Genomic DNA, 43,192 nt, shown 5'->3' with positions numbered 1-43,192 from the left:
GAACCGGGCGTCTGGCGGTACGGCTACACCCCGCCCCCGCCCGAGGAGTCCGAGCGGGTGTCCGACCGGTCCCTGCTGGTCGGCGCTCTGATCGCGCTCCTCTCCGCGCTGCTGCTGTGGTCGCTGTGGCGCAACGGCTACCTCCCCTACCGCCTCGTCCCGCTGAAGCTCTTCACCCCGGGCGAGTGGTGGAACCCGGGCACGTCCGGCGGCCCCCGCACCATCGAGGGCAGCGACGCCCTCACGGTGTACGAGGCGATCCTCTTCGGCCTGCTGGCCTACGGCTGCGGCCGGATCGGCAACTTCTCCGAGCTCTTCCGCCGCCATGTCGCGGAGCGCGGTCAGCCCTTCCTCGCGCTCGCGGCCGCCGCCGCCGCGGGCCTGACCCAGCTGCTCGTCTGGAAGGAGACGCTCCCGGTCGTCCGCCCGGTCCTGGTGCTCGTCGCCTCCGTCGCGGGCGGCGAGATCTACCAGAGCCAGACCGTCGTCAACGTGATCTACGCGGTGATCGCCGCCGCCGTCCTCTGGCCCTTCGCCCGGCTCGGCCGCTGGCGCGAACTGATCGCCGCCCGCCGGGGCACTTCCGCCGTCACGCCTGCGGACACCTCGGCCCCGGCCACCGCGACCTCCGCCGACCAGTGGCCCGAGCTGCGCGCCGCCGGCTGGACCGACGCCGCGGACACCCTCGCCGCCGAGGCCCGCACCGGCCGCATGAACGACGTGGACGTGGCCCGGCTGCGCCACGCGTGGACGCTCGCCACCCGGCGGCCCGAACGGCTCGCCCCCCTCGCGGAGGCCGTCCTGCGGACCGGCGGGGCCGCCGCCCTGCACCCCTCCGGCGCCCGCGACCTGCCCCGGCGCACCGCCCGCCACGACGTACTCACCGGCCAGGTCAGGATCGGCCGGTGCGCCGAGGACCCGCACAACCCGTACGTCCGCCGGGGCACGGGCCTCGCCCTGGACCCCGCGCTGCTCGGCACCTCCCTGCTCGCTGTCGGACCGCCCGGCGCCGGGAAGTCCGCCCGGCTGGTCCGGCCGGTCGTCGAGGCGCTCGCCCTGCGCGCGCTGGCCGGACAGGCCGCGGTCCTCGCCGTCGGCGGGGCGGGCGAGCCGCTCGGCCCGGACGAGGCCTTCGACGTCGTCGTCCGCCTCGGTCACCCCGGCTCCGCCCACGACATCGACCTGTACGGCGGCACCACCGACCCCGACGAGGCGGCAGCCGTCCTCGCCGAAGGGCTCGTCGGCGATGTCGGCAGCCTCGACAGCCGCCGCGCCGCCACCGTCCTCGCCCAGTTGCTCGGCCCGTACCGCGCCGCCCACGGCCACTTCCCCTCCGTACCCGAGCTGCGTGAACTCCTCGACGGCACACCGGCCGCGCACGCCGGGCTCCGCGCCTCCCTCGAAGCCGCCGGCCACCACGCGATGCTCCGCGAGCTGGACGCGCGGTCGCGGCAGGCGGGCGGCCCCGGCGACCCGGCACCGGTCCTCGCCGACCGGGTGGCGCTGCTCGACCGGCCCACGTTCACCGGCTTCTTCGCCACCGGCCCGGACGCCCGCCCCTTCGAGCTGCGCGCGCTCGGCCAGCATCCGCTGCGAGTCCGCGTCGACCTGCCCGAGCGCGGTCACGCCGAGGCATCCCGGCTGCTGACCCGGCTGCTCCTCGCCCAGTTCACCGCGATCACCGCAGCCCGTACCGACACCTCGCTCTTCGTCTGCCTGGTCCTGGACGACGCCACTCACGCCGTCACCGCCGAGACCGTCCGGGGCATCCGCCGGCTGCGTTCGGTCAACGCCGGGGCGGTGCTCACCCTGCGTACCGTCGACGACGTCCCCGAAGCCCTGCACACCCCGCTGCTCGGCGCGGTCGGCTGCACGGCGGCCTTCTCCGGTATCACCACCTGGGACGGCAAACGCTTCGCCGAGGCCTGGGGCAAGGAGTGGGTGGAGACCCGCGAGGTCGCCCAGCACACCGTCTTCGCCGACCAGCCGTTCACCCGCGCCCTGCACGCCCTGCGCAAGCTCGTCACCGGCAAGGCCGTGACCACGGACGCGGTGACCGTACGGCAGGTGGAGAAGGAGCGCTGGTCGGCCTCGGAACTGGCGTACGCGGTTCCGTCGGGTCACGCAGTCATCCGGTTGGCCAATGTCGACGGCGAACACGCACCCCCCCTTCTCGTCCACCTCGACGGCTGAGACGGCTGAGACGGCGGAAGTGGCTACCCGGAAGTAACCCGAGAGTCGACGGAGAGCGGTTACCGGTACCCTGCCGCCCTGGCAGAATCGGAGGCAGCCGTTCATACGGGACGGCGAAATTCGGGCCCACCGTTCCGGCCGGCGATCCGGCCGTCCGCAAGGCGGTGGCGTCCGCGACCTCGTCCCCGACCTTGAGGGTTCCCCGCCCATGCCCCCCACGCTCGCCTCGCTCGTCCAGCACTCGGCGCTCAAGCTCACCGTGCGGGCGGGCGCGGACCGGCTCGGCACCCCCGTGCGCTGGGCCCACGCCAGCGAGCTCGCCGACCCCGTCCCGTACATGGACGGCGGCGAGCTCCTCCTCGTCACCGCCACCAACCTCGACGCCGAGAACGCCGACTCCATGCGGCGCTACGTGCGGCGGCTGGCCGAGGCCGGGGTCGCCGGGGTCGGATTCGCGGTCGGGGTCAACTACGAGGCCGTCCCGGAAGCGCTCGTCGGAGCCGCCGAGGAAGCCGGCCTGCCGCTCCTCGAAGTGCCCCGTCGCACCCCGTTCCTCGCCATCAGCAAGGCGGTCTCCGCCGCCATCGCCGCCGACCAGTACCGCGCGGTCACCGCCGGCTTCGAGGCCCAGCGCGAGCTGACCAAGGCCGCGCTCGCCGGGGACGGGCCCGCCGATCTCCTCGCCCGCCTCGCCGCCCACGTCGACGGCTGGGCCGCCCTGTACGACACCTCCGGCGCGGTGCTCGCCGCCGCCCCCGAGTGGGCCGCCCGCCGCGCCGCGCGCCTCACCCCCGACGTCGAACGCCTCCGGGACAGACCCGCCCCCGCCAGCGTCGTCGTCGGCGACAACGAGGACCGGGTCGAGCTCCAGTCGCTGGGCACCGGCCGCCGGGCCCGCGGCGCGCTGGCCGTCGGTACGGGAGCGGCGCTCGGGACCGCCGAGCGGTACGCCGTGCACTCCGCCGTCGCCCTGCTCACCCTCACCACCGCTCGCTCCCGCTCCCTCCAGGGCGCCGAGCAACGCCTGGGCGCCGCCGTCCTGCGCATGCTGCTCGCCGGACAGCCCGACCACGCCCGGGCGGTCGCCGGAGACCTCTACGGCGGGCTGCTCGACGCCCCGTTCCGGCTGCTCATCGCCGAGGCCTCCGCGCCCGCCGGGCCCGAACTGCTCACCGAGACGATGGAGGCCGCCGCCGCCCGTACCGGCGAGGCCCTGCTCCTGGTCCCCGAAGGCGAGGGCGAGCGCGTCGTCGTGGTCCCCGGCGACGGCGGAGCCGCCGTCGCCGCCTGCGCGGCCTACGCCGAGGCCCAGGACGACCGCGCCCCGCGCGAGGGCGGCGCCGAGGACAGCGACGTCGTGGTCGGGCTCTCCGCCCCCTCCGGCCCGATCGCCGTCTCCGCCGCGTACAAGCAGGCCGAACAGGCCCTCTCCGTCGCCCGCCGCCGTGGCCGGGCCCTGGTCGAGCACGAGGAGCTGGCCGCCGGCTCGGTCCTCCCGCTGCTCGCCGACGACGCGGTACGGGCCTTCGCCGACGGCATGCTCCGCGCCCTTTACGAGCACGACGCCAAGGGCCGCGGCGACCTCGTGGCCTCCCTGCGAGCCTGGCTCTCCCGCCACGGCCAGTGGGACGCGGCCGCCGCCGACCTCGGCGTGCACCGGCACACCCTGCGCTACCGGATGCGCCGGGTGGAGGAGATCCTCGGCCGCTCGCTCGACGACCCGGACGTCCGTATGGAGCTGTGGCTCGCCCTCAAGGCGACGGAGGCGACCATGCCCGCCGAGGACTCCGGAAGCTGAACGCCGCCCGTCGGGCGGGCGGCCCGCGCTCCACGCACACCCCTTCCGCCAATTCGGCGCACCCGGCCCCCGCTCCGCTCCACGCCGGACAAACGCCTTGGGCGCCTCCTCCCCTACCGTGGGACCACAGAGGGGAGCCTTCCGGGCGCCCACGACGAGACACATCCCACCTCCTCACGACCTCCGAAGGGCCGGAACCTCCATGACTTCGCCCCACGCCTTCTGGGTGGCCGGCCGCCAGGCCACCGGTGCCGACAGCTTCGACGTCACCAACCCCTACGACGGACGCCTCGTCGGCACCGTCAGTGTGCCGACCGACGCCCAGGTCGAGGAGGCCGTCGCCGCCGCCCACGCCGTACGCGACGAATTCGCCGCCACCCCGGCGCACGTCCGGGCGGCAGCCCTCGACCACGTCGTACGCCGGCTCACGGAGCGCACTGAGGAGATCGCCCAGCTGATCTCGGCCGAGAACGGCAAGCCGATCAAGTGGGCCCGCGGCGAGGTAGGCCGTGCCGTGTCCGTGTTCCGGTTCGCCGCCGAGGAGGCCCGCCGCTTCAACGGCGGAGAGGCCCAGCGGCTCGACACCGACCTCGGCGGCACCGGCCGCCTCGGGCTGACCCGGCGCTTCCCGCGCGGGGCCGTCCTCGGCATCGCGCCCTTCAACTTCCCGCTGAACCTCAGCGCCCACAAGGTCGCCCCGGCCATCGCGGTCGGCGCCCCGATCATCCTCAAGCCGGCCCCGGCGACTCCGATCTCCTCGCTCATCCTCGGCGAGCTGCTGGCCGAGACCGACCTGCCCGCCGGCTCCTGGTCCGTCCTGACGGTCCCGAACGACAAGATGCCCGCCCTGGTCCAGGACGAGCGCCTGCCGGTCATCTCCTTCACCGGCTCCGGCCCGGTCGGTTACGCGATCATGGAGTCGGTGCCCCGCAAGCACTGCACCCTGGAGCTCGGCGGCAACGGCGCGGCCGTCGTCCTCGGCGACTACGCCTCGGACGAGGACCTCGACTGGGCGGCCACCCGGATCGCCACCTTCTCCAACTACCAGGGCGGCCAGTCCTGCATCTCGGTGCAGCGCGTCATCGCCGACGCCTCGGTCTACGACCGGCTCGTCCCGAAGATCGTCGCCGCCGTCGAGGCCCTGGTCACCGGCGACCCGGCCGACGCCACGACCGATGTCGGCCCGCTCGTCAGCGAGGACGCGGCGAAGCGTGTCGAGTCCTGGGTCGACGAGGCCGTCCAGGGCGGCGCCGAGCTGCTCACCGGCGGCAAGCGCGACGGGGCCACCTACGCCCCGACCGTCCTCGCCTCCCTCCCCGACGACGTCACGCTCTCCTGCGAAGAGGTCTTCGGCCCGGTCATGTCGATCCAGAAGGTCGACGGCGAGGCCGAGGCGTTCGCCGCCGTCAACTCCTCCAAGTACGGCCTCCAGGCAGGCGTGTTCACCCACGACCTCCAGACCGCCTTCCGCGCCCACCGCGCCCTGGAGGTCGGCGGCGTGATCATCGGCGACGTCCCCTCGTACCGCGCCGACCAGATGCCGTACGGCGGCGCCAAGCAGTCCGGCGTCGGCCGCGAGGGCGTCCGCTACGCCATGGACGACTACACCTACGAGCGCGTCCTGGTCCTCACCGGCCTCGCCCTGTAACACCCCCCCGGACGACCCCCGCCCGCCTTCCGCCCGGACAGCGAGCGCGGGCGGTGGCGGCGCAAGCGAACGGCCTGAGCCCACTGTGCGGGGGCTCAGGCCGTTCGCGTGTCCGTGCGCGGGGGCTGGTGCGGGTGCCGAACCACGGGTACAGGGGTTACATACGGACCAGTAAGCAGCGACTAGCAGTCCGTGCGTCCCGGGCGGCCCAACCCTCCTGGTCACGCGCGGCGAGGTGAGGTCCCTCATGTCCGCACCACACAACACTCCCCAGGTCCCCAAGGCCCCCAAGGTCACCGAACGTGAAGCGCGACGGGTCGCCGAGGCCGCCCGGGAGCAGGACTGGCGCAAGCCCAGCTTCGCCAAGGAGCTGTTCCTCGGACGTTTCCGGCTCGACCTGATCCATCCGCACCCTCTGCCACCGCCGGACGACATACGGCGCGGTGAGGAGTTCCTGGCGCGGCTGCGTACGTTCTGCGAGACGCACATCGACAGCGCCCGGATCGAGCGCGAGGCGAAGATCCCGGACGAGGTGATCGCGGGGCTCAAGGAGCTCGGCGCCCTCGGGATGAAGATCGAGACCAAGTACGGCGGCCTCGGACTCACCCAGGTGTACTACAACAAGGCGCTCGCTCTCGTCGGCTCCGTCAGCCCCGCGATCGGCGCGCTGCTCTCCGCGCATCAGTCGATCGGTGTACCGCAGCCCCTGAAGATCTTCGGCACCCAGGAGCAGAAGGACGTCTACCTGCCCCGGCTGGCCACCACCGACATCTCCGCGTTCCTGCTGACGGAGCCGGACGTCGGCTCCGACCCGGCCCGCCTCGCCACCACCGCCGTGCCCGACGGGCCGGACTACGTCCTGGACGGGGTGAAGCTCTGGACCACCAACGGCGTCGTCGCCGACCTCCTCGTCGTCATGGCCCGGGTGCCCGCCTCCGAGGGGCACCCCGGCGGCATCACCGCCTTCGTCGTCGAGGCCGACGCCCCCGGCGTCACCGTGGAGCACCGCAACGCCTTCATGGGCCTGCGCGGCATCGAGAACGGCGTCACCCGCTTCCACCAGGTGCGGGTGCCCGGGGCCTGCCGGATCGGGCCCGAGGGGGCCGGGCTGAAGATCGCCCTGACCACCCTCAACACCGGCCGCCTCTCGCTGCCCGCGATGTGCGTCGGCGTCGGCAAGTGGTCGCTGAAGATCGCCCGCGAATGGTCCGCCGTACGCGAGCAGTGGGGTCGGCCCGTCGCGAAACACGAGGCGGTCGGCGCGAAGATCTCCTTCATCGCGGCCACCACCTTCGCCCTGGAGGCCATCGTCGACCTCTCCTCGCAGATGGCCGACGAGGACCGCAACGACATCCGCATCGAGGCCGCCCTCGCCAAGCTGTACGGCTCCGAGATGGGCTGGCTGATCGCCGACGAACTGGTCCAGATCCGTGGCGGCCGCGGCTTCGAGACCGCCGCGTCGCTGGCCGCGCGCGGAGAGCGGGCCGTGCCGGCCGAGCAGATGCTCCGGGACATGCGGATCAACCGCATCTTCGAGGGCTCCACCGAGATCATGCACCTGCTGATCGCCCGCGAGGCCGTCGACGCCCACCTCAAGGTCGCGGGCGACATCATCGACCCCGACAAGCCGCTCTCCGCCAAGGCGAAGGCGGGCGCCAACGCCGCCGGGTTCTACGCCCGCTGGCTGCCCAAACTCGTCGCCGGACCGGGGCAACTGCCGCGCACGTACGCCGAGTTCCACCCGGCCGGGCACCGCGACCTCTCCGGGCACCTCCGGTACGTCGAGCGGGCCTCGCGCAAGCTCGCCCGGTCCACCTTCTACGCCATGTCCCGCTGGCAGGGCCGGATGGAGACCAAGCAGGGCTTCCTCGGCCGGATCGTCGACATCGGCGCCGAACTCTTCGCGATGAGCGCCGCCTGCGTCCGCGCCGAGCACCTGCGCGGGGCGGAGGAGCACGGCCGCGAGGCCTACCAGCTCGCGGACGCCTTCTGCGAGCAGGCCCGCATCCGGGTCGAGGAACTGTTCACCCGCCTGTGGTCCAACACCGACGATCTCGACCGGCGCGTGGTCGACGGCGTCCTGTCGGGGACGTACACCTGGCTGGAGGAGGGCGTCATCGACCCCAGCGGCGAAGGCCCCTGGATCGCGGACGCCACCCCCGGCCCCGCCGCCCAGGAGAACCAGCACCGCCCGGTGCGCTAGGCACGGAACCGTACGAGGTGCATCCGGTGCATTCGGTACGTCCGGTGCGTCCGGTGCGTCCCCCACGTCCACGCACCGGACGCACCCCGTACACCGCGCTCCCGGCAGGGCAGGATGAGCGCCGTGACCGTCATCGACATCCCCGGCTCCAAGTCCGTCACCGCCCGCGCCCTCTTCCTGGCCGCCGCCGCCGAAGGCACCACCACCCTGCTGCGGCCACTGCGCTCGGACGACACCGAGGGCTTCGCCGAAGGGCTGAAGAGCCTCGGTTACGTGGTTACGCAGGATGCCGACCGCTGGCACATCGAGGGCCGCCCGGCCGGGCCCGCCGTCCCCGACGCCGACGTCTACTGCCGCGACGGCGCGACCACCGCCCGCTTCCTGCCCACCCTCGTCGCGGCCGCCGCCTCCGGCACGTACCGCTTCGACGCCTCCGCCCAGATGCGCCGCCGCCCGCTCGCCCCGCTCACCCGGGCCCTCACCGCCCTCGGCGTCGACCTGCGCCACGGGGGAGCGGAGGGGCACCACCCGCTGACCGTGCGCGCCGCCGGGATCCAGGGCGGCGAACTCACCCTGGACGCAGGGGAGTCGTCCCAGTACCTCACCGCGCTGCTGATGCTCGGGCCGCTCACCGCGAAGGGCCTGCGCATCGAGGTCACCGAGCTGGTCTCCGCGCCGTACGTCGGGATCACCCTCGCGATGATGCGCGACTTCGGCGTGGACGTGGAGCGGGAGGGGAACACCTTCACCGTCCCTCCCGGCGGCTACCGGGCCACCGCCTACGCCGTCGAACCCGACGCCTCCACCGCGAGTTACTTCTTCGCCGCCGCGGCCCTCACCGGCCGCGAGGTCACCGTCCCCGGCCTCGGCATCGGCGCGCTCCAGGGCGACCTGCGCTTCGTCGACGTCCTGCGGGACATGGGCGCCGAGGTGGCGGTGGGCGCCGACGCGACCACCGTCCGCTCCACCGGCCGGCTGCGCGGGATCACCGTCAACATGCGCGACATCTCCGACACCATGCCGACCCTCGCCGCGATCGCTCCGTACGCGGACGGGCCCGTCGTCATCGAGGACGTGGCCAACACCCGGGTCAAGGAGTGCGACCGGCTGGAGGCGTGCGCCGAGAACCTGCGCGCCATGGGCATCACCGTCCACACCGGCCCGGACCGGATCGAGATCCACCCCGGCACGCCGAAGCCCACCGGGATCGCCACCCACGGCGACCACCGCATCGTGATGTCCTTCGCCGTCGCCGGACTGCGCACACCCGGCCTGACGTACGACGACCCCGGCTGCGTACGCAAGACCTTCCCGCGCTTCCACGAGGTGTTCGCGGACTTCGCGGACGGCCTCCCAGGGCGCTGAACGGGGTCGCGGGCACGCCCCACCGGGACGCGCTGTCCGCGCACACAGCCGGAGCGGCAACAATGGAGGCATGAGCGACAGCCCCGCCCCCCTCGCCGATCCGCATCTCGTCTTCGACGCCGCGGACGGCCGCCGGGATCTCGTGATCCTCGGCTCCACCGGGTCCATCGGCACCCAGGCCATCGACCTGGTCCTGCGCAACCCCGACCGCTTCCGGGTCACAGCGCTCTCGGCCGCCGGCGGCCGGGTCGCCCTGCTGGCCGAGCAGGCCCGCCGGCTGCGCGTCGACACCGTCGCGGTCGCCGCCGAGGACGCGGTCCCCGCCCTGCGCGAGGCGCTGCGGGACCAGTACGGGACCGGTGAGCCGCTCCCCGAGATCCTGTCCGGACCCGACGCGGCCACCACCCTCGCCGCGAGCGCCTGCCACACCGTGCTCAACGGCATCACCGGCTCCATCGGGCTCGCCCCGACCCTCGCCGCCCTGAAGGCGGGCCGCACGCTCGCCCTCGCCAACAAGGAGTCGCTGATCGTCGGCGGCCCGCTGGTGAAGGCGCTCGCCGCCCCCGGCCAGATCATCCCGGTCGACTCCGAGCACGCCGCGCTCTTCCAGGCGCTGGCCGCCGGCACCCGCGCCGACGTCCGCAAACTCGTCGTCACCGCCTCCGGCGGACCCTTCCGGGGCCGTACGCGCGAGGAGCTGGCCGACGTCACCCGGGAGCAGGCGCTCGCCCACCCGACCTGGGCGATGGGACCGGTCATCACGATCAACTCCGCGACCCTGGTCAACAAGGGCCTGGAGGTCATCGAGGCGCACCTCCTCTACGACATCCCGTTCGACCGCATCGAGGTCGTCGTCCACCCGCAGTCCTACGTCCACTCGATGGTGGAATTCAGCGACGGCTCCACGCTCGCCCAGGCCACCCCGCCGGACATGCGCGGCCCCATCGCCATCGGCCTCGGCTGGCCCGAGCGGATCCCGGACGCGGCCCCCGCCTTCGACTGGTCGAAGGCCTCCACGTGGGAGTTCTTCCCGCTGGACACCGAGGCCTTCCCGTCCGTCGGTCTCGCCCGGCACGTCGGCGGGCTCGGCGGCACCGCCCCGGCCGTGTTCAACGCGGCCAACGAGGAATGCGTCGACGCTTTCCTCGCCGGACAGCTGCCCTTCAACGGAATCATGGATACGGTCACGGCTGTGGTGTCCGAACACGGCACCCCCGCCCCGGGAACCTCGCTCAGCGTCGAGGACGTCCTCGAAGCGGAAACGTGGGCCCGCGCACGGGCCCGGGAACTCTCGGCTAAAGCGACAGCGGAGGCGCGCGCATGAGTCTGACCTCGATCCTGCTGACGGTCCTGGGGATCGCCGTCTTCGTCGTGGGCCTGCTCTTCTCCATCGCCTGGCACGAGCTGGGCCACCTCTCCACGGCCAAGATGTTCGGCATCCGGGTGCCGCAGTACATGGTCGGCTTCGGCCCGACGCTCTGGTCGAAGAAGAGGGGCGACACCGAGTACGGCATCAAGGCCATCCCGGCCGGCGGCTACATCCGCATGATCGGGATGTTCCCGCCCGGCCCCGACGGCCGCCTCGAAGCCCGCTCCACCTCCCCGTGGCGCGGCATGATCGAGGACGCCCGCTCCGCCGCCTTCGAGGAGCTGCAGCCGGGCGACGAGAAGCGCCTCTTCTACACGCGCAAGCCGTGGAAGCGCGTCATCGTGATGTTCGCCGGCCCCTTCATGAACCTGATCCTCGCCGTCGCCATCTTCATGGGCGTAGCGATGACCTTCGGCTTCCAGACCCAGACCACCGAGGTCGGCGGCGTCCAGCAGTGTGTGATCGCGCAGAGCGAGAAGCGGCAGGAGTGCGCGCCCGGCGACGACCCCTCGCCCGCCAAGGCCGCCGGGCTCCAGGAGGGCGACAAGATCGTCGCCTTCGCGGGAACGAAGGTCGACGACTGGGCCACGCTCTCGGACCGCATCCGCGAGACGATCGGCCCCGCCGCCATCGTCGTCGAACGCGACGGCAGGGAAGTCACGCTCAACGCCGTCCTGCGCGAGAACGAGGTCGCCAAGAAGGACGGCAACGGCGAGGTCATCCCGGAGAAGTTCGTCAAGGCGGGCTACCTCGGCTTCGCCGCGCAGACCGAGATCGTGCCGCTCGGCTTCGGCGACTCCGTCGTCCGCATGGGCGACATGATCGAGAACGGCGTCGACTCCATCATCGCCCTGCCCGCCAAGATCCCCGCCCTCTGGGACGCGGCCTTCAGCGACGGCGAACGCGCCGACGACTCGCCGGTCGGCGTGGTCGGCGCGGCCCGGATCGGCGGCGAGGTGATGAACCTCGACATCCCGGCGCAGAACCAGGTCGCGATGATGCTGTTCCTGCTCGCCGGCTTCAACCTCTCGCTGTTCCTGTTCAACATGCTCCCGCTGCTCCCGCTGGACGGCGGGCACATCGCGGGCGCGCTGTGGGAGTCGCTGCGGCGCAACGTGGCCAAGGTCTTCCGGCGCCCCGACCCGGGCCCGTTCGACGTGGCCCGGCTGATGCCCGTCGCCTATGTGGTCGCCGGGGTCTTCATCTGCTTCACGCTGCTGGTCCTGGTGGCCGACATCGTGAACCCCGTCAAGATCTCCTGATCACCCCTTCCGTCCCTGTTGTCCCACAGGTGTCGGCCGGGCACACGCGTTGTGTCCGGCCGGTCACCGAGGGGTGGACATGTCGACACGGGTGCGTCCGCCCGGGCTCCGGTGCCGTAACCTCGAAGCCTGGAGCCCGCCGATCTCGGGACCTTGATCCACACCTTGGGGATGCACAGCGCATGACTGCGATTTCTCTCGGAATGCCGGCCGTTCCGACCAAGCTCGCCGACCGAAGGGTCAGCCGACAGATCCAGGTCGGCACGGTCGCGGTCGGCGGCGACGCACCCGTTTCCGTGCAGTCGATGACGACGACCCGTACGTCGGACATCGGCGCCACGCTCCAGCAGATCGCCGAGCTGACGGCCTCCGGCTGCCAGATCGTCCGGGTCGCGTGCCCGACGCAGGACGACGCCGACGCGCTGGCCACCATCGCCCGGAAGTCGCAGATCCCGGTGATCGCCGACATCCACTTCCAGCCGAAGTACGTCTTCGCCGCGATCGACGCCGGCTGCGCGGCGGTCCGTGTCAACCCCGGCAACATCAAGCAGTTCGACGACAAGGTCAAGGAGATCGCCAAGGCGGCCTCCGAGACCCGCACCCCCATCCGGATCGGCGTCAACGCCGGCTCCCTGGACGCGCGGCTCCTGAAGAAGTACGGCAAGGCCACCCCCGAGGCCCTCGTCGAGTCCGCCCTCTGGGAGGCGTCCCTCTTCGAGGAGCACGGCTTCGGCGACATCAAGATCTCGGTCAAGCACAACGACCCGGTCGTCATGGTCAACGCCTACCGCCAGCTCGCCGCCCAGAGCGACTACCCGCTCCACCTCGGCGTCACCGAGGCCGGACCGGCGTTCCAGGGCACCATCAAGTCGGCCGTCGCGTTCGGCGCCCTGCTCTCCGAGGGCATCGGCGACACCATCCGCGTCTCCCTCTCGGCCCCGCCGGCCGAGGAGGTCAAGGTCGGCCTGCAGATCCTGGAGGCGCTGAACCTCAAGCAGCGCCGCCTGGAGATCGTCTCCTGCCCGTCCTGCGGCCGCGCCCAGGTCGACGTCTACAAGCTCGCCGACCAGGTCAGCGCCGGCCTGGAGGGCATGGAGGTCCCGCTGCGCGTCGCGGTCATGGGCTGCGTCGTCAACGGCCCCGGCGAGGCCCGCGAGGCCGACCTCGGCGTCGCCTCCGGCAACGGCAAGGGCCAGATCTTCGTGAAGGGCGAGGTCATCAAGACCGTCCCCGAGTCGAAGATCGTCGAGACCCTCATCGAAGAGGCCCTGAAGATCGCCGAGCAGATGGAGAAGGACGGCATCTCGTCCGGCGAACCCCAGGTCTCCATCGGCGCCTGACCTGCGCCCTCACGCGTTATCGCCGCCCCGCCGGGTGCCGCATCGGGGGGGGCGGCTGCGTCCCCGGAAGCCGTTCCCCGGACTCGGGCGGCGTTCGAGGGCCTTCTCGGTTACAGTGCGGAAATCAGCAGACCGTATGGTGAGGCCCCCTCGTGTTGACGCAGACCACCACCCGGGTCCTCGAACCCAGCGACCTCGGCGCCGCACTCGCCATTCTGGAGAGCGAGCCCGTGGCCAACGCCTTCGTGACCTCCCGCGTGCAGGTCGCCGGGCTCGACCCCTGGCGCCTCGGCGGCGAGATGTGGGGCTGGTACGCCGACGGCAGGCTCCGCTCCCTGTGCTATTCCGGCGCCAACCTCGTCCCCATCTGCGCCGGGCCCGAAGCCGTCCGCGCCTTCGCCGACCGGGCCCGCCGGGCAGGCCGCCGCTGCTCCTCCATCGTCGGCCCCGCCGAACCCACCACCCAGCTCTGGCGGCTCCTCGAACCGAGCTGGGGCCCCGCCCGCGAGGTCCGCGCCAACCAGCCCCTCATGGTCACCGAGAGCCTCTCCGCCGACGTCACGCCCGACCCGCTCGTCCGCCGCATCCGCAAGGACGAGACCGAAGTCCTGATGCCGGCCTGCGTGGCGATGTTCACCGAGGAGGTCGGCATCTCCCCGCTCGCCGGCGACGGCGGACTGCTCTACCAGGCCCGCGTCGCCGAACTCATCGGCACCGGCCGCTCCTTCGCCCGCATCGACGACGGGAAGGTCGTCTTCAAGGCCGAGATCGGCGCGGCCACCCCCGAGGCCTGCCAGATCCAGGGTGTCTGGGTCGCCCCCGAACACCGCGGCAAGGGCCTCTCCGAAACGGGCATGGCCGCCGTCCTGCGCTACGCCCTCGCCGACGTCGCCCCCGTCGTCAGCCTCTACGTGAACGACTACAACACCCCCGCCCGCAAGGCCTACCGTCGCGTCGGCTTCCGCGAGGTCGGCGCGTTCATGAGCGTCCTGTTCTGAGCCGTCGTGCTTACCGGGACGCCGACCCCGGCCAGTAGGGTTCCGGCATGGCAGCCCCCGCAGAAGGCCCCGCAGCACCCGACGCCGAGATCGGCCCCGTCGACCTCGCCGCCCGCGTCGACGAAGCCCTGCACGTCCAGGCGGCCGCCTTCGGACTGAGCCAGGACGAGATCGACGTACGCCGTCACATCGTCCTCCGGCACCTGGAGCACCCCCACGCCCGCGCACTCGGCGCCACCGCCCCCGACGGACGGCTCGTCGGCTTCGTCTACGGGCTGCCCAACGACCGCGCCCAGTGGTGGTCCACCGTCGTCGAGCCCTATCTGCGGGCCACCGGCTCCGACGGCTGGCTCGACGACTCCTTCGTCATCACCGAACTCCACGTCCACCCCGACCACCAGCAGCGCGGCATCGGCCGCACCCTGATCACCGCCATCACCGACGCCGTCGACCACCCCCGGTCCATCCTCTCGGCGATCGACAAGGACAGCCCGGCCCGCGCCCTGTACCGCGCGCTCGGCTACCGCGACCTGGCCCGCCAGGTCGTCTTCCCGAGCGCCCCGCAGCCGTACGCGGTCATGGGCGCGCCCCTGCCGCTGCTGCGCCCCCCGAGCTGAATGGATTTCCGCCCGCCCGCACCGCCCGGTTAACCTCGGGCTCACCACTTTCGCGAGCAGGAGTTCACCATGGCCCAGGTCCAGCGCATGTCCCGATTGATGATCAAGACACTGCGCGACGACCCGGCGGACGCCGAGACGCTCAGCCACAAGCTGCTGGTCCGCGCCGGATACGTCCGCCGCAACGCGGCCGGCATCTGGTCCTGGCTGCCGCTCGGCAAGAAGGTCCTGGACAACATCTCAGGCGTGGTCCGCGAGGAGATGGACGCCATCGGCGCCCAGGAGGTCCTGCTCCCCGCCCTGCTGCCCAAGGAGCCCTACGAGGCGTCCGGCCGCTGGGAGGAGTACGGCGACCTGCTCTTCCGCCTCAAGGACCGCAAGGGCGGCGACTACCTCCTCGGCCCCACCCACGAGGAGATCTTCACCCAGACCGTCAAGGACCAGTGCACGTCCTACAAGGACCTGCCGGTGATGCTCTACCAGATCCAGACGAAGTACCGCGACGAGGCCCGCCCCCGCTCCGGCGTGCTCCGCGGCCGCGAGTTCCAGATGAAGGACTCGTACAGCTTCGACACCACCGACGAGGGCCTCGCGCACTCCTACGCCCTGCACCGGGCCGCGTACATCAAGATCTTCGAGCGCCTGGGCCTGGACCACCGCATCGTCTCCGCCGTCTCCGGCGCGATGGGCGGCTCGGCGTCCGAGGAGTTCCTGGCCCCCGCCGCCGCCGGTGAGGACACCTTCGCGGACTGCCCGAACTGCGACTACGCCGCCAACACCGAGGCCGTGACCTTCGCGCTCGCCCCGGTCGACGGCTCGGCGCACGGTGCGGTCGAGGAGCTGGACACCCCCGACACCCCGACCATCGAGACCCTCGCCGCGCACCTGGGCGTCCCCGCCTCGGCCACGCTGAAGAACCTGCTGGTCAAGGTGGACGGCGAGATCGTGGCTGTGGGCGTCCCCGGCCACCGCGAGGTCGACCTCGGCAAGCTGGGCGAGCACCTCGCCCCCGCCGTCGTCGAGCTGGTCACCGCCGAGGACTTCGTCGGCCGCGACGACCTCGTACGCGGCTACGTCGGCCCCCAGGGTCTGGAGAAGGTCCGTTACCTGGCCGACCCCCGCGTCGCCCCCGGCACCTCCTGGGTCACCGGCGCCAACAAGGAGGGCAAGCACGCCAAGAACGTCGTCGCGGGCCGCGACTTCGAGGTCGACCAGTACCTGGACGTCGTCGTGGTCGAGGAGGGCGACCCCTGCCCCAACTGCGGCACCGGCCTCACCCTGGACCGCGCCATCGAGATCGGCCACATCTTCCAGCTCGGCCGCAAGTACGCCGACACCTTCCAGCTCGACGTCCTCGGCCAGCAGGGCAAGCCCGTCCGCGTCACGATGGGCTCGTACGGCATCGGCGTCTCCCGCGCCGTGGCCGCCCTCACCGAGCAGACCGCCGACGACAAGGGCCTGTGCTGGCCCCGCGAGATCGCCCCGGCCGACGTCCACGTCGTCGCCGCGGGCAAGGCCCTCCAGACCGAGCTGGCCCTCGACGTCTCGGAGAAGCTCAACGCGGCGGGCCTGCGCGTCCTGGTCGACGACCGCCCCGGCGTCTCGCCCGGCGTGAAGTTCACCGACTCCGAGCTGATCGGCGTGCCCAAGATCCTGGTCGCGGGCCGCCGCTCGGCCGACGGCGTCCTGGAGCTGAAGGACCGCCGCACCGGCGAGCGCGAGGAGCTGACCGTCGACGAGGCGATCGCCCGCCTGACGGCCGACCTGGCCTGATCAGCCGATGGAAAAGGCCCCCGCGCACGGGGGGGGGGGGGCCTTCGCCGTACGGGACAGGGCTACAGCCAGCCCGCGAACTCCAGGTTCACTTCGCCCATCTGCCGCCGCCCCTCGGCCAGCGCGCGGGTGCCCGACTCGACCGCCCGGAACAGCGTCCAGCCGTGCAGCCGCGCCTGTTCCACCTCCAGCGACTCCGCCAGCTTCTTGACCCGCCGCCGGGCCGTCACCGGGCCGCCGGGCGAGGCGATCAGATCCTCCACCCGGTCCCGCACGAGCCGCGCCAGGTCATAGGCGCGCTCGCCCACCAGCGGCTCAGGACCCACCGTCAGCCACGGCGCCCGCTCGCCGGCCAGCACCTTGCTCTGCCGGAAGTTGCCGTGCAGCAGCAGGAGTTCGGGCGGCCCCTCGATCAGTTCGGCGCGGGCCGCGAGCGCCGCGTCCACCAGTGGCGCCAGCTCCGGATCGGCCTCGGCGGCGGCCCGCATCCCGGCGCTCTGCCGCTCGGTCCGCCCGGCCACCGTCTCGAATGCGTGCTCCGCGGGCGGCGCCACCCACAGCCTGCGCACCGTGCCCGCCGCCTCCAGCAGCGCCTTCGCCTCCGGCAGCGAGCGCAGCGACACCTCGTGGTGCAGCCGCTCCAGCAGCAGCGCCCCGGACCCGTCGGGCTCAGCCTCGTCGAGCCCCGGGCCGTCCAGCGGCTTCACCGCGCCCCAGCCGTTCCAGTGCTCCAGCGCCGCCCGCTCCAGCTCGGGCCCGGCGACCGGCGGGGCGATCTTCAGCGCGGCCGGGGTTCCGTCGGCCCGCCGCACCAGGACCACCAGGGAGCTGCGCCCGCCGGGGGCGGCCACCCGCTCCACGGTGAGGCCGTCCCCGGCGGTGAGCGCCCGTTCGGTCAGCGCGGGGAGCCCGGCCAGCCAGTCGGCCGCCGCGGCGTCCCCGTACATCTCGCCGAGCGCGCGCACGAGGCGCTGCGGCGGTTCGAAACCCATACGTCGTGTGTTCCCTTTCCGGATCCTTCGGGTCAGCGCGTCCCGTCCGCGCCCGCTGCCTCCACCGGGCCCGTCGCGGCCGGATCCGCACCGGCGGCCCGCTCGGCGAGCCCCGGAAAGGCTACGTTGCCGCCCCGCCACCGGGCCGACCGCACCGCGGCCTCCCGCAGCGCACCCGCGGCGTCCTCCCGCCGCGCGCCCTCGGTGGCCCGGACGAGATCGGCGTAGGCGCCCGCGATCCGGTCCTCCAGGACCGCGGCGAGCCGCACAGCGGCGGGGCCGTCCGGCACGGCGAACGGCAGGGCGTACGCGGCGTCCGAGGCCACCGGGCGCCCGCCCAGGTCCCGGGCGGTGCGCGCCAGCGCGTCCCGGCGGGCCCGGTGAGCGTCGTGCGCCGCCCGGGCCTCGGCGCCCCGCTTGCCGTCGAGACGGCCGCCCAGCACCCCGTAGCCGTACACCGCGGCGTGCTCGGCGGCCAGGGCGGCCTGGACGGCGGTCAGCTCGGGGGAGTCGGCGTCGGAGTCGTCATCGGACCGCCGGATCGAACGGGTGCTCATACGGCTGTCTCCTCGGCCAGTTCGGTCAGCAGGTACGCGTGTGCCGCGGCGGCCGCCGCCACCGAGGCCAGCAGCCGGGCCAGCTCGGGTCCGGCCGTCAGCAGGGCCTCGGTGTGCGCGTCGGCCCGGCGGCGCTCGGCGGCGGCCAGCTCCCGCACCGCGGCCTTCGGGTCGGCCGACACCGGACCGGCGGGTGCCGGAGGAGCGTCGTCGGCCTTCGGGGCGCCCTTCTTCGGCTCGCCCTTCGCGCGCGGCGGCGCCAGCGCCTTCCCGTGCTCGGCCACGGCCGCCCGCAGGGGCACGAGGCCCGCCGCCGTGGCCGGATGCGCCTCGGCCACCAGGTCGTACTGGGCGAGCAGGAGGGCGCCGTCGCGCACCGCCTTCTCGCGCAGCGTCTTCTCGGCCTTCGCGGTGGTGGCCCGCGCGCCGGAGTGCGCGGGCTGCTTCCCCCCGGCGCCATCGTCGTCGCCCCCGCAGCCGGTCAGCACCGCACCCAGGGCGAGGGCTCCCGTCGCGGTGAGCGCCCCCCTGCGCGTCGTCCCCGTGCGCCGCACGTTTCTCCTTCGGGCCTGGACCGGTCCTGACAGGATCTGTCCTGATGTGATCACCGCAGGCGAGCGTACCCGCGGCCGAGCGGCAGGCGGACGGCAACACCCCTGGCGACCGGATACCCTTTGACCTGACGCACGACGATCCCCACAACAGCACACGCGGCCGAGGAGTCACCCGGATGAGCACCACCCAGAGCGAGAGGCTGCGCGGGCTGCTGGAACCGCTCGTCAGCGCGCAGCAGCTGGACCTCGAAGAGATCGAGGTGTCCCGGGCCGGCCGACGTGGAGTGCTGCGGGTCATCGTGGACTCCGACGATGGCGTGGAGCTGGACGCCTGTGCGGAGCTGAGCCGCGCGATCTCCGAGAAGCTGGACGAGACCGACGCGATGGGCGACGGCGAGTACGTCCTCGAAGTCAGCTCCCCCGGCGCGGACCGCCCGCTGACCGAGCACCGCCACTACGTACGCGCCACCGGCCGGCTGGCCAGGTTCCACCTGACCGGCGACGGCTCCGGTGAGCTGGTCGCCCGCATCCTCGCCGTCGACGAGGACGGGCTCGACCTCGAAGTGCCCGGCGTCAAGGGCCGCAAGCCCACCACCCGCCGCCTCGCCTTCGACGAGATCGCCAAGGCGCGCGTGGAGATCGAATTCAACCGCAAGGACAAGAAGGAAGAGGAGGCGTAGCCGTGGACATCGATGTGAAGCTTCTGAAGGGCTTGGCGCAGGACAAGGAGATCCCCTTCGAGGTGCTCGTCGGGGCGATCGAGTCGGCCCTCCTCATCGCGTACCACCGCACCGACGGCAGCTACCGCCGGGCGCGCGTGAAGCTCGACGAGAACGGCCACGTGACCGTGTGGGCCAAGGAGGACCCGGCCGACCTCGAAGAGGGCCAGGAGCCCAAGGAGTTCGACGACACCCCCTCCGGGTTCGGCCGGATCGCCGCGACCACCGCCAAGCAGGTCATCCTGCAGCGGCTGCGCGACGCCGAGGACGACAGGACCTTCGGCGAGTACGCGGGCCACGAGGGCGATGTCGTCACCGGCGTCGTCCAGCAGGGCAAGGACCCCAAGAACGTCCTGGTCGACATCGGCAAGATGGAGGCCATGCTGCCGGTGCAGGAGCAGGTCCCGGGCGAGGAGTACACGCACGGCCTGCGTCTGCGTACGTATGTCGTACGGGTCGCCAAGGGCGTCCGGGGCCCGTCGGTGACGCTCTCGCGCACCCACCCCAACCTGGTGAAGAAGCTCTTCGCCCTGGAGGTCCCGGAGATCGCGGACGGCTCGGTGGTCATCGAGGCCATCGCCCGCGAGGCCGGCCACCGCACCAAGATCGCCGTGCGCTCCACCCGCGCGGGTCTGAACCCCAAGGGCGCCTGCATCGGCCCGATGGGCAGCCGTGTGCGCAATGTCATGGCCGAGCTGCACGGCGAGAAGATCGACATCGTGGACTGGTCCGACGACCCGGCCGAGATGGTCGCCAACGCGCTCTCGCCCGCCCGGGTGAGCGAGGTCGAGGTCGTCGACCTCGGCGCCCGCTCCGCCCGCGTCACCGTGCCGGACTACCAGCTGTCGCTGGCGATCGGCAAGGAGGGCCAGAACGCCCGCCTCGCCGCCCGCCTCACCGGCTGGCGGATCGACATCCGTCCCGACACCGAGACGGACGAGGAGCGCGAGAACGCCGACCGCGAGCGGGCCGAGCGGGCCCGGGAGCGCTCGGAAAGGCGTTGACCCGGAGCCGCTCCAGGGAATAGATCTTGGCCGTACGCCGCTGAGATCACGACAACATCCGTTCGATTTTTGCCCCAAAGGGGTGAGGTCGGTACGGGGAGGTAGACTTAAACGTGTCTGGCCGGACGCAAGCCCGCGCTTGCCCCGAGCGAACCTGTGTGGGATGCCGGGAGCGAGTGGCCAAGAGCGAGCTGCTGCGCATCGTGGTGGACGAGGGCGCCTGCGCCCCCGATCCACGCGGTACGCTGCCCGGCCGGGGTGCTTATGTGCACCCCACCTCTGTCTGTCTCGACCTGGCGGTTCGCCGCCGGGCGTTCCCCCGGGCCTTCAAGGCCAAGGGGCCGTTCGACACCGCGGCACTCACGCGGTTCGTCGAGCGGGCGACACCGTAAGAAACTGAAAGTGAACGGCACGGGGCCCCGTGCGGTCAGGTACCTCGCGAGTTGGAAGTAGGTCGAGATTGCGATGAGCACTCGATGAGTACGCGATGAGTACGCCCATGAAGTAGCGACGGTCCGGCGGTAACCCGGACCTAAAAGGAGCGAAGTGGCTAAGGTCCGGGTATACGAACTCGCCAAGGAGTTCGGCGTCGAGAGCAAGGTCGTCATGGCCAAGCTCCAAGAACTCGGTGAATTCGTCCGTTCGGCGTCCTCGACGATCGAGGCGCCGGTTGTACGAAAGTTGACCGACGCACTGCAGGGGCCCGGCGGCAACGCCGGCAAGTCCGCTGCCAAGCCTGGCGCGCCCCGCAAGGCGACGCCCGCGAAGCCCGCAGCGCCCTCCCCGGCCGCTGCGGCACGTCCTGCTGCCCCGAAGCCCGGCGCACCGGCCCCCAAGCCGGCCGCTGCCGAGGCCCCGGAGACCAGCACCCCCGCGGCGCCCTCCGCGCCGTCGGCGGGCCCCCGTCCGGGCCCGAAGCCCGCGCCGAAGGCGGCCCCGGTGACCCCGGTCCCGGCCGCCGAGTTCTCGGCTCCGGCTCCGGCCCAGCCGGCCGCCCCCCAGCAGCCCCAGAGCCCGCGTCCCTCGGGCGCCACGCCGGGTCCGCGTCCCGCACCCGCCCGTCCGGCTCCGGCCGGCGGTCAGCGCGACGGTGGCCAGCGTGACGTCGGCCATGGCGGCGAGCGCGGCGGCGACCGCCGCGCGCGTCCCGCAGGCCAGGGCGCCCAGCGCCCCGGCGGGGCCCGTCCGGCCGGTCCCCGTCCGGGCAACAACCCCTTCACCTCCGGCGGCTCCACCGGCATGGCGCGCCCCGGGGCGCCCCGTCCCGGTGGCGCCCCGCGCCCCGGTGGCGGCCAGGAGCGCCCCGGCGCCCCGCGTCCGCAGGGCGGCCCCGGCGGCGCCCCGCGCCCCCAGGGCGGTCAGGGTCAGGGCGGTGCCCGTCCCACTCCGGGCGGCATGCCCCGCCCGCAGGCTCCGCGTCCCGGCGGCGGTCCCGCCGGTAACCGCCCCAACCCGGGCATGATGCCGCAGCGTCCCGCCGCGGGCCCGCGTCCCGGTGGTGGCCCCGGCGGTGGCCGTGGTCCCGGCGGTGGCGGTCGTCCCGGCGGTGCCGGTGGCGGCGGTCGTCCCGGTGGCGGCGGCTTCGCGGGTCGTCCCGGTGGCGGCGGCGGTGGCGGCTTCGCCGGCCGTCCGGCCGGTCCCGGTGGCGGCGGCGGTGCCGGTCGTCCCGGTGGTGGCGGCGGCTTCGGCGGTCGTCCCGGCTTCGGTGGCCGTCCGGGTGGTCCCGGTGGCCGCGGTGGCACGCAGGGTGCGTTCGGCCGTCCCGGCGGTCCCGCGCGTCGTGGGCGTAAGTCGAAGCGGCAGAGGCGCCAGGAGTACGAGGCCATGCAGGCCCCGTCGGTCGGCGGCGTCATGCTGCCCCGCGGCAACGGACAGGCCGTCCGGCTGTCGCGCGGCGCCTCGCTCACCGACTTCGCGGAGAAGATCAACGCCAACCCGGCGTCGCTCGTCGCCGTGATGATGAACCTCGGCGAGATGGTCACCGCCACGCAGTCCGTTTCCGACGAGACGCTCCGGCTTCTCGCCGAGGAGATGAACTACGTCCTGGAGATCGTCAGCCCCGAGGAGGAGGACCGCGAGCTGCTCGAGTCCTTCGACATCGAGTTCGGCGAGGACGAGGGCGGCGAAGAGGCTCTGGTCTCGCGTCCGCCGGTCGTGACCGTCATGGGTCACGTCGACCACGGTAAGACCCGCCTCCTCGACGCGATCCGCAAGACGAACGTCGTCGCGGGCGAGGCCGGTGGCATCACCCAGCACATCGGTGCCTACCAGGTCTCCTCCGAGGTCAACGGCGAGGACCGGAAGATCACCTTCATCGACACCCCGGGTCACGAGGCGTTCACCGCCATGCGTGCCCGTGGTGCGAAGTCGACCGACATCGCGATCCTCGTGGTGGCGGCCAACGACGGTGTGATGCCCCAGACGATCGAGGCGCTGAACCACGCCAAGGCGGCCGAGGTGCCGATCGTGGTCGCGGTCAACAAGATCGACGTCGAGGGCGCCGACCCGACCAAGGTGCGCGGTCAGCTCACCGAGTTCGGTCTGGTGGCCGAGGAGTACGGCGGCGACACCATGTTCGTCGACATCTCCGCCAAGCAGGGCCTCAACATCGAGGCGCTCCTGGAGGCCGTCGTCCTCACCGCCGACGCCTCGCTCGACCTGCGGGCCAACCCGGAGCAGGACGCGCAGGGCATCGCGATCGAGTCCCACCTCGACCGCGGTCGCGGTGCCGTCTCGACCGTCCTGGTCCAGCGCGGAACGCTGCGCATCGGTGACACGGTGGTCGTGGGCGACGCCTACGGCCGCGTGCGCGCCATGCTCGACGACAACGGTCAGAACGTCCAGGAAGCGGGTCCCTCGACCCCCGTCCTGGTGCTCGGTCTCACCAACGTCCCGGGCGCCGGCGACAACCTCCTGGTGGTCGACGAGGACCGTACGGCCCGTCAGATCGCCGAGAAGCGTGCCGCCCGTGAGCGCAACGCCAACTTCGCCCGCAAGGGCGTCCGGTTCTCCCTGGAGAACCTGGACGAGGCGCTCAAGGCCGGTCTGGTCCAAGAGCTCAACCTCATCATCAAGGGCGACGCGTCCGGTTCGGTGGAGGCTCTCGAGTCCTCGCTGCTCCAGCTCGACGTCGGTGAAGAGGTCGACATCCGGATCCTGCACCGCGGTGTGGGTGCGGTCACCGAGTCGGACATCAACCTGGCGACGGGTTCCGACGCCATCGTGATCGGCTTCAACGTGCGCGCCGCAGGGCGTGCCGAGCAGATGGCCGAGCGCGAGGGCGTGGACGTCCGGTACTACTCGGTCATCTACCAGGCGATCGAAGAGATCGAGGCGGCCCTCAAGGGTCTGCTCAAGCCGGAGTACGAAGAGGTCGAGCTCGGCACGGCGGAGATCCGCGAGATCTTCCGCTCGTCCAAGCTGGGCAACATCGCCGGTGTGCTGGTCCGCTCCGGCGAGGTCAAGCGCAACACCAAGGCGCGCCTGCTGCGCGATGGCAAGGTCATCGCGGAGAGCCTCAACATCTCCGGTCTGCGCCGCTTCAAGGACGACGTCACCGAGATCCGCGAAGGCTTCGAGGGCGGTATCAACCTCGGAAACTTCAACGACATCAAGATCGACGACGTCATCGCGACGTACGAGATGCGCGAGAAGCCGCGAGGCTGATCCACCTCGGGTCCGCAAGGATCCGCTGGGATTCGGAAGGGGTGTGGGAGTCCGCTCCCGCACCCCCTCCACCACGGTCGGGGCCGGTCGACGGGTCGTATTTCCGTCGATCGGCTCCGGCCGTTCCGGTACGGTTCTGATGTCCCCGGCAAGCTCTGGCGGGGCACGAACCCGAACCGGCGGGACATCCGGACACACATGTATGTGGGGACCTTGTCCTTCGATCTGCTCCTCGGCGACGTACGGTCGTTGAAGGAGAAGCGTTCCGTCGTCCGCCCGATCGTCGCCGAGCTCCAGCGCAAGTACGCGGTGAGTGTGGCCGAGACCGGCGGGCAGAATCTCCACCGCAGGGCCGAGATCGGCCTTGCCGTGGTCTCCGGTGACACCGGACACCTCACGGACGTACTGGACCGCTGCGAGCGGCTGGTCGCGGGACGACCCGAGGTGGAGCTGCTGTCGGTGAGACGGCGGCTGCACAGTGACGAAGACTGACAGTCGAGCGAAATCAGAAGGAAGAGTGACGGACCGGTGACCGACAACGCGCGGGCCCGCAAGCTGGCCGATCGCATCCAGGTCGTGGTCGCGGAGACCCTGGACCGGCGAATCAAGGATCCGCGGCTGGGATTCGTGACGATCACGGACGCCCGGGTCACCGGCGACCTGCGGGAGGCCACGGTCTTCTACACGGTCTACGGCGACGACGAGGAGCGCGCGGCCTCGGCGGCCGCGCTGGAGAGCGCCAAGGGCGTTCTGCGCTCCGAGGTCGGCCGGCAGACCGGGGTCCGGTTCACGCCGACCCTGGCCTTCGTGCCGGACGCCCTCCCGGACAACGCCCGCACCATCGAGGACCTCCTCGACAAGGCGCGGGCCAAGGACGCGGAGGTGCGCCAGGTCTCCACCGGAGCGACGTACGCCGGTGGGGCCGACCCGTACCGCAAGCCCGAGGACGAGGACGACGAGGCGGAGACCCCCGGCTCGACCGACAAGAACGAGGGCCCCGCCTCCGCATGACCGAGCAGACCACCACGCCGGACGGCCTTGTCATCGTCGACAAGCCGTCCGGCTTCACTTCGCACGACGTCGTCGCCAAGATGCGCGGCATCGCCCGCACGCGACGCGTCGGCCACGCCGGCACGCTGGACCCGATGGCGACCGGCGTTCTCGTACTCGGAGTCCAGCGGGCCACCAAGCTCCTGGGCCACCTCGCCCTGACCGAGAAGGAGTACCTCGGCACGATCCGGCTCGGCCAGGACACCGTCACCGACGACGCCGAGGGCGAGATCATCTCGTCCACCGACGCCTCCGGGGTGACGCGTGAAGGCATCGACGCCGGGGTGGCCGCGCTGACCGGCGCGATCATGCAGGTGCCGTCCAAGGTCAGCGCCATCAAGATCGACGGAAAGCGGTCCTACGCGCGGGTGCGCGGCGGCGAGGAGTTCGAGATCCCGGCCCGTCCGGTGACCGTCTCCTCCTTCCGCGTCTACGACGTCCGCGAGGCCGTCGCCGAGGACGGCACCCCGGTCGTGGACCTGGTCGTCTCCGTCGTCTGCTCCTCGGGGACGTACATCCGCGCCCTGGCCCGGGACCTCGGCGCCGGGCTCGGCGTCGGCGGCCACCTCACCGCGCTGCGCCGCACCCGGGTCGGCCCGTACGGACTGGACGCGGCCCGGACGCTCGACCAGCACCAGGAGGAGCTGACCGTGATGCCGGTCGCCGAGGCGGCGGACGCGGCCTTTCCCCGCTGGGACGTCGACGAGAAGCGCGCCAAGCTGCTCCTGAACGGCGTACGGCTGGACATGCCGGCCTACCCGCCGGGGCCGGTCGCGGTCTTCGGGCCGGACGGGGCGTTCCTCGTGCTCGTGGAAGAGGAGAAGGGCAAGGCCAAGAGCCTCGCCGTCTTCGCCTGACCCCCGGCCGACGCGCCACCTCCCTGTTGCCGACCGCGCCACCTCCTTGTTGTGAAGCGGGCACCACCCCCCAACCGGTGCCCGCTTCACCTTTCCCCTCCCCGGCACCATCTCTGCTCCTCCGAGGACACGGGTATTCACCCCATTGGACGGGCGCTCGGAGTGAATACCGGGGGCGCAGGGGGCGCTTTCCCCGTCCGCGTGCTCCGGGAGATCACCGGCGGCCTAACGTCGGACCATGGGCAGTGGGGACCGGTCGAAGCTGGTAAAAATCTGCGATCAGGCCGGCCGGCCGCGAGGGACGGGATTCGTCGCGGACGAGCGCGGCACGGTCGTCACCGCCCATCAGGCCGTCGTCTCCCCGGGCCCGCTCCTCCTCCACGGCACCGACGACCGCACCTGCACCGTCGGCCCCGACGACATCACCGCGCTGCCCGCCCTCGGCCTCGCCCTCCTGCGCACCGGCGGACCCGACGCCCTCGACGCCGAACCGCTGCCCATCGCCGGGCGCGACCGCGCCGAGCCCGGTGGTTACGTGGACATCGCCGCCCACGGACGGCGCGAGGCCCGCGTGCTCGGCACCACCCCCGCCACCTACTCCGCACCGAACGGCGCCGGCCATCCGGTCCCCGCCGCCCTGGAGCTGGCCCTCGGCACGGACGGGCGCGACGCCCTGCGCTCCGGCGGCGCGGCCATCGGCGGACCGGTCACCGACCCGGCCACCGGCGCGGTCCTCGGCATCCTCTGCACCACGCTCACCGCCCCCCACGAGGCGGCCGGCCTGGCGCTCCCGATCACCCGGGGCACGGACGACACCCTGGACGCCCTGCTCCGCCGCAACGCCGCCGTCGCCCCCGCCTACGGCCCTTACCTCAACCTCGCCGGGGCTCTCCAGCTCACCGCCACCTCCGTCGCCTCCGCGGACGGCCCGAAGGCCCGCACGGCACCGGTCGAGCGCGCGGACGTCCACGCCGAGCTGGCCGCCTTCGCCGCCGGTACGGGCTTGGTTCTGGGCCTCGTCGGCGCACCCGGCACCGGCCGCACCACCGAGCTGGCCGCCCTCGCCGCCCGCCGCGCCGACGGCGGAGCGCCCGCCCCCACGCTCTGGCTGCGCGGCGCGGACCTGCTGGCCGAGGACGTCTCGATCGCGGACGCCGCGAGCCGTACGCTCACCCGCTCCGCCCGGATCGTCACGGCGGCGGGCGCCCACGGCGACATGAGCACGGCCACCCCGGAGCGTGTCGCCAAACTCGCCGCCGACGCCGGGCACCCGCTCCTGGTGGTCCTCGACGGCCCCGAGGAGATGCCGCCGCTGCTGGCCCACCGGCTGGCCGACTGGACGCGCTCCACCCTCGGCTGGCTCCGCGACAACACCGTCCGGCTCGTCGTCGCCTGCCGCCCCGAGCACTGGGAGACCGCGGGCGCCCTCTGGCCCCCGGACGCCCTGCACCGCCCGCACCGCCCCGCCCGGCGGCTGCCGCCCGCCCTGCGGCTGACCGACCTCACCCCCGAGCAGGCCGAGAGCGCCAAGGAGGCGTACGGCATCCCGCCGACCGCCCTGGCTCCCGGCCACGACCGGCACCCGCTGACCCTGCGGCTCCTCGCCGAGGTCCGCGAGGCTCTCCCGCCGGGTGTGCCCGGCCGCCCCGACACCGAGGACGTCTTCGGCGCCCACCTCGACCTGCTGTGCGTGCGCGCCGCCGTCCGGATCGCGGCCGCCGCCGACGAACAGCCCCGCGGCGCGGCCGTGCGCCGGCTGGCCGCCCGGGTGGCGGGCCAGGTCCACGAGGCGGCCCGCCGCTGTCTGGGCCCGGGCCAGGGCGAGCTGGACCGGGCGGCATTCGAGGAGATCTTCCCCTGGCGCACCGGCTGGGCCTCCGCCGTGCTCACCGAGGGCCTCCTCGTCCCCGCCGGGGTGGGCTACCGCTTCGCCCACGAGGAGCTCGGCGACTGGGTGCAGGGCGCCCACCTCGACCTGGACGCGGCCCTGCGCTCCCTCGTGCACCGCTGGCACCGGGGGAGCGGCGGGACGGTGCGTACGCCGAGCGCTGAGGACGAACCCCGCAGCCTGCCCGTGCCCCGGCACCGCATCGGGCCGGTGATCCAGGCGATGGTGCTCCTCGGCCGCCGCCAGGGCACCGCCGCCCTCGCCCACCGGATGGCCGACCTCATCGAGGCGCTGGACCGGCTCTGGACCGACGAGGGCCCGCGCGACGAGGACGCCGCCTGGTGGGCGGCCCACCTCCTCAAAGGCAGCCTCCTCCGGGTGCCCGACGCCCGCCCGTATCTCGGCGTCCTGCGGGTCCTCGCCGGACGCATCACCCGCCGCTCCGCCGCCCCCGAAGGACCCGGGGACCTCGGGGCGTACGGCGAGTTCGGCCCCTGGTTCTGGCGGCGGCTCCGGCTGCCCGAGGAGGACCGGATCGACCTGCTCCGCCGCCTGGTGCCCGCAGACGGGCTGCCCCGCACCGACGGCGACGAACGCTATCTGGACGCGGTCGCCCGCCGCCTCGCCCTCGACGCCCCGGCCGTCCAGCCGCTGCTGTGCCGCTGGTTCACCGACGAACGCCCGCTGCTCGTGGGCCCCGACGCACCGGACGTACCCCTGCGCCCCACCGTCGCCGCCGCCGCGCAGGCCCTGCTGTACGCCCGTCGCGAGCTGGACCTCGACGGCCTCGCCGACGCGCTGATCGCCACCCCGCACACCCGGGCCGGGGAGCTGCTCGCCGCCCTCGCGGAGGACGAGCCCACCGCGCTCTGCCGGGCCGTCGAGCGCTGGGCCCGCGACGAGGACCGCCCGGCCCGCCGCTCCGCCGCCGCCCGTTACGCCGGACTCCTCCAGCAGCGGGTCACCGCCGAGGGCGACCGGGCCCTGCTGCGCTCCGCCGCCGAGATCCTGCTGGGCCGCCCCGAGGACGCCGAGCTGCACGCCGCCGCCCACACCCTCCTGGTCCGCGACCCGAAGGCCAGGAGGCGCCACCTCCCGGGCGCGCTGCGCGCGTTCGCCGCCGGCGACCCCCGGCTCCCCGTCGAACTGCTCGCCGAGGTGTTCCCGGCCCACCAGGAGCCGGTCCTCGCCGCCCTCCGCGCCCGTCTCGCCCGCCCCGGCGACGGCGGGGGAGCGGTGCTGCGGGCCCTGGCCGGCCTCGACACGCCCGCGCTCGCGCTGCACGTCGCCGGACTCGTACGGGAGTACATCGACGCCCACCCGGAGGACGGCACGCACGCCGCCGAGTACGTCGACCTCCGCCTGGAGCACGGCCCGGCCGCCCGCGCCCTTCTCCTGCCCCTGGTCACCGGGCTGCTGCGGGACCGCCCCGCCCCGCCGCCGGTGCGCGCCGCCCTCGCCGGGGTGCTCGCCGGTCCCGGCAGCGCGGACTCCCGGCCGCTGCGGGCCGAGCTGCTGGAGGTGCTGCTGGAGTTCGAGCAGACCACCGGCCGCAACCCGGACGTGCTGGAAGCCCTCCTCCGGGCCGCCGCCGAGGGCTCGGAGCGCCGCCCCGAGATCCGTACCCGCGCCCTCGTCCACCGCACCGGGATGCTGCTGGTCCGCACCCCCGAAGGCGCGGCCCGCTTCGACCGGGGCCTGGTCGAGCTCGCCCGTGAGGTGCCCGGCTTCGCCGCCCTCGTCACCCGCTGGCTGGCCGACGCCCCGCAGGAGTGGGCGGCGGTGGTGGGCCCGAGCGCCCGGCGCACGGTCGAGGCGTTGGAGACATCACGCCCGTCCATGCCGATGCCGATGCAGGCGGCGGGACGTGAGCATGGCAGTCTTAGACCTGCGTAATCGACATACACACGTACACAGGTTCGGGCGAGGAGCGGTCACAGTGCAGCGCTGGCGTGGCTTGGAGGACATCCCCCAGGACTGGGGACGCAGCGTCGTCACCATCGGCTCCTACGACGGCGTGCACCGCGGACACCAGCTGATCGTCGGCCGGGCCGTCGAGCGCGCCCGCGAGCTGGGCGTCCCGTCCGTCGTCGTCACCTTCGACCCGCACCCCAGCGAGGTCGTCCGCCCCGGCAGCCACCCGCCGCTGCTCGCCCCGCACCACCGCCGCGCGGAACTGATGGCGGAGCTGGGCGTGGACGCCCTGCTGATCCTGCCGTTCACCGCGGAGTTCTCGAAGCTGTCGCCCGCCGACTTCATCGCGAAGGTCCTCGTCGACCGCCTGCACGCCAGGGCCGTCATCGAGGGGCCCAACTTCCGCTTCGGCCACAAGGCCGCGGGGAACGTCGCGCTGCTGACCGAGCTGGGCGCCACCTACGACTACACCGTCGAGGTCATCGACCTGTACGTCACCGGCGAGGCGGGCGGCGGACAGCCGTTCTCCTCCACGCTCACCCGCCGGCTGATCGCCGAGGGCGACGTCACCGGGGCCGCCGAGATCCTCGGCCGCCCGCACCGGGTCGAGGGCATCGTGGTGCGCGGCGCGCAGCGCGGCCGCGAGCTGGGCTTCCCGACGGCCAACGTCGAGACCCTGCCGCACACCGCGATCCCCGCCGACGGCGTGTACGCCGGCTGGCTGGAGGTGGACGGCGAGTCGATGCCCGCCGCGATCTCGGTCGGTACGAACCCGCAGTTCGACGGCACCGAGCGGACGGTCGAGGCGTACGCCATCGACCGCGTCGACCTGGACCTCTACGGGCTGCACGTGGCCGTCGACTTCCTCGCGTACGTGCGCGGCATGCTGAAGTTCGACTCGATCGACGAGCTGCTGGTGGCGATGGCCGCCGATGTGAAGCGCTCCAGCGAGCTGACCGCCGCGTACGACCGCACCCACTGACGTACGCCGGGGGCGTGCGCCGCGCCCGGGTACGACGGATGCTGACAGGGTGCGCGACATCCTGCCCGACCTCCGTGCCCGGTGCGCCGACGGCGTCCCCCTCGCCCTGGCGACCGTCGTCGCCGTGCACGGCAGCGCGCCCCGCGACCCGGGCGCGGTCATGGCCGTCGACGCGGCGGGCACGGTGGTGGGCAGTGTCTCCGGGGGCTGCGTCGAGGGCGATCTGTACGAGGTCGCCCGCGAGGTGCTCGCCGGGGCCGGCCCGCGCGTCGTGTCGTACGGGATCAGCGACGACGAGGCGTTCGGCGTCGGGCTGACCTGCGGCGGCACGATCGAGGTGCTGGTGCGCGCGTACGCGACCGCCGCCGAGCGCGCGGACCTCGCGGCCGTCCTGGACCTGATCGCCGCCGACCTGCCGGTGGCCGAGGCGACCGTCCTGTCCGGCGCGGCGGAGACCGGGGCCCGCCTGGTGGTCCGCCCCTCCGATGCCGGTGCCGCCACCGGCACGCTCGGCTCCGAGGGGCTCGCCACCGGCACGCTCGGCTCCGAAGGCCTCGACGCCGCCGTCACCGCCGATGCCCGTGGGCTGCTGGCCCAGGGCCACAGCGCCATCCAGTGGTACGGGGCGCAGGGCCAGCGCCGGATGCAGGAGGTCGCCGTCTTCGTCCGGACGTACGCCCCGCCGGCCCGCATGCTCGTCTTCGGCGCGATCGACCACGCGGCCGCCACCGCCCGCATCGGCTCGTTCCTCGGCTACCGGGTCACCGTCTGCGACGCCCGCCCCGCCTTCGCCACCCGGGAACGCTTCCCCACGGCCGACGAGGTGGTCCGCGCCTGGCCGCACACCTACCTGGCGTCCACCGAGGTCGACGCCCGCACCGTGATCTGCGTCCTCACCCACGACCCCAAGTTCGACGTCCCCCTGCTCCTCGCGGCCCTGCGCACGCCCGCCGCGTACATCGGTGTGATGGGCAGCCGCCGCACCCACCACGACCGGCTCGCCCGGCTGCGCGAGGCCGGGGCGGACGAGGCGGCGCTCACCCGCCTCGCCTCGCCCATCGGCCTGGACCTCGGAGCCCGTACGCCGGAGGAGACGGCGCTGTCCATCGCGGCCGAGGTCATCCAGCACCGCTGGGGCGGGACGGGGCGGCCGCCCGGCGAGCTGACGGGGGCGATCCACCACCCCGGCGGGCCGGCCGGGGCGCGGTGATCAGGGCGATCACGGCACCGTCTTCGCGCCGTCCCGGGGAGCCGCCTCCGCCTCCTCCTGCGGTACGCCGTCCTCGCGGGGGCGGTCCATGGCCCGCCACTCCGGCCGCAGTCCGGCCAGGGTGGTGGTGAGGAAGTACGCGGCCCCGCAGACGAGCAGCACCGGAGTCAGTCCGGCGGCCGTCACCGCCGCCCCGGCGAGCAGCCCGCCGAGCGGGATGCCGGACCAGGCCAGCGAGTCCCCGAGGGCGTTGACCCGGCCCAGCATCCGGCGCGGCACGCGCTCGACGAGGACGGCGCCCAGGACGGGGTTGATGAACCCGGCGCCGAACCCGCTGACCGCGAAGACGGCCAGCACCGCGGCCAGGGGGGCGTCCAGCGCGAGGACCAGGAACCTCGGGGCCCCGGCCAGCAGGAACCCGACGAGGAACACCGCTCTGCGGGGCAGCCGGTGCGCGGCCATCGCGGCGATGAGGCTCCCGCCGACCGCGGCGGCCCCCAGCGCCGTGCTGGCCAGACCGATCGCCGCCGGTCCATGCCCGGACTCCTCGGCCCAGACGGGGATCATCAGGCTGGTCAGCGCCGCGTCCAGCAGGTTGGTGATCCCGACCATGACGATGACGGCGAGCAGCAACGGATCACCGCGCAGGAAGGTGAAGCCCTCGCCGAACCGCCGCCAGTAGCCCGGCTCCTGGTCGTCGGCCGATGCTGCGGGGTCCACGGCCGGACGCCCCATGCCGCGCGGCAGCGCGACGGCGACGATCACCGAACCGAGCACGAAGCAGCCCGCGTTGACGACGAGACCGGTCATGGGGCCGAGCAGCGCCACGAGGGCGCCGCCCGCCGCCGGTCCGATGGTGGAGGCGAGCCGCTCGATCACACCGGACAGGCCCATGGCCCGCTCCAGAGGTGTTCCGGCGCGCTCGGCGGCCTCCGGGACCATGACCTCTTTTGCCAGGTCGCCCGGGCCCCGAGCGGCCCCGATCAGCGCGACCAGGCCCAGCAGGACGGGGAAGGACAGCAGGTCCAGGGTGTGCAGAAGAGGGATCGACGCGGCGGCGGCCGCGCTCGCCAGGTCCGTGGTCCAGGAGACGGTCCGTGGGCCCGTGCGGTCCACCAGCGGGCCGGACAACGCCTTGACCAGGACGTACGGCGCCATCTCGCAGAAGGCGACCAGCCCGGTCCGGGTGGCGCTGCCCGTGCTGACGAGGACGAACCAGGGGAGGGCGATGAGGGAGATCCGGGTGCCGGTCACGGACGCGGCGACGGCCGCCAGCACCCCGGCCAGCGGCCGTAAGGACCGCTTGCCCGATATGGCCGGCCCGTCTTGCGTCACGGCGTCTCCTCTTCCGGGGCGGGCGTGTTCAGCTCGGGCAGGAAGTGGGTGATGACGCCGACGCGCTCCGCGCCCGCCGGGGCGGTCGCCGCGTTCTCCGGGGTGTCGCGCCGGTAGCGGCCGATGACCTCCCACACCTCCTGATAGAGCGCGGTCGTCTCCTCGGGTGTGAGCCGCAGAACCCAGTCGCTCAGATCGAACCTCTCCCGCCAGACGCGAGGCATCGTCTGCAGCTCGTTCAGCGTCTGCCGGGTGCGCAGGGCGTAGATGGAGGCGACGGACTGCTGGTAGGCGAGGGCGGCTTCCGGTTCCCGCTCGGCCAGTTCCGGGTCGTTGAACCAGGTCGTCCGGTGCACCGAACGCCACCAGCGCTCGCGGGCGTTGCCGCGTTCCGTGTCCTCCTCGACGAAGCCCGCCGCGCCGAGCTGACGCAGGTGATAGCTGGCCGTACCGGAGTTCACCCCCAGCCGCTCCGCGAGACGGGTGGCCGTGGACGGGCCGTGCTTCCGCAGCAGCCCGATCACCTGCACACGGACCGGATGCGCCAGGGCGCGCAGCCCCTTGGCGTCGAGGACGACCGATCCCTCGTCCAGTGATGGGTCGTCGGAAGGGTGCGCGGTGTTGTCTGTCATGCGGCAGACTCTAGACCGCGAAGAGTTCTTCGCAAAGGATTCTTCGCGAAGAACCCTTTGCGGTCTCCCGTGGCGGGGGTGCGGTGTATGCCGATCGATGAATTCCATGGGGTGCGGCGGTCACCATCTGCGGGACCGCGGGAAGATGCGCGTCCGTACCGAAGGAGACGCCGTGGCCAAGCTCATCTACTCCATGATCACCTCGCTCGACGGCTACGCCGAGGCGGTGGAGGGCGGTCTCGGCGCCGGGGCCGAGGATCCGGAGGTCCACACCTTTGTCAACGACCTCTTCCGGCCGGTCGGTACCTACCTGTACGGCCGGCGGATGTACGAGACGATGGTCTACTGGGAGACCGCGCTCGACGAGCCCGACCAGCCGCCGCACATCGCGCAGTACGCCCGCGACTGGCAGGCCGCGGAGAAGGTCGTGTACTCCACGACGCTCGACGCGGTGTCCAGTGCGAAGACCCGGATCGAGCGGTCATTCGACCCGGACGCGGTGCGCCGGCTCAAGGCCGAGTCCGATGCCGATCTCACCGTCGACGGCCCGAACCTCGCCGCCCAGGCCATCGCGGCCGGCCTGGTGGACGAGTACCACCTGTTCATCACCACGAGCGTGGTCGGCGGCGGCAAGCGGTTCTTCCCCGACGGCGTCCGCCTCGACCTCGAACTGGTCGAGGAACGTGCCTTCGGCAGCGGGCTCATCTACGCGCGCTACCGCACTCCCGACCATGATCAGGGGCCGTCCGGCACCCTTTGAGGTGTGCGGCATGGCGCGACCCGGGCCGAGGTGGGGCAGGGAGACGTCCCCTGGGCCGTCCTGGCCGACCCGGAGGGCAACGAGTTCTGCGTCCTCGCCCGGCGCTGACGCGGAACGACGCCGCCCCCGACCGTCGCCGCCACGCCGGGAGAGGCGGCGACGCTTTTACGGGATGTTCCTCAGGCCTTTCCGCCGCACGCCGCCGCCCAGTGGCACGCCACCTGGGTGTCCCCGCCCCCGTTCAGCACCGGCAGATCGACCGTGCGGCACGCCTCCGCCACCCCCGCCCGCTCCGCCTCGCCCGAGGCCAGGACCTGGCAGCGCACGTGGAACCGGCAGCCCGCGGGCACCTTCGAGGGGTCCGGGGGCTCGCCGGTCAGGACGACCGGTTCGCCCTGCGCCTCGGGGAGAACCGACAACAGGGCCTGTGTGTACGGGTGCTGAGGGGCTGTGAGCAGTTGCTCGACCGGGCCCGTCTCGACGATCCGGCCCAGATACATCACCGCCACCCGGTCCGCGATGTTCCAGGCGAGCCCCAGGTCATGGGTGACGACGAGGGCCGAGAGGCCCAGCTCGTCCCGGAGGCGCAGGAGAAGAGCCAGGATCTCGCCCCGTACCGACGCGTCCAGCGAGGCCACCGGCTCGTCGGCCACGATCAGTTCCGGCTCCAGGACCAGGGCCCCGGCGATCACCACGCGCTGGCGCTGACCGCCCGACAGCTCGTGCGGGAAGCGCAGGAAGAACCGCTCCGGGGGGCGCAGGCCGGCTCGGGAGAGGGCCTCCGAGACGGCCGCCCGCTCGTCCCCCGCGTACCCGTGGATGCGCAGACCCTCGGCCACCGCGTCGTACACCGTGTGCCGGGGGTTGAGCGAGCCGCTCGGGTCCTGGAGCACCAGCTGTACGCGTTTGCGGTACGCCTTCAGCGCCCGGCCCGTGTAGTCGAGCGGAGCACCGCCGAAGGTGACCCGGCCCGAGGTGGGCGGGACCAGGCCGAGCAGGGAACGGGCCAGCGTCGTCTTGCCGCAGCCGGACTCGCCGACCAGCGCGACGATCTCGCCGGGCCGGATGTCCAGGTCGACGCCGTCGACGGCGCGGGCGGTGGCGGCCCCGCGGCGGCCGGGGAACGCGACCTTCAGCTTCTCGGCGCTGAGGAGCGGCGCGGTGCTGACGAGGGGCGGGGGCGTGGTGCTCAAGAGGTGCTCCTTGCTTCGTCGTCCCCGGGCTGTGCGCCGCCCGCGTTGACACCCTTGGCATCGGGCCGGGCGCTGTCCACATGCGTCCCGTCCACGTCCACCAGGACGCAGGCCGCCCGGCGCTCGGGTCCGGCATCCCGCAGCTCCTGGTCCTCGGTGTCGCAGGAGTCCAGCGCCACCGGGCAGCGCGGATGGAAGGTACAGCCGCCCGGCAGCGCGGCCGGGTCCGGTGGGTCGCCCGGCAGGCCGCGCGGGGCGTGCCGCGAGGACAGGTCCCCGATCCTGGGAAAGGCGGCGGAGAGGGCCTTGCCGTACGGATGGCGGGCGTCCGTGTACACCTCCGCCGCCGGGCCCTCCTCCACGACCCGGCCCGCGTACATCACCGAAAGCCGGTCGCAGGTGTCGGCGAGCACCGCCAGGTCGTGGCTGATCATGATCAGGCCGACGTTCTGGTCGGCCACCAACTGCTCGATCAGGCGCAGGATCTGCGCCTGGATCATCACGTCCAGCGCGGTTGTCGGCTCGTCCGCCACGATCAGCCGCGGATCGCAGGCCAGCGCCATCGCGATCATCACGCGCTGGCGCTGCCCGCCGGACAGCTCGTGCGGATACGCCTGCGCGCGGGCGGCCGGCAGTCCCACCTGTTCCAGCAGCTCACCGGCGCGCTTGCGGGCGGCGGCCGGGGTGGCCTTGCTGTGCAGCAGGATCGGTTCGGCGATCTGGTCCCCGACCCGGTGGACGGCGTTCAGCGAGTGCATCGCCCCCTGGAAGACGATCGACGCGCCCGCCCAGCGGACCGCCCGCAGACGGCCCCACTTCATGGTGAGGACGTCCTCGCCGTCGAGCAGGATCTCGCCCGTCAGCTTCGCCGTCGCGGGCAGGAGGCGGAGCAGGGCCAGGGCCAGCGTGGACTTGCCGCAGCCGGACTCCCCGGCGATGCCGAGCTTCTGCCCGGCCTCGACCCGCAGATCGACGCCCCGTACGGCGGGGACGGCGTCGGCCCCGCCCCCGTACGTGACGGTCAGGTTCCGCACCTCCAGGAGCGGGGGTTCGCCGACCGGCTCCGACAGGCCGGGTGCGCCGGACGGATCCGGATTCGGCGTGGTGGTCGTGGTCGTGGCGGTCAACGGGACACCCCCAGCTTGGGGTTGAGCACGGACTCGATGGTGCGGCCGCACAGCGTGAACGCGAGGGCGACCACGGCGATGGCGAGTCCGGGCGGAGCGAGGTACCACCAGTTGCCGGAACTGACCGCGCCGGCCTCGCGGGCGTCCTGGAGCAGACCGCCCCAGGAGACGATCGTGGGATCGCTGAGCCCGAGGAAGGCGAGGGTGGCTTCGGTGAGGATGGCGGTGGAGATCACGAGCGTGGTCTGGGCGAGCACCAGCGGCATCACATTGGGCAGGACGTGCCGCGACATGATGTGCCCGTGACCGCCGCCGAGCGCCCGCGAGCGTTCGATGTACGGGCGGGACTCGACGGACAAGGTCTGGGCGCGGACCAGCCGGGCGGTCGTCGGCCAGGTCGTCACGCCGATCGCCAGGATCGTCGTCCAGATCGACCGGGACAGGACCGTGGCCAGGGCGATGGCCAGCACGAGGGTCGGCATCACCAGGAACCAGTCCGTCACCCGCATGATGACGGTGGCGTACCAGCCCTTGAAGTGACCCGCGGTGATGCCGATCAGGGTGCCGATCGCCACGGACAGGAACGCGGCGAGCAGCCCGACCGTCAGCGACACCCGCGTGCCCCACAGCATCAGGGCCAGCAGGCTGCGCCCGAACTGGTCGGTGCCGAGCGGGAATTCACCGCTCGGCTCCTCCAGCGGGCCGCCCGGGGCGTTCGTCACGCTCTGCGAGTCGGCACCGACCAGCAGCGGGGCGGTCAGCGCGAGCAGGGCGATCACCGTGAGCACGGCGAGCCCGACGAGGCCGGCGCGGTGGGTGCGGTACTGCCGCCAGAAGCGGGTTACGGCCTGCCGTCGCCGGGCCCGGGTCAGGGCGCGCGGGCTCTGCGCCCGTACATTCCCGGGGGGCTGTGAGGGCTTCCCGGCGTCCGGCTGCTGCGGCTTCTGCGGTTCGGAGGGCTTCTCCATCGACGTCGTCATCGGCCCACCCGGGGGTCCAGCAGCGGATAGATCACATCGGCCAGCGTGTTCATCAGGATCACCGCGGCGGCGAACACGAAGAACAGCGCCTGCACCAACGGCAGGTCGGGCACGCTCAGCGCCTGGTAGAAGAGGCCGCCGAGACCCGGCCAGGAGAACACCGTCTCCACCAGGATCGCCCCCGCCACCGTCGTACCGAGGTTCACGAAGAGCAGGGTGACGGTCGGCAGCATCGCGTTCGGCACGGCGTGCCTGCGGCGGACGAGGTCGTCGCGCAGTCCCTTCGCGCGGGCCGTGGTCAGGTAGTCGCTGCCCATCTCGTCGAGCAGCGAGGAGCGCATCACCAGCAGGGTGCGCGCGTACTCCACGGCGACCAGCGTGACGACGGGCAGCACCAGGTGGTGGGCGATGTCCAGCACCCGGTCGAAGCCCTCGGTGTCGCCGGACTCCATACCGCCGGTCGGGAACATCCCGGGGATCGGGCCGATGCCCACCGACAGGGTGATGATGAGGAGCAGACCGAGCCAGAACGACGGCACCGAGTACAGCGTCAGCGCGAACGCCGTGTTGGCCCGGTCCCCGGCAGTGCCGTTGCGCCACGCGGAGCGCGCGCCCAGCCAGATGCCGAGCAGCGTGTAGATGACGAAGGCGGTGCCGGTCAGCAGCAGGGTGGCGGGCAGCGCCTCGGTGATCTTGTCGACGACCGGGGCGCGGAACTGGTACGACGTACCGAAGTCGCCGGTCAGCGCCTTGCCGCAGTACTGCGTGAACTGCTGCCACAGCGGCAGGTCGAGCCCGAACTCACGGCGCATCGCCGCGATCTGTTCGGTCGACACCTGGCGGCCGCCGGTCATCTGCTTGACCGGGTCGCCGGGGATCAGCCGGAAGAGGAAGAAGCTGGTGACGAGGACGGCGAAGAGGGAGACGGCCGCCCCGGCGAGCTTGCCCGCCGCGTAGCGGGCGTAGGCGGCCGTACTGCGGGAGCGTGGGGAGCGGGCCGACGGCCCGGCCGGAGCCGGGCCGCCGGATTCGGTGCTCTCCACGCCCGCCGCGCCCTTCAGCAGGGCGGGGGTGCTTTCTGAGCTCATGGACTATTCACGGTCTTCCGCGGTGGAGCGGCGACGCATGGCGAACAGCAGTCCGCCACCGGCGAGGACGACGACGGCGATCCCGACCCCGACGAGCACCCCGGTGGAGGAGCCACCGGAGTCGGAGGAACCGGACGAGGAGGCCCCGGCGGCCGGGACCGCCGACCACCAGCTCCAGTAACCGTCCTGGCCGTAGATGTTGCCCGCGGCCGACGGCATGGTGGTGATGGACTCGATGTGGTCGGTGCGGTAGGCCTCGACGGCATTCGGGTACGCCATGACGTTCATGTACCCGGTGTCGTACAGCCGCGACTCCAGTTGCTTGACCAGATCCGCCCGCTTGGCGGGGTCGTACTCCGCCAGTTGCTTCTTGTAGAGCTCGTCGTACTGCTTGTCGCAGATGAAGTTGTCGGTCGCGGCCGTCTCCTTCGCCTTCGCCGGCAGGGCGGCGCAGGTGTGGATGGAGAGGACGAAGTCGGGGTCGGGGTTGACGGACCAGCCGTCGAAGGCGAGGTCGTACTCACCGGCGTACCAGGGGTCGGAAACGTTGTCGAGGCAGTCGACCTTCAGCCCGATGCCCTGCTCGCCCCACCACTCCTGGAGGTACTTGCCGATCGCCTTGTCGTTGGGGTCGGTGGCGTGGCAGAGGATACGGAAGTCGAGCGGCTTGCCGTCCTTGCCGACGCGCTTGCCCGCCCCGTTCTTCTCGTACCCGGCCTCGTCGAGGAGGGCGGCGGCCTTCTTCGGGTCGTAGGCGAGCTTCTGGCCGTCCGCCGGCTTCCAGAAGTAGTCGCCGAAGCGCGGCGGGATGTAGCCCTCGCCCTCGACGGCGTGGCCCTGGAAGACCTTGTCGATGATCGTCTTGCGGTCGACCGCCATGAACAGCGCGTGCCGCACCTTCTGGTCCAGCAGCGCCGGGTGGCCGTCGCCGAACTTCTGACCGTCCTTGGTCCGCGCACCCGGGTTGACGGCGAGCGCGAAGAAGCGGCGGCCCGGTGCGTCGTTCACCTTGATGTCCGGGGCGCTCTCCAGCGAGGCGGACTGGGCGGGCGTCAGGCTGGGGCTGCCCGCGACGAAGGAGACCTCACCCTTGCGCAGGGCGGCGACGGCCGCGTCCTGGTCCTTGTAGTAGCGGAAGACCAGCTCGTCGAACTTGGGCGAGCCGCGCCAGAAGTCCTTGTTGGCCTTGAGCTTCACATAGCTGTCGACCTTGTAGTCCGTCAGGATGAACGGACCGTTCCCCACGACGGGGAATTCCTTGTCGTTGTTGAACTTCGAGAAGTCGCCGACCTTCTCCCAGACGTGCTGCGGCACGATCGGGACGTCGAGCGCGGCCATCGTGGCCTGCGGCTCCTTGAGCTTGATGACCAGCTTGTCCTTGCTGGGCGCGGTCACCTTCTCGAAGTTGCCGACGAAGCTGCCGTTGGAGGTGGCCGCCCCCTCGTCGGTCATCATCTTGTTGAACGTCCAGGCCGCGTCCTCGGCGGTGGCCTGCTGCCCGTCGGACCACTTCGAGTCCGAGCGGATCGTGTACGTCCAGGTCAGCTTGTCCGCGGAGGGCTCCCACGCGGTGGCCAGGCCCGGGATCGCCTTGTTGTCCTTGGCGTCGTAGTTGGTGAGGTAGTCGTACATCAGGCGGTGGATGCTCGTGCTGACCAGCCGCTGCGCCAGGAACGGGCTGAGCGAGTCGACGCTCTGCGCGACGGCGACCGTGAGCGTCGTCTTCCCGTCGTCGGCGCGGGCCTCGGAGGGCGCGGGGGCGAGCAGATTGCCGGGCACCACGGAACCGGCGGTCAGCGCCAGCGCGGCCGCGCCCGAGGCCAGTAGGAGGCGCAGGCGTCGGCGTGGCCGGAAGGAGTGGTGAGGAACTCTTGTGACCATGGACGGGGACCTCGCGTCGTCACTCGCTGAAGAAGGCGGGCAGATCTCTGGTTCGCCAGTTGGTGAAGCGAAGGTTTATCAGCGGTGGTCGAGGCTCGTCAACGGTGTGTCAAACCGCGTGTGGGCTGCGGGAATGCGGAAGGGCTCGCACCGCGCGAGCGATGCGAGCCCTCATTGGTCTAAACCACTTTGGCCGTTTCGGCGGCCCTGCCGCCGGCCTACTGCTGCGGTGCCGGCGGCGGCTGCGGAGGCGTCTGCTGCCACCCGGCGGGCGGCACCGGACCCTGCAGATCGGGCTGGCCTGCCGGGTTGGCCTGGCCGCCCTGCTGCTCCGGCTGCCCCTGCTGCGGCACACCGGCCCCGGGCGTACCGGGCCCGGCCTGCGGGGGAGGCGACTGCTGCCACCCGTTCTGCGGTCCGCCCGGCGCCGCCTGCGGCGGGTAGGGGGCCTGGGGTGCGCCCGGCTGACCGGCCGTCTGATATCCCCCGTACGGCGGCTGTCCGCCGTAGGGCTGCTGCCCCGGTCCGGCGTACGGCTGCTGCGCCTGGTGCCCCTGCTGGGCCTGGTGCGGCTGCCCGGGGTGCTGCGGCTGCGGGGGCTGCTGCTGGTAGGGCCGGCCGGGGGCGGGCTGCTGCGGTGCGTACGGCTGCTGCCCCGGGATCTGCTGACCGGGCATCTGCTGGCCCGCTGCGGGCTGGCCGGGCTGGCCGTGTTGACCGGGGCCGCCGGGCTGTCCCGGCATCGGCTGGCCCGGCACCTGCTGGCCCTGCCCCGGGTAGCCGTAGCCCTGCTGGCCGGGCATCGGCGGGGCGAACTGCGGCGGCGGGTTCTGGCCGTCCGCCGTCCACAGCCCCTGCTGCTGCTGGGCCCGCGCGAAGTCCTCGGCCACCAGTGCCGAGAGGTGGAAGTACGCCTCACGGGTCTTGGGCCGCATCATGTCGAGGTCGACCTCGGCGCCCGCCGCCAGGTGCTCGTCGAACGGCACGACGACGACGCCGCGGCAGCGCGTCTCGAAGTGCTGGACGATGTCGTCCACCTTGATCATCTTGCCGGTCTCGCGGACACCCGAGATGACGGTGAGCGAACGCTGCACCAGGTCCGCGTACCCGTGCGCCGAGAGCCAGTCCAGCGTCGTGGAGGCGCTGGAGGCCCCGTCGACCGAGGGGGTGGAGATGATGATCAGCTGGTCGGCGAGGTCGAGGACCCCGCGCATCGCGCTGTAGAGGAGGCCGGTGCCGGAGTCGGTGAGGATGATCGGGTACTGCTTGCCGAGCACCTCGATCGCGCGCCGGTAGTCCTCGTCGTTGAACGTCGTCGAGACGGCCGGGTCCACGTCGTTGGCGATGATCTCCAGACCGGAGGGCGCCTGCGAGGTGAACCGGCGGATGTCCATGTACGAGTTGAGGTACGGGATCGCCTGGACCAGGTCGCGGATGGTCGCTCCGGTCTCGCGGCGCACACGGCGGCCGAGCGTACCGGCGTCCGGGTTGGCGTCGATGGCGAGGATCTTGTCCTGCCGCTCGGTGGCCAGGGTCGAGCCGAGCGCGGTCGTGGTCGTGGTCTTGCCGACGCCGCCCTTGAGGCTGATGACGGCGATGCGGTAGCAGGAGAGCACCGGCGTACGGATCAGCTCCAGCTTGCGCAGCCGCTCGGCCTCCTCCTTCTTGCCGCCCAGCTTGAACCGGGAGGCGGCGGAGGGGTTACGGCTGCTCTTGGCCTTCTGCTTGCCCCGCACCAGCCGGTCGGAGGAGAGCTCGACGGCCGCGGTGTACCCGAGCGGGGCACCGGGCACCGACCGCTCGCGCTGGTCGTGCGCGACGGGGGTGGGCCAGGCCGCGCCCGTACGCGGGTCGACGGGCTGCTGCTGGTGTTGCTGGTGCGGCGGCTGATCCTGGGCCGGGGGCTGCTGCCCGTACGTCTCCGGCTGCTGCTGGTGCTGCGGGGAGACGTGCGCGGGGAGGTTCGGGGTGCCCTGTGCCGGGAAGGGCGCATTGGGCTGGTGGCCGCGCTGACCGGGCTGGCCCGGCTGAGGTCCGGGCTGTCCGGGCCGGCCGGTCTGGGGGAAGCCGTAACCGTCCTGCTGTCCGGGCTGGCCGGTCTGCGGGAAGCCGTAACCGCCCTGCGGCGGGAAGCCGTAACCGCCCGCGCCCTGGGGGGACTGGGGGTGCGCCTGCGGCGGCAGCGGTGCGCCGGGGCTGGGGAGGGGGTGGCCGGGCTGCCCGGGGAAGGGCTCGTG

At 72.8% G+C, this 43,192-nt stretch carries 33 protein-coding genes and 1 pseudogene; 23 read left to right on the top strand and 11 right to left on the bottom strand.

Translation table 11 applies throughout. The features are described 5' to 3' along the window. From JS521_RS10205 to JS521_RS10155, 11 genes are all read left to right on the top strand, one after another. The coding region (locus JS521_RS10205; RefSeq protein ID WP_239487045.1) for an ATP/GTP-binding protein at positions 1–2,193 on the top strand (2,193 nt) is incomplete at its 5' end. Positions 2,194–2,401: 208 nt separating this feature from the next. Further along, on the top strand, positions 2,402–3,991 hold the full coding sequence (locus tag JS521_RS10200) for a PucR family transcriptional regulator (protein ID WP_205082398.1): 1,590 nt from the start codon (positions 2,402–2,404) through the stop codon (positions 3,989–3,991). Between the two features lie 202 nt (positions 3,992–4,193). Further along, the gene (locus JS521_RS10195; RefSeq protein WP_205082397.1) at positions 4,194–5,639 is read left to right on the top strand and encodes an aldehyde dehydrogenase family protein; all 1,446 of its coding nucleotides are present in this window, start codon (positions 4,194–4,196) and stop codon (positions 5,637–5,639) included. A gap of 247 nt (positions 5,640–5,886) precedes the next feature. After that, positions 5,887–7,842 carry an acyl-CoA dehydrogenase family protein gene (locus JS521_RS10190; protein ID WP_205082396.1) on the top strand — a complete coding sequence of 652 codons (1,956 nt, stop codon included), beginning with the start codon at positions 5,887–5,889 and terminating at the stop codon, positions 7,840–7,842. 123 nt (positions 7,843–7,965) lie between these two features. Continuing rightward, positions 7,966–9,207 (top strand): 3-phosphoshikimate 1-carboxyvinyltransferase, encoded by a 1,242-nt coding sequence (gene aroA, locus JS521_RS10185; RefSeq protein WP_205082395.1) that lies wholly within the window; start codon positions 7,966–7,968, stop codon positions 9,205–9,207. A 70-nt stretch (positions 9,208–9,277) separates the two neighbouring features. After that, entirely contained in the window at positions 9,278–10,531 is a 1,254-nt protein-coding gene (gene dxr, locus JS521_RS10180) for a 1-deoxy-D-xylulose-5-phosphate reductoisomerase (RefSeq protein WP_205082394.1), read from the top strand. Continuing rightward, the gene (locus tag JS521_RS10175; protein WP_205082393.1) at positions 10,528–11,838 is read left to right on the top strand and encodes a M50 family metallopeptidase; all 1,311 of its coding nucleotides are present in this window, start codon (positions 10,528–10,530) and stop codon (positions 11,836–11,838) included. The genes dxr and JS521_RS10175 overlap by 4 nt, the downstream gene beginning before the upstream one ends. 182 nt (positions 11,839–12,020) lie before the next feature. Beyond that, entirely contained in the window at positions 12,021–13,178 is a 1,158-nt protein-coding gene (ispG, locus tag JS521_RS10170; RefSeq protein WP_205082392.1) for a flavodoxin-dependent (E)-4-hydroxy-3-methylbut-2-enyl-diphosphate synthase, read from the top strand. Positions 13,179–13,330: 152 nt separating this feature from the next. Then, positions 13,331–14,176, top strand: a complete 846-nt coding sequence (locus JS521_RS10165; protein ID WP_205082391.1) for a GNAT family N-acetyltransferase — start codon at positions 13,331–13,333, stop codon at positions 14,174–14,176. A 47-nt stretch (positions 14,177–14,223) separates the two neighbouring features. Further along, entirely contained in the window at positions 14,224–14,793 is a 570-nt protein-coding gene (locus tag JS521_RS10160) for a GNAT family N-acetyltransferase (RefSeq protein WP_205082390.1), read from the top strand. Between the two features lie 69 nt (positions 14,794–14,862). Next, complete coding sequence (locus JS521_RS10155) at positions 14,863–16,566, top strand: proline--tRNA ligase (RefSeq protein ID WP_205082389.1); 1,704 nt, start codon at positions 14,863–14,865, stop codon at positions 16,564–16,566. Between the two features lie 62 nt (positions 16,567–16,628). Here the strand turns inward: JS521_RS10155 and JS521_RS10150 are convergent, their stop codons facing one another. The 3 genes from JS521_RS10150 to JS521_RS10140 are packed head-to-tail and all read right to left on the bottom strand — an operon-like array spanning position 16,629 to position 18,669. Next, a complete protein-coding gene (locus JS521_RS10150) occupies positions 16,629–17,558 on the bottom strand; it encodes an aminoglycoside phosphotransferase family protein (RefSeq protein ID WP_205082388.1) in 930 nt (309 codons plus the stop codon). Positions 17,559–17,590: 32 nt separating this feature from the next. Further along, a complete protein-coding gene (locus JS521_RS10145; protein ID WP_205082387.1) occupies positions 17,591–18,115 on the bottom strand; it encodes a ferritin-like domain-containing protein in 525 nt (174 codons plus the stop codon). Continuing rightward, on the bottom strand, positions 18,112–18,669 hold the full coding sequence (locus JS521_RS10140; RefSeq protein WP_205082386.1) for a hypothetical protein: 558 nt from the start codon (positions 18,667–18,669) through the stop codon (positions 18,112–18,114). The genes JS521_RS10145 and JS521_RS10140 overlap by 4 nt, the downstream gene beginning before the upstream one ends. Before the next feature lie 176 nt (positions 18,670–18,845). Between JS521_RS10140 and rimP the strand changes: the two genes are divergently transcribed. From rimP to JS521_RS10090, 10 genes are all read left to right on the top strand, one after another. After that, positions 18,846–19,349, top strand: a complete 504-nt coding sequence (rimP, locus tag JS521_RS10135) for a ribosome maturation factor RimP (RefSeq protein ID WP_205082385.1) — start codon at positions 18,846–18,848, stop codon at positions 19,347–19,349. A 2-nt stretch (positions 19,350–19,351) separates the two neighbouring features. Beyond that, positions 19,352–20,392, top strand: coding sequence for a transcription termination factor NusA (gene nusA / locus JS521_RS10130; RefSeq protein WP_205082384.1), 1,041 nt, complete (start codon positions 19,352–19,354; stop codon positions 20,390–20,392). Between the two features lie 113 nt (positions 20,393–20,505). Further along, positions 20,506–20,784 (top strand): YlxR family protein, encoded by a 279-nt coding sequence (locus tag JS521_RS10125; RefSeq protein WP_205082383.1) that lies wholly within the window; start codon positions 20,506–20,508, stop codon positions 20,782–20,784. Positions 20,785–20,938: 154 nt separating this feature from the next. After that, on the top strand, positions 20,939–24,058 hold the full coding sequence (gene infB / locus JS521_RS10120) for a translation initiation factor IF-2 (RefSeq protein ID WP_205082382.1): 3,120 nt from the start codon (positions 20,939–20,941) through the stop codon (positions 24,056–24,058). Between the two features lie 198 nt (positions 24,059–24,256). Continuing rightward, positions 24,257–24,550: a DUF503 domain-containing protein gene (locus JS521_RS10115; RefSeq protein ID WP_030085244.1), complete on the top strand. Its 294-nt coding sequence runs from the start codon at positions 24,257–24,259 to the stop codon at positions 24,548–24,550. Between the two features lie 36 nt (positions 24,551–24,586). After that, on the top strand, positions 24,587–25,069 hold the full coding sequence (rbfA, locus tag JS521_RS10110) for a 30S ribosome-binding factor RbfA (protein ID WP_205082381.1): 483 nt from the start codon (positions 24,587–24,589) through the stop codon (positions 25,067–25,069). Next, a complete protein-coding gene (truB, locus tag JS521_RS10105) occupies positions 25,066–25,965 on the top strand; it encodes a tRNA pseudouridine(55) synthase TruB (RefSeq protein ID WP_205082380.1) in 900 nt (299 codons plus the stop codon). Before rbfA ends, truB begins: the two co-directional genes overlap by 4 nt. Before the next feature lie 238 nt (positions 25,966–26,203). Continuing rightward, complete coding sequence (locus tag JS521_RS10100; protein WP_205082379.1) at positions 26,204–29,749, top strand: trypsin-like peptidase domain-containing protein; 3,546 nt, start codon at positions 26,204–26,206, stop codon at positions 29,747–29,749. 43 nt (positions 29,750–29,792) lie between these two features. Beyond that, positions 29,793–30,749: a bifunctional riboflavin kinase/FAD synthetase gene (locus JS521_RS10095; protein ID WP_205082378.1), complete on the top strand. Its 957-nt coding sequence runs from the start codon at positions 29,793–29,795 to the stop codon at positions 30,747–30,749. Between the two features lie 49 nt (positions 30,750–30,798). Next, entirely contained in the window at positions 30,799–31,959 is a 1,161-nt protein-coding gene (locus tag JS521_RS10090; protein WP_205082377.1) for an XdhC family protein, read from the top strand. A gap of 9 nt (positions 31,960–31,968) precedes the next feature. On the opposite strand, the gene JS521_RS10085 is transcribed toward JS521_RS10090, so the two are convergent. Together JS521_RS10085 and JS521_RS10080 are read right to left on the bottom strand one after the other, a co-directional pair. Further along, positions 31,969–33,294, bottom strand: coding sequence for an MFS transporter (locus JS521_RS10085; protein WP_205082376.1), 1,326 nt, complete (start codon positions 33,292–33,294; stop codon positions 31,969–31,971). Continuing rightward, positions 33,291–33,926 (bottom strand): ArsR/SmtB family transcription factor, encoded by a 636-nt coding sequence (locus JS521_RS10080; RefSeq protein WP_205082375.1) that lies wholly within the window; start codon positions 33,924–33,926, stop codon positions 33,291–33,293. Before JS521_RS10080 ends, JS521_RS10085 begins: the two co-directional genes overlap by 4 nt. Positions 33,927–34,098: 172 nt before the next feature. Between JS521_RS10080 and JS521_RS10075 the strand changes: the two genes are divergently transcribed. Both JS521_RS10075 and JS521_RS36560 read left to right on the top strand, forming a co-directional pair. Beyond that, a complete protein-coding gene (locus JS521_RS10075; RefSeq protein ID WP_205082374.1) occupies positions 34,099–34,686 on the top strand; it encodes a dihydrofolate reductase family protein in 588 nt (195 codons plus the stop codon). A 12-nt stretch (positions 34,687–34,698) separates the two neighbouring features. Next, positions 34,699–34,791, top strand: a pseudogene (locus JS521_RS36560) (VOC family protein); the annotation flags it as partial. Positions 34,792–34,865: 74 nt separating this feature from the next. On the opposite strand, the gene JS521_RS10065 reads toward JS521_RS36560, so the two are convergent. The 6 genes from JS521_RS10065 to JS521_RS10040 all read right to left on the bottom strand — a co-directional run. Next, the gene (locus JS521_RS10065; protein WP_205082373.1) at positions 34,866–35,879 is read right to left on the bottom strand and encodes an oligopeptide/dipeptide ABC transporter ATP-binding protein; all 1,014 of its coding nucleotides are present in this window, start codon (positions 35,877–35,879) and stop codon (positions 34,866–34,868) included. Next, positions 35,876–37,057: an ABC transporter ATP-binding protein gene (locus JS521_RS10060; protein ID WP_372448569.1), complete on the bottom strand. Its 1,182-nt coding sequence runs from the start codon at positions 37,055–37,057 to the stop codon at positions 35,876–35,878. Before JS521_RS10060 ends, JS521_RS10065 begins: the two co-directional genes overlap by 4 nt. Then, positions 37,003–37,986 (bottom strand): ABC transporter permease, encoded by a 984-nt coding sequence (locus tag JS521_RS10055; protein ID WP_239487042.1) that lies wholly within the window; start codon positions 37,984–37,986, stop codon positions 37,003–37,005. Before JS521_RS10055 ends, JS521_RS10060 begins: the two co-directional genes overlap by 55 nt. Continuing rightward, complete coding sequence (locus tag JS521_RS10050) at positions 37,983–39,074, bottom strand: ABC transporter permease (protein ID WP_205082371.1); 1,092 nt, start codon at positions 39,072–39,074, stop codon at positions 37,983–37,985. The genes JS521_RS10055 and JS521_RS10050 overlap by 4 nt, the downstream gene beginning before the upstream one ends. Before the next feature lie 3 nt (positions 39,075–39,077). Further along, positions 39,078–40,955: an ABC transporter substrate-binding protein gene (locus JS521_RS10045; protein ID WP_205082370.1), complete on the bottom strand. Its 1,878-nt coding sequence runs from the start codon at positions 40,953–40,955 to the stop codon at positions 39,078–39,080. Between the two features lie 218 nt (positions 40,956–41,173). Next, positions 41,174–43,192 (bottom strand): MinD/ParA family ATP-binding protein (locus tag JS521_RS10040; protein WP_205082369.1); only part of this gene is annotated, 2,019 nt, incomplete at its 5' end.

The organism is Streptomyces durocortorensis, assembly GCF_016901035.1.
In the GTDB taxonomy this organism is placed as follows: domain Bacteria; phylum Actinomycetota; class Actinomycetes; order Streptomycetales; family Streptomycetaceae; genus Streptomyces; species Streptomyces durocortorensis.
The sequence above is the reverse complement of the archived record's forward strand: the minus strand, read 5'-3'. Positions and strand labels throughout refer to the sequence as shown.

What these genes read in the sequence shown, in the direction of transcription:
- JS521_RS10200 (WP_205082398.1), top strand. Translation starts at nt 2,402, where the DNA reads ATGCCCCCCACGCTCGCCTCGCTCGTCCAGCACTCGGCGCTCAAGCTC.
- JS521_RS10195 (WP_205082397.1), top strand. Translation starts at nt 4,194, where the DNA reads ATGACTTCGCCCCACGCCTTCTGGGTGGCCGGCCGCCAGGCCACCGGT.
- JS521_RS10190 (WP_205082396.1), top strand. Translation starts at nt 5,887, where the DNA reads ATGTCCGCACCACACAACACTCCCCAGGTCCCCAAGGCCCCCAAGGTC.
- dxr (WP_205082394.1), top strand. Translation starts at nt 9,278, where the DNA reads ATGAGCGACAGCCCCGCCCCCCTCGCCGATCCGCATCTCGTCTTCGAC.
- JS521_RS10175 (WP_205082393.1), top strand. Translation starts at nt 10,528, where the DNA reads ATGAGTCTGACCTCGATCCTGCTGACGGTCCTGGGGATCGCCGTCTTC.
- ispG (WP_205082392.1), top strand. Translation starts at nt 12,021, where the DNA reads ATGACTGCGATTTCTCTCGGAATGCCGGCCGTTCCGACCAAGCTCGCC.
- JS521_RS10160 (WP_205082390.1), top strand. Translation starts at nt 14,224, where the DNA reads ATGGCAGCCCCCGCAGAAGGCCCCGCAGCACCCGACGCCGAGATCGGC.
- JS521_RS10155 (WP_205082389.1), top strand. Translation starts at nt 14,863, where the DNA reads ATGGCCCAGGTCCAGCGCATGTCCCGATTGATGATCAAGACACTGCGC.
- JS521_RS10150 (WP_205082388.1), bottom strand. Translation starts at nt 17,558, where the DNA reads ATGGGTTTCGAACCGCCGCAGCGCCTCGTGCGCGCGCTCGGCGAGATG.
- JS521_RS10145 (WP_205082387.1), bottom strand. Translation starts at nt 18,115, where the DNA reads ATGAGCACCCGTTCGATCCGGCGGTCCGATGACGACTCCGACGCCGAC.
- rimP (WP_205082385.1), top strand. Translation starts at nt 18,846, where the DNA reads ATGAGCACCACCCAGAGCGAGAGGCTGCGCGGGCTGCTGGAACCGCTC.
- JS521_RS10115 (WP_030085244.1), top strand. Translation starts at nt 24,257, where the DNA reads ATGTATGTGGGGACCTTGTCCTTCGATCTGCTCCTCGGCGACGTACGG.
- truB (WP_205082380.1), top strand. Translation starts at nt 25,066, where the DNA reads ATGACCGAGCAGACCACCACGCCGGACGGCCTTGTCATCGTCGACAAG.
- JS521_RS10100 (WP_205082379.1), top strand. Translation starts at nt 26,204, where the DNA reads ATGGGCAGTGGGGACCGGTCGAAGCTGGTAAAAATCTGCGATCAGGCC.
- JS521_RS10080 (WP_205082375.1), bottom strand. Translation starts at nt 33,926, where the DNA reads ATGACAGACAACACCGCGCACCCTTCCGACGACCCATCACTGGACGAG.
- JS521_RS10055 (WP_239487042.1), bottom strand. Translation starts at nt 37,986, where the DNA reads ATGACGACGTCGATGGAGAAGCCCTCCGAACCGCAGAAGCCGCAGCAG.
- JS521_RS10050 (WP_205082371.1), bottom strand. Translation starts at nt 39,074, where the DNA reads ATGAGCTCAGAAAGCACCCCCGCCCTGCTGAAGGGCGCGGCGGGCGTG.
- JS521_RS10045 (WP_205082370.1), bottom strand. Translation starts at nt 40,955, where the DNA reads ATGGTCACAAGAGTTCCTCACCACTCCTTCCGGCCACGCCGACGCCTG.